At 65.5% G+C, this 56032-nt stretch carries 54 protein-coding genes, 1 tRNA gene and 1 pseudogene (2 of these 56 cut by a window edge); 29 read left to right on the forward strand and 27 right to left on the reverse strand.

Annotated features, from left to right (window positions below):
- From ASD87_RS15175 to pdxK, 5 genes are all read left to right on the forward strand, one after another.
- A protein-coding gene (locus ASD87_RS15175) for a glutathione S-transferase family protein (protein ID WP_056323107.1) crosses the window boundary here: on the forward strand, nt 1–308 show its 3' end. Its footprint begins 337 nt before the window's first position; the window shows 308 of its 645 coding nt (coding positions 338–645); its start codon lies beyond the left edge, outside the window; the stop codon is at nt 306–308.
- 10 nt (nt 309–318) lie between these two features.
- Entirely contained in the window at nt 319–1101 is a 783-nt protein-coding gene (locus ASD87_RS15180) for an aldolase (RefSeq protein WP_056324545.1), read from the forward strand.
- A gap of 78 nt (nt 1102–1179) precedes the next feature.
- Nucleotides 1180–1734, forward strand: coding sequence for a helix-turn-helix domain-containing protein (locus tag ASD87_RS15185; RefSeq protein WP_056323110.1), 555 nt, complete (start codon nt 1180–1182; stop codon nt 1732–1734).
- 50 nt (nt 1735–1784) lie between these two features.
- Nucleotides 1785–2150, forward strand: coding sequence for a cupin domain-containing protein (locus ASD87_RS15190; protein ID WP_056323113.1), 366 nt, complete (start codon nt 1785–1787; stop codon nt 2148–2150).
- Nucleotides 2151–2191: 41 nt separating this feature from the next.
- A complete protein-coding gene (pdxK, locus tag ASD87_RS15195; RefSeq protein ID WP_056323120.1) occupies nt 2192–3055 on the forward strand; it encodes a pyridoxine/pyridoxal/pyridoxamine kinase in 864 nt (287 codons plus the stop codon).
- A gap of 33 nt (nt 3056–3088) precedes the next feature.
- Here pdxK and cynS read toward each other — a convergent pair whose 3' ends face one another.
- The 8 genes from cynS to ASD87_RS15235 form a co-directional block, all read right to left on the reverse strand.
- A complete protein-coding gene (cynS, locus tag ASD87_RS15200; protein ID WP_056324548.1) occupies nt 3089–3532 on the reverse strand; it encodes a cyanase in 444 nt (147 codons plus the stop codon).
- A gap of 9 nt (nt 3533–3541) precedes the next feature.
- Nucleotides 3542–4336, reverse strand: a complete 795-nt coding sequence (locus tag ASD87_RS15205; RefSeq protein ID WP_056323122.1) for an ABC transporter ATP-binding protein — start codon at nt 4334–4336, stop codon at nt 3542–3544.
- Nucleotides 4337–4341: 5 nt separating this feature from the next.
- Complete coding sequence (gene ntrB / locus ASD87_RS15210; RefSeq protein ID WP_056323123.1) at nt 4342–5184, reverse strand: nitrate ABC transporter permease; 843 nt, start codon at nt 5182–5184, stop codon at nt 4342–4344.
- Nucleotides 5184–6545 (reverse strand): CmpA/NrtA family ABC transporter substrate-binding protein, encoded by a 1362-nt coding sequence (locus ASD87_RS15215; protein WP_056323124.1) that lies wholly within the window; start codon nt 6543–6545, stop codon nt 5184–5186. Before ASD87_RS15215 ends, ntrB begins: the two co-directional genes overlap by 1 nt.
- Nucleotides 6546–6678: 133 nt before the next feature.
- Nucleotides 6679–7317, reverse strand: coding sequence for a response regulator transcription factor (locus ASD87_RS15220; protein WP_056323127.1), 639 nt, complete (start codon nt 7315–7317; stop codon nt 6679–6681).
- Nucleotides 7318–7330: 13 nt separating this feature from the next.
- Nucleotides 7331–8473 (reverse strand): PAS domain-containing sensor histidine kinase, encoded by a 1143-nt coding sequence (locus tag ASD87_RS15225; protein ID WP_056323130.1) that lies wholly within the window; start codon nt 8471–8473, stop codon nt 7331–7333.
- 731 nt (nt 8474–9204) lie between these two features.
- Nucleotides 9205–10491, reverse strand: a complete 1287-nt coding sequence (locus ASD87_RS15230; protein ID WP_056323133.1) for a phospholipase A — start codon at nt 10489–10491, stop codon at nt 9205–9207.
- 202 nt (nt 10492–10693) lie between these two features.
- Complete coding sequence (locus tag ASD87_RS15235) at nt 10694–12196, reverse strand: aldehyde dehydrogenase family protein (RefSeq protein ID WP_056323135.1); 1503 nt, start codon at nt 12194–12196, stop codon at nt 10694–10696.
- A gap of 145 nt (nt 12197–12341) precedes the next feature.
- On the opposite strand from ASD87_RS15235, the gene ASD87_RS15240 reads away from it, so the two are divergent.
- The 7 genes from ASD87_RS15240 to ASD87_RS15270 all read left to right on the forward strand — a co-directional run bounded on the left by ASD87_RS15240 (nt 12342) and on the right by ASD87_RS15270 (nt 17508).
- Complete coding sequence (locus ASD87_RS15240; protein WP_056323137.1) at nt 12342–13091, forward strand: amino acid ABC transporter ATP-binding protein; 750 nt, start codon at nt 12342–12344, stop codon at nt 13089–13091.
- Between the two features lie 86 nt (nt 13092–13177).
- Entirely contained in the window at nt 13178–13969 is a 792-nt protein-coding gene (locus ASD87_RS15245) for an ABC transporter substrate-binding protein (protein ID WP_056323140.1), read from the forward strand.
- An 18-nt stretch (nt 13970–13987) separates the two neighbouring features.
- Nucleotides 13988–14680, forward strand: a complete 693-nt coding sequence (locus tag ASD87_RS15250; RefSeq protein WP_056323141.1) for an amino acid ABC transporter permease — start codon at nt 13988–13990, stop codon at nt 14678–14680.
- Between the two features lie 2 nt (nt 14681–14682).
- Nucleotides 14683–15372: an amino acid ABC transporter permease gene (locus tag ASD87_RS15255; RefSeq protein ID WP_056323142.1), complete on the forward strand. Its 690-nt coding sequence runs from the start codon at nt 14683–14685 to the stop codon at nt 15370–15372.
- A gap of 9 nt (nt 15373–15381) precedes the next feature.
- Nucleotides 15382–16674 (forward strand): FAD-binding oxidoreductase, encoded by a 1293-nt coding sequence (locus ASD87_RS15260; RefSeq protein ID WP_056323143.1) that lies wholly within the window; start codon nt 15382–15384, stop codon nt 16672–16674.
- Between the two features lie 57 nt (nt 16675–16731).
- Nucleotides 16732–17316, forward strand: coding sequence for a helix-turn-helix domain-containing protein (locus ASD87_RS15265; protein WP_056323144.1), 585 nt, complete (start codon nt 16732–16734; stop codon nt 17314–17316).
- A gap of 115 nt (nt 17317–17431) precedes the next feature.
- Nucleotides 17432–17508, forward strand: a tRNA-Arg gene (locus tag ASD87_RS15270).
- Nucleotides 17509–17910: 402 nt separating this feature from the next.
- Here ASD87_RS15270 and ASD87_RS26920 read toward each other — a convergent pair.
- Both ASD87_RS26920 and ASD87_RS26620 read right to left on the reverse strand, forming a co-directional pair.
- On the reverse strand, nt 17911–18912 hold the full coding sequence (locus tag ASD87_RS26920) for a M48 family metalloprotease (protein ID WP_142054104.1): 1002 nt from the start codon (nt 18910–18912) through the stop codon (nt 17911–17913).
- Nucleotides 18912–19619 (reverse strand): lysozyme, encoded by a 708-nt coding sequence (locus ASD87_RS26620; RefSeq protein ID WP_082586301.1) that lies wholly within the window; start codon nt 19617–19619, stop codon nt 18912–18914. The genes ASD87_RS26920 and ASD87_RS26620 overlap by 1 nt, the downstream gene beginning before the upstream one ends.
- 1002 nt (nt 19620–20621) lie before the next feature.
- Between ASD87_RS26620 and ASD87_RS15275 the strand changes: the two genes are divergently transcribed.
- The 7 genes from ASD87_RS15275 to ASD87_RS15305 all read left to right on the forward strand — a co-directional run bounded on the left by ASD87_RS15275 (nt 20622) and on the right by ASD87_RS15305 (nt 27526).
- On the forward strand, nt 20622–21383 hold the full coding sequence (locus ASD87_RS15275) for an enoyl-CoA hydratase/isomerase family protein (RefSeq protein WP_056323145.1): 762 nt from the start codon (nt 20622–20624) through the stop codon (nt 21381–21383).
- Nucleotides 21380–22999, forward strand: a complete 1620-nt coding sequence (locus ASD87_RS15280) for an AMP-binding protein (protein WP_056323147.1) — start codon at nt 21380–21382, stop codon at nt 22997–22999. Before ASD87_RS15275 ends, ASD87_RS15280 begins: the two co-directional genes overlap by 4 nt.
- The gene (locus ASD87_RS15285; protein ID WP_056323150.1) at nt 22996–23931 is read left to right on the forward strand and encodes a hydroxymethylglutaryl-CoA lyase; all 936 of its coding nucleotides are present in this window, start codon (nt 22996–22998) and stop codon (nt 23929–23931) included. The genes ASD87_RS15280 and ASD87_RS15285 overlap by 4 nt, the downstream gene beginning before the upstream one ends.
- A gap of 52 nt (nt 23932–23983) precedes the next feature.
- On the forward strand, nt 23984–24511 hold the full coding sequence (locus ASD87_RS15290) for a MarR family winged helix-turn-helix transcriptional regulator (RefSeq protein WP_056323153.1): 528 nt from the start codon (nt 23984–23986) through the stop codon (nt 24509–24511).
- A 73-nt stretch (nt 24512–24584) separates the two neighbouring features.
- Nucleotides 24585–25319 (forward strand): enoyl-CoA hydratase/isomerase family protein, encoded by a 735-nt coding sequence (locus tag ASD87_RS15295; RefSeq protein ID WP_056323161.1) that lies wholly within the window; start codon nt 24585–24587, stop codon nt 25317–25319.
- The gene (locus tag ASD87_RS15300; protein WP_056323164.1) at nt 25316–26512 is read left to right on the forward strand and encodes a CaiB/BaiF CoA-transferase family protein; all 1197 of its coding nucleotides are present in this window, start codon (nt 25316–25318) and stop codon (nt 26510–26512) included. Before ASD87_RS15295 ends, ASD87_RS15300 begins: the two co-directional genes overlap by 4 nt.
- 42 nt (nt 26513–26554) lie before the next feature.
- Nucleotides 26555–27526 carry a tripartite tricarboxylate transporter substrate binding protein gene (locus ASD87_RS15305; protein WP_056323172.1) on the forward strand — a complete coding sequence of 324 codons (972 nt, stop codon included), beginning with the start codon at nt 26555–26557 and terminating at the stop codon, nt 27524–27526.
- Nucleotides 27527–27554: 28 nt separating this feature from the next.
- Here ASD87_RS15305 and ASD87_RS15310 read toward each other — a convergent pair whose 3' ends face one another.
- From ASD87_RS15310 to ASD87_RS15360, 11 genes are all read right to left on the reverse strand, one after another.
- Nucleotides 27555–28505: a nitronate monooxygenase family protein gene (locus tag ASD87_RS15310; RefSeq protein WP_056323174.1), complete on the reverse strand. Its 951-nt coding sequence runs from the start codon at nt 28503–28505 to the stop codon at nt 27555–27557.
- A 67-nt stretch (nt 28506–28572) separates the two neighbouring features.
- Nucleotides 28573–29784, reverse strand: a complete 1212-nt coding sequence (hutI, locus tag ASD87_RS15315; protein WP_056323178.1) for an imidazolonepropionase — start codon at nt 29782–29784, stop codon at nt 28573–28575.
- 58 nt (nt 29785–29842) lie between these two features.
- Nucleotides 29843–31273 (reverse strand): amino acid permease, encoded by a 1431-nt coding sequence (locus tag ASD87_RS15320; protein ID WP_056323181.1) that lies wholly within the window; start codon nt 31271–31273, stop codon nt 29843–29845.
- Between the two features lie 121 nt (nt 31274–31394).
- Nucleotides 31395–32924 (reverse strand): histidine ammonia-lyase, encoded by a 1530-nt coding sequence (hutH, locus tag ASD87_RS15325; protein ID WP_056323184.1) that lies wholly within the window; start codon nt 32922–32924, stop codon nt 31395–31397.
- 52 nt (nt 32925–32976) lie between these two features.
- The gene (hutU, locus tag ASD87_RS15330) at nt 32977–34659 is read right to left on the reverse strand and encodes a urocanate hydratase (RefSeq protein WP_056323185.1); all 1683 of its coding nucleotides are present in this window, start codon (nt 34657–34659) and stop codon (nt 32977–32979) included.
- A gap of 194 nt (nt 34660–34853) precedes the next feature.
- A complete protein-coding gene (hutC, locus tag ASD87_RS15335; protein WP_180100579.1) occupies nt 34854–35597 on the reverse strand; it encodes a histidine utilization repressor in 744 nt (247 codons plus the stop codon).
- Nucleotides 35598–35682: 85 nt separating this feature from the next.
- The gene (locus ASD87_RS15340) at nt 35683–36588 is read right to left on the reverse strand and encodes a LysR family transcriptional regulator (RefSeq protein ID WP_056323187.1); all 906 of its coding nucleotides are present in this window, start codon (nt 36586–36588) and stop codon (nt 35683–35685) included.
- A gap of 149 nt (nt 36589–36737) precedes the next feature.
- The gene (locus ASD87_RS15345; RefSeq protein ID WP_056324552.1) at nt 36738–37703 is read right to left on the reverse strand and encodes an XdhC family protein; all 966 of its coding nucleotides are present in this window, start codon (nt 37701–37703) and stop codon (nt 36738–36740) included.
- A complete protein-coding gene (locus tag ASD87_RS15350) occupies nt 37703–39994 on the reverse strand; it encodes a xanthine dehydrogenase family protein molybdopterin-binding subunit (RefSeq protein WP_056323188.1) in 2292 nt (763 codons plus the stop codon). Before ASD87_RS15350 ends, ASD87_RS15345 begins: the two co-directional genes overlap by 1 nt.
- Nucleotides 39991–40464 carry a (2Fe-2S)-binding protein gene (locus ASD87_RS15355; RefSeq protein ID WP_056323189.1) on the reverse strand — a complete coding sequence of 158 codons (474 nt, stop codon included), beginning with the start codon at nt 40462–40464 and terminating at the stop codon, nt 39991–39993. The genes ASD87_RS15350 and ASD87_RS15355 overlap by 4 nt, the downstream gene beginning before the upstream one ends.
- Before the next feature lie 166 nt (nt 40465–40630).
- Nucleotides 40631–41347 carry an IclR family transcriptional regulator gene (locus tag ASD87_RS15360; RefSeq protein WP_056323196.1) on the reverse strand — a complete coding sequence of 239 codons (717 nt, stop codon included), beginning with the start codon at nt 41345–41347 and terminating at the stop codon, nt 40631–40633.
- Between the two features lie 100 nt (nt 41348–41447).
- Between ASD87_RS15360 and ASD87_RS15365 the strand changes: the two genes are divergently transcribed.
- The 7 genes and pseudogenes from ASD87_RS15365 to ASD87_RS27330 all read left to right on the forward strand — a co-directional run bounded on the left by ASD87_RS15365 (nt 41448) and on the right by ASD87_RS27330 (nt 46502).
- A complete protein-coding gene (locus tag ASD87_RS15365; RefSeq protein ID WP_056323197.1) occupies nt 41448–42161 on the forward strand; it encodes a PIG-L deacetylase family protein in 714 nt (237 codons plus the stop codon).
- Between the two features lie 4 nt (nt 42162–42165).
- A complete protein-coding gene (locus tag ASD87_RS15370) occupies nt 42166–42807 on the forward strand; it encodes an RraA family protein (protein WP_056323199.1) in 642 nt (213 codons plus the stop codon).
- 29 nt (nt 42808–42836) lie between these two features.
- Nucleotides 42837–43799, forward strand: coding sequence for a tripartite tricarboxylate transporter substrate binding protein (locus ASD87_RS15375; RefSeq protein WP_056323201.1), 963 nt, complete (start codon nt 42837–42839; stop codon nt 43797–43799).
- 120 nt (nt 43800–43919) lie between these two features.
- Nucleotides 43920–44189, forward strand: a complete 270-nt coding sequence (locus ASD87_RS15380; RefSeq protein WP_056323203.1) for a hypothetical protein — start codon at nt 43920–43922, stop codon at nt 44187–44189.
- A 42-nt stretch (nt 44190–44231) separates the two neighbouring features.
- Nucleotides 44232–44948, forward strand: coding sequence for a glutamine amidotransferase (locus tag ASD87_RS15385; protein WP_056323205.1), 717 nt, complete (start codon nt 44232–44234; stop codon nt 44946–44948).
- A 75-nt stretch (nt 44949–45023) separates the two neighbouring features.
- Nucleotides 45024–45293 (forward strand): annotated as a pseudogene (locus tag ASD87_RS15390) (porin); the annotation flags it as partial.
- 348 nt (nt 45294–45641) lie between these two features.
- A complete protein-coding gene (locus ASD87_RS27330; protein ID WP_235512716.1) occupies nt 45642–46502 on the forward strand; it encodes a hypothetical protein in 861 nt (286 codons plus the stop codon).
- Between the two features lie 40 nt (nt 46503–46542).
- Here ASD87_RS27330 and ASD87_RS15400 read toward each other — a convergent pair whose 3' ends face one another.
- The 4 genes from ASD87_RS15400 to ASD87_RS15415 form a co-directional block, all read right to left on the reverse strand.
- Nucleotides 46543–47094: a DUF3455 domain-containing protein gene (locus ASD87_RS15400; protein WP_082586302.1), complete on the reverse strand. Its 552-nt coding sequence runs from the start codon at nt 47092–47094 to the stop codon at nt 46543–46545.
- A gap of 116 nt (nt 47095–47210) precedes the next feature.
- Nucleotides 47211–48608 carry a trypsin-like peptidase domain-containing protein gene (locus ASD87_RS15405; RefSeq protein WP_056323214.1) on the reverse strand — a complete coding sequence of 466 codons (1398 nt, stop codon included), beginning with the start codon at nt 48606–48608 and terminating at the stop codon, nt 47211–47213.
- A 141-nt stretch (nt 48609–48749) separates the two neighbouring features.
- Nucleotides 48750–50345, reverse strand: coding sequence for a gamma-glutamyltransferase (gene ggt / locus ASD87_RS15410; protein WP_056323216.1), 1596 nt, complete (start codon nt 50343–50345; stop codon nt 48750–48752).
- A 24-nt stretch (nt 50346–50369) separates the two neighbouring features.
- Entirely contained in the window at nt 50370–51344 is a 975-nt protein-coding gene (locus ASD87_RS15415; RefSeq protein ID WP_056323220.1) for a tripartite tricarboxylate transporter substrate binding protein, read from the reverse strand.
- Nucleotides 51345–51558: 214 nt separating this feature from the next.
- Here ASD87_RS15415 and ASD87_RS15420 point away from each other — a divergent pair, with 214 nt between their 5' ends.
- Nucleotides 51559–52215 (forward strand): GntR family transcriptional regulator, encoded by a 657-nt coding sequence (locus ASD87_RS15420; RefSeq protein ID WP_056323222.1) that lies wholly within the window; start codon nt 51559–51561, stop codon nt 52213–52215.
- Between the two features lie 300 nt (nt 52216–52515).
- On the forward strand, nt 52516–53787 hold the full coding sequence (locus ASD87_RS15425) for an MFS transporter (protein ID WP_056323224.1): 1272 nt from the start codon (nt 52516–52518) through the stop codon (nt 53785–53787).
- A 58-nt stretch (nt 53788–53845) separates the two neighbouring features.
- Here the strand turns inward: ASD87_RS15425 and ASD87_RS15430 are convergent, their stop codons facing one another.
- Entirely contained in the window at nt 53846–54718 is an 873-nt protein-coding gene (locus ASD87_RS15430) for an NAD(P)-dependent oxidoreductase (protein WP_056323227.1), read from the reverse strand.
- A 189-nt stretch (nt 54719–54907) separates the two neighbouring features.
- Between ASD87_RS15430 and ASD87_RS15435 the strand changes: the two genes are divergently transcribed.
- Nucleotides 54908–55336 carry a PaaI family thioesterase gene (locus tag ASD87_RS15435; RefSeq protein WP_056323229.1) on the forward strand — a complete coding sequence of 143 codons (429 nt, stop codon included), beginning with the start codon at nt 54908–54910 and terminating at the stop codon, nt 55334–55336.
- A gap of 57 nt (nt 55337–55393) precedes the next feature.
- On the opposite strand, the gene cls is transcribed toward ASD87_RS15435, so the two are convergent.
- Nucleotides 55394–56032 carry the final stretch of a cardiolipin synthase gene (gene cls, locus ASD87_RS15440; RefSeq protein WP_056324554.1) on the reverse strand. The gene runs 819 nt beyond the window's last position, so only the last 639 of its 1458 coding nucleotides appear in the window; its start codon lies off the right edge, out of view — the gene reads right to left on this strand; its stop codon occupies nt 55394–55396.

Below are 56032 nucleotides of genomic sequence, written 5' to 3' on the forward strand. Positions count from 1 at the left end.
AGCACATGCACGCGTTTGCGCAGCCGCGCCTCTTGATTCACCTGCGCCAGACCGCCAAGACGGACGATCCTGACATGGTGGCGTGGCGCGCGGCGGGCATGAAGGCCGCCGCGCTGATGGACGCTCACCTGGCCGGTCGCGAGTTTCTGGTGGGCGCCTCGCCCACCATCGCGGACATCGCGTTGTACCCCTACACGAGCATGGCGGGCGAGGGCGGTTACGACCTGTCCGGCTTTGCGAACCTCACTGCCTGGCTGGCCCGCATGCGCGCCTTGCCGGGATTTACGCCGTTGATGGAAACGGCATGACGGAGACATGATGGCCGATACGATGCACCTGGGAAAGGACGAACTGATTGCGCGCGCGCAGGCCGAGATGCAGCGCCAGTTCGACACCCCGCAATGGACATTGCGCGAGCGGCTGGCGCTGACCTGCCGCATCCTCTTTGACGGCGGGCATGATTCGGGCCTGGCGGGCCAGATCACGGCGCGCGCCGACGCGCCCGACCGCTATTTCACGCAGCGTTTGGGGTTGGGCTTCGATGAGATCACGGCCAGCAACCTGCTGCTGGTGGACGAAGACCTGCGCGTGCAGGAAGGCGGCGGCATGCCCAATCCGGCAAACCGCTTTCATTCGTGGATCTACCGCGCGCGGCCCGACGTGAACTGCATCATCCACACGCATCCGCTGCACGTGGCGTCGCTGTCGATGCTTGAGGTTCCGCTTGAGGTCTCGCACATGGACAACTGCCCGCTCTACGGCGACGTGGCGTTCCTGAAGGACTGGCCGGGCGTGCCGGTGGGCAACGAGGAAGGCGAAATCATTTCCAAGGCGCTGGGTTCCAAGCGCGCCATCCTGTTGTCGCATCACGGCATGCTGATTGCGGCCGGGTCGGTGGAAGAAGCCTGCGTGCTGGCGCTGCAGTTCGAGCGTGCCGCCCGGATGCAGCTGCTGGCGATGGCCGCGGGCAAGATCCAGCCGATTCCGCCGGAACTGGGCCGCGAGGCGCACGACTGGATTCTGACGCCCAAGCGGTCGCAGGTGGGGTTCTCGTACTACGCTCGCCGCGCCCTGCGGGCGCACCCTGATGTGCTGAGCTAGGCGAAGCAGGGCGGGGCGGCTCGACGGCGGCGGGCTTTTGGGGCATTCTTGCCGGTTGTATTTGCGCCTTCCCCGCCCATGATCGACCTGCCGCACCGCCTACGCACCCTGCGCCGCCAGCAAACCCTGTCCCTGGAACAGCTGGCGCAGCGCACGGGATTGACCAAAAGCTATCTCTCCAAACTGGAGCGGGGCCTGAGCGAGCCGTCGATTTCCACGGTGCTGCGCCTGGCCGAGGCCTATGGCGTGGGCGTGTCCCAACTGGTCGGGGACGACGGCGCCGCGCAAGACGAAGTGGTCAGCGTGGTGCGCGTGGCCGACCGGGAGGCCCTGCAGCGGCGCGGCCTGGGCAGCGAGTACCATTACGAGTCGCTGGCGGGGCGGCGCAAGGTCAAGGCGATGGAGCCTTTCGTTGTGCATCCGCCGCGCGAATTTCCGGACGCCGCTGCGGTGTTTCCGCATCCGGGCGAGGAATTCCTGCTGGTGCTCAAAGGCGCCATCGAGGTCCACGTGGGCGAACGCCAGTTCCGCCTGGAAACCGGCGATTCCGTCTATTTCGACTCTGAATTGCCGCACCGCATGCGCACGGTCAGCCGGGCCATGGCCGAGGTGCTGGTGGTGGCGGCGCACTGAACGCCCGGGGCCGGCGCACTGACTCGCTATTGAAAGACACAGGATCAACCATGAAAAACGATCAATCGCGGCTTGTCCGCATCGATGCCGGCCCGATGAAGAACCCGGTGCCCGGCAAGCCGCGCCGCCCGATTTCGGGCGATGCCGCGTTTCGTACCGTGACCGCCTTTGAAGGCAACGCGGGCAAGGCCGAGGCCGGCGTGTGGGAAAGCACGGCGGGCTCGTTCCAGTCCAACACCACCGGCTACATCGAATTCGGCTATATCGTCGAAGGCGCCGCGCGTCTGGTGGACCCGGACGGCACGGTGCACGAGCTGACCGTGGGCGAAGCCTTTGTCATGCCCGAAGGCTATACGGGCCGCTGGGAAGTCGACCACTTCGTCAAGAAGATTTATTTCATCACCCGCATGGGCTGACTCGCTCGTCTACACCCCGTCCACACCCCGGAGCAATCCTCATGACCGCAATTCCCGCTGCCCCCATGCAGGGTGCAGCGCTGCCCGCCCGCACCGCGCAGGTGGATGTCGTCTCGATCCAGTCCCAGGTCGTCTACGGCTATGTCGGCAACAACGCCGCCATGCCGGTGTTCCGCAAGGCGGGGCTGCGCGCGATTGCGCTGCCCACCGTCATCCTCAGCAATACGCCGCACTATCCCACGCTGCACGGCGGCGCGGTGCCGCTGGACTGGTTCGAAGGCTTGCTGCAAGGATTGGTTGAGCGTCGCGTGAGCCAGGTGGCGCGCGCGGTGGTCTGCGGATATCTGGGGCAGCCGGGGCAGGCCGGATTGCTGGCGCGATGGCTGTCGGCCGTGCGGGCCTCGCGTCCTGAGCTGCGGGTGTTCATCGACCCGGTGATGGGCGATCGCAATGACGGGCTCTACGTGGACGAGGGGCTCGTCGCGCAGTATCGCGATCTGCTGGTGCCGCTGGCCGAGGGCATGACGCCCAATCATTTCGAGCTGGAATTGCTGGTGGGTCGCACGCTGTCGTCGGTCGACGAAGTGGTGACTGCCGCCCGTGAGTTGATCGCGCGCGGGCCGCAGTGGATCGTCGCGACCAGCGCCGCGCCGATGACGGCGGCGCCCGGCACGTTGCAATTGGTGGTGGTCACGCAGGACGACGTCACGGTGGTGACCCACCCCGAGATCGCCATTCCACCGTCGGTGCACGGCACGGGCGACGTGTTCATGGCGGGCGTGTCGTCGCGATTGCTGAACGGCCTGACGCTGGTTCAGGCGGTGCGCGAAGCGGCAGCCCAGGTCACGGTGACGCTGCAGCGCACCCGCGAACTGGGCTGGGAAGAACTGGCCGCCGAGGGCTAACCGCAGGCGCGGCCCGCCCCGCCTGGCGCGCCTTTAGTACGTCTTGTACGGCAGGAACTTGCCGCTCATCACGATCTGCACGCGGTCGCCCTTGGGGTCGGCCTCGCGCGACAGATCCATCTTGAAGTCAATGGCGCTCATGATGCCGTCGCCAAACTCTTCGTTGATCAGCGCCTTGAAGGTGGTGCCGTAGACGTTGATCAGTTCATAGAAGCGGTAAATCAGCGGATCGGTGGGCACGGTGCTGGGCAGCGAACCCTTGTAGGGCACGACCTGCAACTGCACGACGGCGTCAGCCGGCAGGTCCAGCACGCGGGCGGCGGCCTGCGCCTGTTCCTCGGTCATGGTCATCTGGCCCAGCAGCGCGGCGGTGGTCCATTCCTTGCTCTGGCCGACGGCTTCGGCGATGGCGCCCCACGAGAGCTTTTTTTCGAGCTTGCGGGTGACGACGAGTTCGGTGACTTCAGCGCGGGACATCATGGTGGTTCACTCCTTGTGGATGGCCTTGTCGACCAGGAAGTCGACGAGATGGTTTCGGATGTCGTAATAGCGGGGTTCGTGATGCAGGCTGGCGCGCGTGCGGTCGCGCGGCAGGTCCACGGTGACGGATTCGGCGATGCGGGCGTAGGGACCGGCGCTCATGAGCAGGATGCGGTCCGACAGCAGGATGGCCTCGTCGACGTCGTGCGTGATCATGAAGACGGTCTGGCGGGTTTCCTGGACGATGGCGCGCAGCTCGTCCTGGATGGCGCCGCGGGTCAGCGCGTCCAGCGCGCCAAAGGGCTCGTCCAGCAGCAGCATCTTGGGCTGGATCGCAAAGGCGCGGGCGATGCCCACGCGCTGCTTCATGCCGCCGGACAGTTCGCAGGGCTTCTTGCCGGCGGCGTGGCCCAGCCCGACCATGTCGAGGTAACGCTGACTGTGCGCGCGCACTTGTTCGCGGCTGTAGGCCGGCCAGCGCGAACGCACGCCGAATTCCACATTTTGAAGCGCCGTCAGCCACGGCAAGAGCGCGTGGGCCTGGAAGACGACGCCGCGTTCCAGCGACGGCCCCGCGATCTGACGGCCGTCCATGATGACGATGCCTTCGTTGCTATCGTCGATGCCGGCCAGCACGTTCAGGATGGTGGTCTTGCCGCAGCCTGAGTGGCCGATGACGCAGACGAACTGGCCCTTGTCGATCTGGAAATCGATGTTCTCGAAGACGGGCGGCTGCGGACGGCCATCGCGCCCCGGGTAGCGCTTGCCCAGCCCTTGGACCTGCAGGAAAGATTGGCTCATGCGCGTTACTCCCGATAGCTCACCAGCCGCGCGGCGCGCGCCAGCAGGTTGTCCAGCAGCATGCCGATCAGGCCAATGAAGACGATGGCGCAGATGATGTTGGAGATGGACAGGTTGTTCCATTCGTTCCAGACGAAGTAGCCGATGCCGGTGCCGCCGATCAGCATTTCGGCGGCGACAATCACCAGCCACGCGATGCCGACCGAGATGCGCATGCCGGTCATGATGGTGGGTGCGGCAGCGGGCAGGATGACCTGCAGCGCGGTCCGCAGCCGCGACACTTCCAGCGTGCGCGCCACGTTCAGCCAGTCCTGCCGCACGGCGCCCACGCCGAACGCGGTGTTCACCAGCATGGGCCACAGCGAGCAGATGAAGATCACGAAGACGGCGGAAGTGTTGGCGTCCTTGATGGTGTAGAGCGCCAACGGCATCCACGCCAGTGGCGAGATCGGCTTGAGCACCTGGATGAAGGGATCGAACGCGCGGTACACCGTGCGCGACATGCCGATCAAAAATCCAAGCGGTATTGCCACCAGCGCGGCCAGGCCGAAGCCCGTCAGCACCCGCGCCACGGAGTAGCCCAGCTGGATGCCGATGCCCTTGTCGTTCGGTCCGCGGTCGTAGAACGGATCCTTCAAGTGCTGCCACAGCTGCGCGCCGACTTCGGCGGGGCCGGGGAACGGCGTCTTGGAACCGCTGGCCGCGGCGTTGCCGACCAGCGCCGCATAGGCCGGGTCCACCGTCGCCTCGCCCGCATCGGGGCGGGTGGCGGCGTGCCAGAGCAACAGGAACGCCAGGAACAGGGCGATGGACAGGAATGTGGCCCGCCAGTGTTGCACGGACCCCATCAGGTCCTCCGGATCTTGAAGCTGGCGAGGTAGGCCTCGGGCTGGCTGGGGTCGAAGGGCTTGCCCATGACGCTGAAGGTCTTGCCGGTTTCGGCGGGCGGAGTGAGGCCCGCTTCGCGCATCAGGCGCACGGCGTCGGTCGCCAGGAAGACGTCGCTTGCGACCTTCTGATAATCGACGTCGCCCTTGACCTGGCCCCAGCGCTTCATCTGCGTCAGGATCCAGACGGCGAACGACTGCCAGGGCATGGGATCGAAGTCGATGCGGTTGGGATCGGTCAGCACCTTGCCCAGGCCGTCGGCGTAGGTGCCGGTCAGCACCTGCTCGACCACGGTGACGGGCTGGTTCAGGTAGTTGGGCGCGGCGATGGCGGTGGCGATTTCCTTGCGGTTGGCAGGATTGCGGGCGTAGGCGGTGGCCTCGATGATGGCTTTCAGCAGGGCCTGATAGGTGTTGGGCATGGTGGTGACGAACTCCTTGCTGGCGGAGAACGCGCAGCAGGGGTGGCCGTCCCAGATGGCCTTGGACAAGGTGTGGATGAAGCCCACGCCGTCGTACACGGCGCGCTGGTTGACGGGATCGGGCGCCAGGAAGCCGTCGATGTTGTCGGCGCGCAGGTTGGCCACCATTTCGGGCGGCGGCACGGAGCGGATCTGCACGTCGGTGTCGGGATCCAGGCCGTGTTCGGCCAGGTAGTAGCGCAACAGGTAGTTGTGCATGGAGTAGTCGAAGGGGACGGCGAACTTGAAGCCCTTCCAGTCCTTCGGGTCGCGCCGGTCCTTGTGCTTCATGGACAGCGTGATGGCCTGGCCGTTGATGTTCTCGACGGCGGGCATGGTCCACGGCACGGCGCGGCTGGCGCCGACGCCCATCGAGATGGCGAGCGGCATGGGCGACAGCATGTGGGCGGCGTCATACTCGCCGGACATGGCCTTGTCGCGGATGAGCGCCCAGCCGGCGGTCTTGACGACTTCGACGTCCAGGCCCTGTTTGCCGTAAAAGCCCATGGGGTGCGCCATGATGATGGGCGTGGCGCAGGTGATGGGGATGAAGCCGACCTTGAGCTTCTGTTTTTCCAGCGGGCCGGCGGTCTGCGCGAAGGCTTCCTTGGCGGCGGCCAACGGGAAGATCGACGCGATGGCGGCCATGGCGGTGCCGCTGCCGACGGCGCGCAGGAAGCGGCGGCGCAGCGCATCCTGCGGGAACAGGGCGCGCATGACGGCCTGTTCGACGGCGCTGCCGGCGGCGTCGCCCTGCAAGACGGCTTGCGTGGCGCGCTCGTGTTCGGCCTGCGAGGCGTGGCGTCCGCAGCCGCATGCCAGGCGGCTGTTGGCGTCAAACGGGTTGCTGAAAAGGGACATGGTGGCTCCTTCGGTCGGGAATGGAGCCATCATGGGGCTGGCCGGCGGCGGCCGGTATCGCCGGTTCAACGATACGCGTGTAGGGGCCTTACTACGTGGTGCGCGGGTTGCGCCGGGATAGTGCGGCAGGCGCTCAGATCGCACCCAACTGGTGCGTGTTGGCGTAGGCGACCAATTCCACCAGCGTGCGGACGTTGAGCTTTTCGAAGATGCGGCTGCGGTAGGTGGAGATGGTGTTGACGGACAGGGCAAGCTGTTCGCCGATGGCCGAGACGGAGCGGCCGGCCACCAGCAGCTGCAACACCTGGAATTCGCGGTTGGACAGCAATTCGTGGGGCGGGCGGGAGCTGTCCTGGCGCACGGTGTGGGCGAGCAGTTCGGCGACAGTGGGCGTGACGTACATCTTGCCGGCGGCGGCGTTGGTCAGGGCGGCAAGCAATTCTTCGGGCTCGCAGCCCTTATTCAGATACGCATGGGCGCCGGCCCGCAGGGCGCGGACGGCGAACTGGGATTCGGGGTAGACGGAGAGCATGACGACGCCCAATCCCGGATGATCGGCGCGCACGCTTTTTAGTACATCGAGCCCGTCGCGCTCGCCAAGGGCGACGTCCAGGACGATGGCGTCGTAGTTGGCCTGGCGCAGGGCGCGCAGGGCGGCGGGGCCGTCGGCGGCTTCGTGGACAAGGGCGACGCGCGGATCTTCTTCAAGGATGCGGGCGAGGCCGCGGCGGATGATGAGGTGGTCGTCGACGATGAGCAGGTTCAGGGGCATGGCGCGGTTTCCTTCAAGCAGCCAGCGGGTTCAGGCGCAGGCGGGCGCGCATGCCGGCGCCGGGGGCGCTGTCCAGTGCAAGATCGCCGCCAATGGCGCGGGCACGCTCGCGCATGCCAAGGATGCCGAAGGTGTGGCGGTCTTCGGGCAGTTGCATGCCGACGCCGTCGTCTTCGACGGTGAGCACAAGGCCGTCGGCGCCACAGACGGCGCTGACGCTGACGCTGCGGGCGCGAGCATGCCGCTGCACGTTGGTGAGCAGTTCCTGGACGATGCGGTAGATGGCGATTTCGGCGTTGCGGTCCAGGCGCAGGCTTTCGGTGTCGGGCGGGCAAAGGTAGCGGCATTGCAGGCCGCTGCGGGTCTGCAGGTCCTGCAGCAGGGCCTCAAGGGCGGCCCAGAGGCCAAGGTGGTCGAGGACGACGGGGCGCAGGTCGTTGAGGATGCGGCGGGTGGCGCCCATGGCGGTCTGGGTGACTTCGAGCATGCGGTCAAGGTGCGCCTGGAGGTCGGGCGCGGCGCTGAGCTGGCGGCGCAGCCAGTTCAGGTCGAGCTGCAAGGCGGTGAATGAGGCGCCAAGATCGTCGTGGATGTTGCGGGCGATGTGGGCGCGTTCTTCTTCGCGCAGGGTGCTCAGGTGCGAGGACAGGCGGCGCAGGGATTCGTGGGCGGCGCTGAGTTCGGCGGTGCGTTCGCCGACGCGGCGTTCTAGCAAGGCCTGGGTGCTTTGGAGTTCGCGTTCGATCTGTTTGCGGGCGGTGATGTCTGAGAAAGTGACGACGGCGCCGACGACTTCCTGGTCGTTGCGGATGGGGTATGAGGCGTACTGAGCGTCAAAGCAGGTACCGTCGCGGCGCCAGAGCACTTCGTCGTCGGCGCGTTCGCCACGGCCGTCTCGGAAGGCTTTGAAGATGCGGCAGTCGTGGACGGGCATCAAGGTGCGGTTGGCGTGGGAGTGATGAATGAGGTAGTGCATGTTGCGGCCTACCAGTTCATCGGGGGTATAGCCGAGCATGTCGGCGCCGGCGCTGTTGATGAAGATGCAGCGGCCGCGCAGGTCGATGCCGTAGATGCCTTCGCCGGCGGATTCGAGCAGCATTTCAAGCTGGCGGCGCCAGGCGGCGTGGTGCGAGAGGTGCTTCAGGTCGGCGAACATGAATGGCTTTGCTTGTGCTTTATCTGTCCGGGGCTAGCGGCCCGGATCCCCTTGGTGCGCGGTGTTTTTGGGTGCGCTTTGGGGCGGAGTTTACGGGACGGGGTTGGAGTTTCGGGGGGATTGAGGGAAATCCCTTTGTTGGTTTTCTCTGGTGGTTCTTGCGGGGTCTGGGGCGGGCTTGGTGCGGGTTCTTGAGACGCCCGGCACGGCGGCGGCCTGGGTGCGCGGGGCTACGATTGCGGTCCGGAGCCTTCGCTCCGGACTGCCCCGTCGTCATCGTCGTTGTCGCCTTCGGCGACTGCCTTCCGATTCCCTCGGGCGCATCTACACGCCCCGCGCACCCAGGCCGCCGCCGCGCCGGGCTGCGTCGTAAAAGGTCGGGCGGCCGTTGGGGAGGGTGGCTTGCTTGACCTTTTTCTACAGGTCTGTTCGGGTTCGGAAGATCTTGCGGGGCTGCCAGATGTCGGCCGCGCGGGCGGCCTTATCTGGCGTTCGGGTGTCTTGCGTCGGCGCTCGATAGCGAGGTGTCTGACACCCGTTGAATTGCGGCGGCGTTCTATAGCAAGGTGTCTGACACCCGTTGAATTGCCGTCACGGGCTGACGCCCCTCTCTCCCGGGTGTCTGACACCGTCTCGCCAACAGAGATAGACCCCAAACGCGCGCCCAAAGTAAATCGCCGGCGTTTCAAGCCGGCGATTTTCATTCAACGATTCCGTGCCGCTTTAAGCCCTTACGGAATCAGCGACAGGCCCACGCGGAACTGGCTTTCGTTGCGCTGGTTGTAGCCCAGCAGCGTTTCGCCGTAGCCGTTGAAGTACTGCAGGTGCAGGTAGCCGTTCCAGTTCAGGAACGTGCGTTGCAGCGGCCAGGCGAAGTCCAGTTGGGTGGTGCGGCGGCGTTGGTCGCCCTGGCGGTACATGGCGGTGACGACCGCGCCGTTGTCCTGGGCCCAGCGCAGTTGCCAGTCGACGTGGCCGGCGTAGGCGGAGTAGTCGCTGTTCTCGTTGGCGACGGCGAAGTAGGCCTTGACCTTGGGGGCGAAGGTGAGGGTGCTGCCGCCGTCGAAGCGGTAGTGGAAGCGCGGTTCGATGTAGCCGTCGTTCAGGGAGCGCGAGTCTTCGCCGTCCTTGCCGTTGGAGGCATGTTCGACGCCGACGTTCATGCCGATGCGCCAGTTCTGGTTTTCGGATTTCCAGACGTCGTCGGATAGCCAGAAGACGCTGGGGTTGAAGGTGGTGTCGATGAAGGGCTTGGAGTCGCTTTCCAGGTCCCAGAGCGAGGTCTGGGTGTAGCCCAGGTAGAAGTCGTCGTGCCAGGTGTCTGCGCTGCCGCGGGGGCTGATGAGGCGGTATTTGGCGCTGATCTGGAAGCGGGCAGTGGTCAGGCCGCGGGTGCCGACGGCGAAGTAGACGGGTTTGTAGGCCGAGAAGGCGCTGCGGAATTTGTCGAAGGCGGCCTGTTCGACGGTCTGTTCGACGGCGGCGGCGGGGGCGGGGCCGGCTTCGGGCGAGGCACCTGCCGCGGCGACGGCGGCGGGCGGGACGGGCTGGCCGCTGCGGGCGTCGACGACGGGGGTTTGGGCGGGCGTGGTGGCCAGGGTGCCACTATCGCGGCCGGTGGCGTCCAGCGCCATCATGGACGGTTGGCCTTCGATGGAGACGGCTTGCAGGCCGCGCGCGGTGGCGGGCACTTCGGCGGTCCAGGACATGCGGGCGAAGTTGTTGACGGGCACGCTGTAGTTGTCGCGGCCGCTTTTCAGTTTGGCCAGGCTGCGCACGATCTGGCCGTTGGGGCTGCGCCACTGGAGGACGAGTTCAGGCGGGGCCTGCCAGTCCACGCGCGAGCCCCCTTCGTTGAAGAACACGGCCTCGATGGTGACGGTTTCGCCGGGCGCCGCGGAGGGGCGGTCCAGCCGGTAAGACACGCCTGCCGCGGCGGAGCCGGCCGCGCCCAGGGCCAGGATGGCGGCGATGAGGCGGGAAGTGGGAGAGCGATGAAAGGGACGGCTGGAGGTCATTGAGGACGTGTATGGTTTTTGTGATGAGGCAATGTAGCATCGTCCCCGGCAACAGTTTGTAAGTCAGGCTAATTGGTTGTATGGGCTGTAAGCAATGCGAAAACCCCGCGCATTGTCGACAATGCGCGGGGCTTGGAGAGAGGTGTTGCGCGAAGGCGCTGCGCGGCGGATCCGGCGGGCCTTGCGGCACGATGATCGGCGGTTATTCGCCGAACTTGATGCCTTGGGCCAGCGGCAGGTTGCGCGAGTAGTTGATGGTGTTGGTGGCGCGGCGCATGTAGTTGCGCCAGGCGTCGGAACCGGACTCGCGGCCGCCGCCGGTTTCCTTTTCGCCGCCGAAGGCGCCGCCGATTTCGGCGCCAGAGGTGCCGATGTTGACGTTGGCGATGCCGCAGTCGGAGCCGGCGGCCGACAGGAAGGTTTCGGCTTCGCGCAGGTCGTTGGTGAAGATGGCGGACGACAGGCCTTGCGGCACGCCGTTCTGCATGGCGAGCGCGTCGTTGAAGTCCTTGTAGCGCATCACGTAGAGGATGGGCGCGAAGGTTTCATGGCAGACGACGTCGGTCTGGCCAGGCATTTCGGCGATGGCGGGGCGCACGTACCAGGCGTCGGGGTATTGGTCGGCCAGCACGCGTTCGCCGCCGGCGACCTTGCCGCCTTGTTCGCGTGCGGCGGTCAGGGCAGCCTGCATGGCGTCGAAGGAGGCGCGGTCGATCAGGGGGCCGACCAGGTTGCCGCTGTCGAGCGGGTTGCCGATGGGGGCGCTGGCATAGGCCTTGTGCAGGCGCTGGACCAGTTCGTCGGCAATGCTTTCGTGAACGATGAGGCGGCGGGTGGTGGTGCAGCGCTGGCCAGCGGTGCCGATGGCGCCGAAGACGATGCCGCGCGCGGCCATGTCCAGGTCGGCCGTGGGGCCGACGATGATGGCGTTGTTGCCGCCCAGTTCCAGCAGGACGCGGCCGAAGCGCTGCGCGACGCGCGGTCCGACCTGGCGGCCCATGCGGGTGGAGCCGGTGGCGGACACCAGTGCGACCGTGTGCGAGTCGACCAAGGCTTCGCCGACTTCGCGGCCGCCGATCAGGACTTCGGACAGGCCGGCGGGGGCGTCGCCAAAGCGTTGCACGGCTTGCGCGAAGAGGGCCTGGCAGGCGAGGGCCGTGAGCGGCGTCTTTTCCGACGGCTTCCAGACGACGGCGTTGCCGCAAACCATCGCCAGCGCGGCGTTCCAGGACCAGACGGCGACGGGGAAGTTGAAGGCGCTGATGACGCCGACGACGCCCAGCGGATGCCAGGTTTCCATCATGCGGTGGCCGGGGCGTTCGGAGGCGATGGTCAGGCCGTAGAGCTGACGCGACAGGCCGACGGCGAAGTCGCAGATGTCGATCATTTCCTGCACTTCGCCTTCGCCCTCGGCAACGATCTTGCCGGCTTCCAGGCTGACCAGGCGGCCGAGTTCCTGCTTGTGCTGGCGCAGGGTCTCGCCAAATAGGCGGATCAGCTCGCCTCGGCGGGGGGCGGGGACGTCGCGCCATGCCAGGCTGGCTTGGCGGGCGCGGGTGATAGCGGCGTGGGCCTGGGCCACCGTGTGCTCATGCACCTGCGCCAGCTCGGCGCCGTCGATCGGGCTGCGGGCGATCAGGGTGCCGCCGGTGAGCGCGCTGGAGTTGAGTCCAAGATTGCGCAGGATGTCTTGAGGAGTGTCCATGCCGGTTCCTTCAATGCCTAGCGAAGTCAGCGTCTTCGCTTAAGGGTTATGCCTAAGTGGCGATTCTGGAAAAAAATTTACTATACGAAACTATGACGTGAAATGCGAAATATTTTTGAGGTGCACTGCACCTGAAGGTGAATTCGTGGCCGAACCCTTGCTCGTAGTTCAGGCAGTCAGAAAGACCTATCAGCGCGACGGGCATCCCCCGCATCTGGCGTTGGACGGCATCGATTGCCAGCTCGAACGCGGCGAGGTGATGGTGGTGGTGGGTCCATCCGGCTCGGGCAAGAGCACGTTGCTGCGCACCTTGAATGGTCTGGAAAGCATCGACAGCGGCAGCATCCGCGTGAACGGCGTGTCGCTCACGGACCCGGCCACAGACGTCAACCGCTGGCGCACCGACGTGGGCATGGTGTTCCAGCACTTCAACCTGTTCCAACACCGTACTGCGCTCGACAACGTGGCGCTACCCCAGCGCGTCGTGCGCGGGCGCAGCCGCGCCGACGCCGAGCGCTACGCCCGCGAGCTGCTGGGCCGCGTCGGCATGGCGGAATTTGGCGATCGCTATCCCAGCCAGTTGTCTGGCGGTCAGCAGCAGCGTGTGGCCATTGCACGCGCGCTGGCGATGGACCCGCAACTGATGCTGTTCGACGAAGCCACGTCGGCGCTCGATCCCGAGACGGTGGGCGGCATTCTTGAATTGATGCGCGCACTGGCGCGCGACGGCATGACGATGGCGGTTGTGACGCACGAAATGGGGTTTGCCCGCGACGTGGGCGACCGCGCGCTCTTCATGGATGCCGGCCGCATCGTGGAAATGGGCACGCCCGACGAAGTGTTCGGCCACCCCAAAGAGGCGCGCACCCGCGCTTTCCTGGAAAAGATTCTGTAGTCCCGCCGGTCCGGCTTATCCGGGCGCTGCCGGCGCGATGTGCCTTGCCCGGAACGATATGGGTCCAATCACCAAAGGGGTTAGAAATGCTGAAGATCAAACAATGGCTGGGCGTGGCCAGCGTCGCCCTGGCGGCCGCCACCGTGGCCCTGCCGGCACAGGCGGACGAACTTTCCGACATCATCAAGCGCGGTGAATTGCGCGTGGCGGTGCAGACTTCCGGGCCGCTGATGAGCTTCATGGACAAGTCGGGCAAGCGCACGGGGCTGGCAGTGGAAGTGGCCAAGCGCATGGCGGACGACCTGGGCGTGAAGCTGGTGCTGCAGGATTATGAATGGAAGGGCCTGTTGCCTGCGCTGCTGTCGGGCAAGGCCGACATGGTGGCCGCGGACATGACGCCCACGCCGCAGCGCGCCGCGCAGGTGCTGTTCTCGCTGCCCATGTTCTACGCCGACACCGTCGCCGTGGTGCCCAAGGATTCCCCGTACAAGAACTTCACCGAACTGAACAAGTCCGGCGTCACCGTCGGCGCGCTGGGCGCCAGTACCTATGCCGAAGTCGGCAAGAAGATGCTGCCGTCGGCCACGCTGAAGGAGTTCTCGGGCGGCAGCGCCCCGGTCGGCCAGGCGCTGTCCAGCGGCCGGCTGGACGCGGGGATCATGTCGCTGTCCACCGCCAACCAGTTCCTCGTGGACTTCGGCAACCTGCGCGTGCTGGAAGGCGTCATGGTGCGCGAGCCGCTGGCGTTCGCCGTCGGCCCCAACGCATTCCGCCTGAAGTTCTGGCTGGACAACTGGCAGACGCTGAAGACCGCCGACAACTCGCTGCCGGAGCTGGTGCAGTACTGGTACTCGACCGATTGGAAGAAAGACCACTGATCGGAGACGGGACCGCCCATGGACTGGCTGATCGATTTCTATAACTGGCGCATCGTCAGCCAGTACACGGGCCAATTCGCCGAAGGCCTGGCCAATACGCTGATTGCCGCGGGCGCAAGCCTCGTGCTGTCGGTGCTGGCCGGGGTGCCGCTGGCGCTTGCCCATATGTCGTCCCGCGGCGCGGTGTGGCGCCCGGTGGCGGCCTATGTGCAATTCGTGCGCTCCACGCCGCTGCTCGTGCAGATCTACCTGGTCTATTACGCGGTGCCGTACCTGGTGCCCGGCGCCAAGGGTTGGAGCGAGATGGTGCTGGGCATCATCGCCATGACCGTGCACCATGCGGCCTACATGAGCGAAATCATCCGCGTCGGCATCGAGTCCGTGCCGCGTGGCCAGATCGAAGGCGCCAAGGCCTGCGGCATGAACTACCACCAGCGCCTGCGCTACGTGGTGCTGCCGCAAGCCTTCGCCAATACGCTGCCGCCGCTGTTGGGCCAGACCGCCGTGCTGATCAAGGACACCTCGCTGCTGTCGCTGATCACGGTGTTTGAACTGGTGGCCGCCGGCGTGCAGATGAACAGCGAACGCATCGTGCCCAACGAAGCCTTCCTGACCATCGCCGCAGGCTATCTGCTGATCTACTGCGTCATGCTGCTGCTGTCCAAGGGCGTAAGCCTGTGGCTGGCCGGCCCGGCCTGGAACGCGAGGTAACCATGCTGGAATCCTATCTCTCCACCGCCGGCGTCGTCTTGCCCTTTCTGCTCAAGGGCTTCTGGGAAACGCTGAAGATCTCCTTCGTAGCCATCATCGCGGGGTCGCTGCTGGGCTTTGTCATCGGCGTGATCCGCAGCTACCGCATTCGCGGCGTGCACCAGATCCTGGGTCTATACATCCACATCCTGCGCGGCACGCCATTCCTGGTGCAGCTCTACATCTTCTACTTCGTGCTGCCCAGCTCCGGCATTGAAATGCTGCACTGGGATTCCGGCACGGCGGCCTTCGTGGCGCTGTCGGTCTACACGTCCTGCTACGTGGCGGAAATTGTCATGGGCGCCATCCAGGCCGTGCCGCGCGGCCAGACCGAAGGCGCGATGACGCTGGGACTGCGACCGCTGCAGATCCTGTGGCTGGTCATCCTGCCGCAGGCCATGCGCCTGATCGTGCAGCCCATGAGCGGCGTCTACGTGATGCTGATCAAAAGCACCGCCATCCTGTCGGTCGTCGGCATCACCGAACTGACCCGCCAGGGCGAAGTCTTCATCATCACGTTCCCGGCGAAATCGCTTTTCATCTACGGCATGATCGCCGCCATCTACTTCATCTACTGCTACCCGCTCCTGCGCCTGGCCAACTGGCTGGAAAAGCGCCTGACCGGGGGCCTGCAAGGCGCGGGCCTGCACTGAGCGGACACCATGGTCTCCGAGTACATCGACACCTACTACAAGCGCACGCTCGCCGACAGCGAAACCTACTATCCGCCGCTGGCGGGTGCGGCCAGCGCCGACGTCTGCGTGATCGGGGCGGGCCTGGCGGGCCTGTCCACCGCGCTGGAACTGGCCCGGCGCGGCCGTAACGTCACCCTGCTGGAGGCGCGGCGCATTGCCTGGGGGGCGTCGGGCAGAAACGGCGGCTCGGTGTCGCCGGCCTTTTCGGCCGGCGCCGATGCCATCCGCAAGCACGTCGACGAAGACCACTACCGCCAGCTTTACCGGCTGTCGATGGAAGGCGTCGAGATCATCCGCAACAACATCCGCGATCTGCGAATCGCCGACGCCCACAAGGTGGACGGTCGCCTGCGCGTCGTGCGCTACGAGGCGACCGACGCGCTGCGCCAGTGGTGTGACAGCCAGCAGCGCGACTTCGGGCGCGACGTGCGGCTGCTCTCGCGCAGCGAGGTCCGCGAACGGCTGGTGTCGGACGTCTACTTCCAGGGGATAGAAGACCCGTCGTCCTTTCACTTCCATCCGCTGAACTACGCCCGCGCGCTGGCCCGCGAGTGCGTCCGGCTGGGCGTTCGCATCCATGAAGACTCGCCGGTCGTGCACGCCACGCTCGACGGCGCGGTCAAGCACCTGAAGACCGAACAAGGGCAGATCGACGCCGCCAACGTCGTGCTGGCCACCGGCGGCTACACCGGCGACGTCGTGCCCGCCTTGCGGCGCGCCATGCTGCCCATCGCCACCTACATCATGCTGACCGAACCGCTGGGCGACCGCGTCCGCGAAGCCATCCGCAGCAACGCCGCCATCGGCGACGACCGGCGCGCCGGCAACTATTACCGCGTCCTCGATGGCGGCCGCATCGGCTGGGGCAGTAGAATCACCACCCGTGTCGACGACCCGCCCGATCTGGCCGAGTCCCTGCGCCGCGAATTGCTTGGCGTCTACCCGCAATTACAGGGGGTGCGCGTTGAGGCGGCGTGGTCGGGACGCATGGCCTACGCGCGGCACCTGATGCCGCAGATCGGGCTGCTGGGCCCGGGCGTCTGGTACTGCACGGCGTTTGGCGGCCACGGCATGAACACCACCTCCATAGGCGGACGCGTCGTGGCCGAGGGGATCACCGGCGACACGCAGCGCTACAAGCTCTTCGAACCGTTCGGGTTGGCCTGGAATGGCGGGAGCCTGGGCACGGCGGCGGTTCAGCTGACTTATTGGTCTTACCAGGCGCGCGATTGGTGGCGTGAACGTCAATCGCGGGGCTGATTATTGCGGGCCTGATTATTCAGGCCCGACTACTGCGGGCATGACAGGGTGTAGAGAATGCAAGGCAACAAACAGAGCGCATTGGCACAACGGCTGCGAGCCTTGCGCCAGGCGCGCGCGTGGACGCTGAAGCAGGCGGCCGAGGCCACCGGCGTGTCCGCGTCGACCCTGTCAAAGATCGAGAACAGCCTGCTGTCCCCCACCTATGACAACCTGATCAAGATCGCCGCCGGCCTGGACCTGGACGTCGCCGAACTCTTCACCGCGTCCGACGCCCACATGGGCACCGGCCGCCGCAGCCTCAGCCGCCAGGGCGAAGGCCGCCAATACGAAACCCCGTACTACGACCACCGCCTGCTGTGCACCGCGCTGTCCCACAAGCGCATGATGCCGTTCCACACGCGCGTCAAGGCCCGCTCCTTCGACGAATTCCAGGACTGGAGCCGCCATGGGGGAGAGGAATTTGTCTATGTGCTGGAGGGAGAGGTGCAGCTCTATACGGAGTTCTATGAGCCCGCGCGGTTGAAGGCGGGAGAGAGCTTCTATATAGACAGCCGCATGGGGCACCGGGTGATCAGCCTGAGCCCGGAGGATGCGATCGTGCTGTGGGTGTCCACGCATACGGACATTGGCGAGGAGTAGGGGGCGCCTGGCATAGGGCGCCCAGCTAGGGGCGCCCCGCGTGGGGGCGACAAACTTTTTTCCGCAACAGGGTAAAATGCGCGGCCCGGACAGGTTCCGGGCGTCTTCACACCGCGCGGCAGTAGCTCAGCTGGATAGAGCACGGGCCTTCTAAGCCTGAGGTCGGGGGTTCGAGCCCCTCCTGCCGCGCCAGAAATAATAATTAAATAAATTGGTCGTGTCGGTGTTGGGGGGCGGGCGCTTACGCCCACATAGCGGCATTGAAGTCGGCAGTATTCCAAAAGCTCGCGGATAATCGAGCCTGCGCACGGCCCCAATTTCTTTACGAGGGGTAACACGCATCCGTTCGCTCCGGCTTTTCCCTCCCGGTGGTGGGGTTCCCCCGCATCCCGCATGTGCCGCCAGCCGGGATCAATTAAACGCGGCGGATGTCACGCAGTATCGAGCGGGGAACGCGGACTATGATGCCGTACAAGTAGGGTCAGGTGTTTGTTCATGACAGTCATTTCACTCAACCCGGCTCCACTAAACCACTGTGCTATAGCAGGTATTTAGCCTGGGGATGCCAATAGTGATGTGTAAACGCTATTAACTCTACCTGAGAATGTGAATTCGCAACGTCGCCGGCACTTGGAACACGTTGCCATTATCGTCGCGCAGGTTGAACCAATGTCTCAGCTGGACGATGCCTTCGTTGCGGGAATTGGCAATGGAGACTTCTCTAGGCGGTAGGTAGATATTGTTGTGGTAGATGCCGCGGCTATTTGCTCGAACGGGAAACGATCCCCCAAGAATTCTATTGAATCTGGTAACTGGAGATATAGGCGTTCCGTCCAGTAGTACCCATTGTGCATCCTCGCTTTCAACTTGAAAGCCAACATTGTTTAATGACTGAAACACATAATTGACGGGACGATATCCGTTAGGGTATATGCCGACGGTATCTGGATCGGCTGCTACTCTAAGTGATGCTTTGTGGTCCGAGTCATTCGACTTATTTCCACCACAATTCGCATATCCCTGCTTGGCGGCGGCAAGACTGTCCGCTCGAGATGGGTAGTCGGACGTCCCTTGCTCCAGTCGAAGCTTATAGAATAAGTCCTCTAATGTCTTGGCGTCTCCTCCAAGACTCGCAACAGCGCATCCCGCGCTCAGGTCGGCTTCTGTTTCCATTTGCAATCTTGGTATGTGTTGTCGACCCTCAAAGTGCTGGTTATAGATATGTCCCAGTTCGTGGCCCAGTAATGCAACAGCCAAAAATTTATCTGTTCCGATGGTTTCCCTCAGCCACGTATTATTTATCGCGATATACTCGCCTTCGGGGATCGGTGCATTTTTTTTCGTGGCTCGCCACGCTATTGCGGTGCGAATGTAGTTTTCGCAGTAGGTAATTTTTATGGTCCCCTGGAATGCGATGCGTCTTGCAATGTCCGAGACAATTACTTCTACCTCAGAAGGCGAAACACCGAGAGCAGGGCCCATCTTCGCTTCTCTTGCGAGGTGCGTTTGAACGCATAGCGCAACGTCATCGTTGGACCTTGCAATGCTGGGGAATGTACTAATTATGATGCTCATCGCTATAATCAAAGTACGCATTAGGGCTCCCCGATATCTATGTCATAAAGAACATCAAACGAGGGGGTGGCGCCAACCCCTGAGATGACGCATTCATCGCGCAAAAATGGACCGGTCGGAGTTCCTTTTAGCGTTCCTGCGTACAATTTTGATTCACACGATCTTCTGTCCTTCAATCCTTTTAAAATTGTGCCATTGGCCTTAATCCAACGGTTGAACTCCTGCGCTGCGAAATCATGTTTTTCTTGATTTACAAGTACTAAAAGTGTGGAGTTTTTGAAGTTCTTCTTTCCGACATTAAACGCAAATGAGGAGAGCGCGCTGAATTGGTTTTCGCTAATCGGCTTTGTAACGAGGGAATGTACGGCTTCTCTTGCGCTTTGGGTGTCAGTTTCTAATAGAAGGCGCCCGTCGCTAACGCTTAGCGGTTTTGAGAAGTTTCCCAGAGTAGAATCTTTGCATGCGCTTTTGGATATTAGATGGCCATAACCGATAGTGCAAAATCCAGCGGGATCGTCGTATGCGGTAGGGCGCCACCCTTCAAAGTCCATTAGCAATAGCATTCCGATAGGAATTAGGGTCGGGGCCGGCGGGTTGGGCGCGGCTCCCAGTGCCTTGCTGTCGAAATCCTCGATTTGACTTCTAGGAACTAAATACTGTGCTTGGGTCGTCGTTACGCAGAACAACAACACCGAAGCAAAAAAACGATTGGCCACTGTGATGTTCATTTCGCTATCCTTTGTAAATGGCAGCCCGTGAAGGCATAAAAAAATGAATGGCCGTTATTAATTTATATGAGATGGTTGGTGACCCGCATACCAAATATTGAGTATGCGCATGGTAGGGTTTTCATCACTGTTGGTGTGCAGGCGATAACGAGCAGGTCACCGCGAGCGGCACGGCCGGTTCGGTGCGTTCACGACTTGTCGATGTCGTCTCCATATGGGGCGTGGTTATCAGCCGCTTAGGATCCGGATTTGATGGCATGCGCATTGGCGTTCGCCGCTTTGCCGAGCAGGGGAATTGCTGCTGACTGCGCTGGGGCAGTGATCTTCGGTGTAGGAGGGGTAAATCGCGCCTTGGTCTTGTCGGAAAGAAAGATCATCCTTCGTAAAGATGAACATTATTATTTTCGACGCTACAAGCATACTTACCATCCGAAAAACGCTGAGGCTTGAGCATTAGTTCACTTATGCAGCGCGGGCAAAGCGTTCTTGGCGGATGGGAAGTGCGGACCATGGCTCCGAGAGCAACAGCAGCAGCACCGGCCGACTTATGCAAGAGGTGGCTCGCATCGGCGCCGCTGATTGGAAGGATCCATCAGTCGGGTCAGCCCATTTGTCCGGAATTCTGGGGCATGAGCCTGTGAACCTTCACTGGTGGCGTTGTGGCGATGACCTGTCTAACCCAATTAAATCAGGCGATCAGTCGGTGTGTGAGTCGTCAACGAGGCATCATCAGAATAAAACCTCCTCTCACGACGCCTATCGCTGACTAGGAGATGGTCATAGTGCCGAAAGACACCCTTTCTTTTTGATCCCGATTCCTCTGCGCCCCGGAGCCCCGCACACTTCGATTCGACCCATCCCCTTCGACAGATGGATCAATCAAGCCCAACCCAACCCCGCCGCCTCACCAAAATATAGTGGATTAAATCAACTAATAAGCCTATAGTCGCTCCGTGGCCGCGGCTTCTTGCGGTGACAGCAACCGAACGATCAGGAGCAGGCATGACCCGGACTTATCACACGATTCTGTTTGACGTGCAGGACCATGTCGCCACGGTGACGTTGAACCGGCCCGAGAGTCGTAACGCGCTTAGCTCGCAGATGTGCGCGGAGCTGGTGCATGTCATGGAGGCGATTGCGGCGGATCCCGGCGTGCATGTGGCGCTGATCATGGGCAACGGCCTGGCGTTTTGCGCGGGCGCTGACCTCAAGGAGCGCAAGACCATGAACAGCCAGGAGATGACGGCGCGGCGGGTGCAGGGTTTTGCCGCCTATGCCGCCATTGAGCGGCTGCCGCAGCCTGTGGTGGCCGTGGTCCATGGTCCGGCGTTTGGTTCGGGTTGCGAGATCGCGGGCGCCTGTGATTTTGTGTTGGCCTCCAGCGAGGCCGTGTTCTGCTACCCCGAAGTGGGTTGGGGGACGGTGGGCGCGACGCAGCGTCTGCCGCGTATTGCCGGCCCTCGCAAGGCCAAAGAGCTGTTGTTTACCGGCCGCCGGTTCGACGCCGCCGAGGCGCGCGAGATCGGGCTGGTCAACCATGTGTATGCGCCCGATGCGCTGCGTCAGGAAGCGCTGGCCATGGCGGCCGCCATGGCCCGGGCCCAGCCGCTGACGATGCGGCTGACCAAACGCAGCATCGACCAGGGCCTTGCCACGACGCGCGAAGGCGCGATGGCCATCGAACTGCTGGCCATTGAAGAAAACCTGCGTGGCACGGATTGGCAAGGTGCGATTGCCGGCTTTGGCAAGGAGCCGCAAGCATGAAGACGATGACGCTGGCGGCCGAATTGGCGCAGACGGTGGCGGTGCGAGGCCAGCAAGAGGCCTTTGTCGCCCCGGGCGAACGTTTCAGCTGGGATGAACTGGCTGCCGGGGCGCGGTTGCGCGCGCAGGCGATGTATGCGGCCGGTGTGCGCCGGGGCGACCATGTTGGCATCTTTCTCGGCAATGGCGGCGACTGGCTGCAGCTGTTTTACGCGTGCGCCCTGATAGGCGCGGTGACGGTGCCGGTCAATACCCGGTTCAAGACGGAAGAGCTGGCGTTCTGCCTGCAACAGGCAGACGTCAAGCTGCTGCTGACCGCCGATACGTTTCTGGGCATCGACTTCCTGGATCTGCTGCAAACGGTGGAGCCCGCTCTGGCTGAAAGCCTGCCAGGCGCGGTGCTGCCGAGGCTGGAGAAAGTGGTGGTGCTGGGCGATCGCGGGCTGCCGGGCACGACCGCCTGGGCAGACTTCATCGAGGGTGCAACCCGGGCCGATGCCGCCGGTTTTGATGCCGCTGCGCGCGCCGTGAGCAGCGACGATGTGCTGCTGATTCAATACACGTCGGGCACGACGTCCTTTCCGAAGGGCGTCATGCTCACCCATGCCAATATGCTGGGCAACGCGGCGGCAGTGGCGCAGCGCATGGGCGTGCAGCCGGAAGATCGCTATTTCAGTATCCGCCCGTACTTCCACGTGGCCGGCACCACGCTGTCCATTCTGGTGAGTCTGGTGACGGGATGCTGCCTGCTGACCTTGCCGCGTTTTGAAGTGGGCGACGCCTTGCGCATGCTGGACGAGGAGCGTTGCACGCTGACGTCCGGCAACGACACCATCTTCCTGATGCTGATGGGGCACCCGGATTTTGACCGGCAGCGGATCCATTTGCGAGGCGGTTGGGCCGCGGCTGGTCCCGAGGTGATGCAGAAGATCCGCGATGTCATGGGCGTGCCCTCGGTGTGCAACGCCTATGGGCAATCAGAAGCGTCGCCCAATATCGTCATGTCGGCCTGGGATGATGCTTTTTCGCTGCGCGCGCAGGGCTGGGCCTTGCCGCATCCCGGCATGGAAATCCGTCTGGTCGATCCGGCCACCGGCGCGGTGGTGGCGCTTGGCGGGCAAGGCGAGATCCAGGCGCGTGGCTGGAGCGTGATGAAGGGCTATTACAAGATGCCCGAGGCAACCGCTCGCGCGCTGAGCGCGGATGGTTGGCTAAGCACCGGCGACCTGGGAGAAATGGATGCCGAGGGCCGCTTGCGCATGGTGGGCCGCTTGAAGGACATGTTCCGGGTCGGTGGCGAAAACGTGGCGCCCGCCGAGGTTGAAGAGGTCCTGCATGGTCATCCCGCCGTGCGCATGGCGCAGGTGGTGGGCGTGCCGGACGCCCGGCTGGGCGAAGTGCCGGCCGCTTTTGTGCTGCTACGTGAAGACCAGCAGGCCGAGACCGCCGAGCTCATCGCCTGGTGCAAGAGCCGTTGCGCCAATTTCAAAGTGCCGCGCTATCTGGAAATCGTCGATACCTTTGAGAACATCGGCATGACCGGGAGCTCCAAGGTGCAGAAGAACAAGTTGCGCGCCCACGCGGTCAGCCTGTTCGGCCTGGGAGAAAAGCCATGACGCGCGACGTGGTGCTGTGCGAGTGTTTTGCCCGCGATGGCCTGCAGCATGAGCCGGATTTCATTGCGACAGGCGTCAAGACCGAATTGGTCGACGCGTTTGCGGCGCTGGGCTTCGAGCGGGTGGAGGCAACCTCGTATTCCAATCCCAAGGTGGTGCCGCAGTTTGCCGATGCCAGCGAGATGCTGGCCGCGCTGCCGCGACGGGACGGCGTCTGGTACAAGGCGACCTGCGCCAATGAGCGCGCCGTGCAGCGGGCGCTGGCGGATCTGGAGCAGGGGCAGGGCGCCAACGAGATCAGCTTGCTGGTATCGGCCAGCGAATCGCATTCTGAGCGCAACCTGAAGCGCAGCCGCGCGGATCAATGGGAGAACATCGCCGGGATGGCCAGGCTGGCCAGTGGCCGATTTCGCATGATCGGCACGATCTCGGTGGCGTTCGGGTGCCCCTTTGAAGGCGCGGTCTCGGCTAATAGCGTACTGCGCGACGCCGAGCGTTACGCCGCGCTAGGGGTGAACATCGTCACGCTGGGCGACACCACCGGCATGGCCACGCCGCAAACCGTGCGCGACTTGTATGGCGCCCTGCAACGCGAATTCCCGCAGCTCACGCTGGTGGCCCATTTTCATGACACCCGCGCAACCGGCCTGGTGAATTACGTGGCGGCGCTGGACGCCGGCGTACGCTGGTTCGATTGCGCCGTCGGCGGCGTGGGGGGGCATCCGGCAAAGGTGAAGTATGGCGGGGGCCATACCGGCAATGTGGCGACCGAAGACCTGGTCAATCTGTTCGAATCCATGGGGGTGCGCACGGGTCTGGACCTGGACGCACTGGCTGTCGTGTCGCAGCGTTGCCGCGCGGTGCTGGGGCGCGACCTGCACAGCCGCGTGGCCGACAGCGGCTTCAATCCGCTGATCCGCGCCGGCGCTTGAGCGGCGTTTGTATATCATGCCCTCGTCACCGCAACCGCTCCAAGAGAACTCCATGGCAACTCGAAGCAAGCTTTCCTCGGGCCGTACCGCGCCCGCCGCGCTCAAGGAGCTGTTTTCCTATCGCTTGAACCGGCTGGCCTACGTGTCCAGCCGCATTGCGGCGGGCCTGAACGAAAGCCGCTATGGCGTGGGTCCGCGTGAGTGGCGGATCCTGGCCTTGCTGGGCGCCGCGCCCAATATGTCGTTGAACGCACTGGCTCGGGAAGCCAACATCGACAAAAGCCAGGCGAGCCGCACGGTGTCCGACCTGATCGACCGCGGTCTGATCGAGCGCTGCGCGGATGCCCAGGATGCGCGCGGGGTCAACCTGGACCTGACGCGCGCCGGGAAAAAGCTCTATCAAGAGATGTTTCCCGCTGCCGTTGAGCGTAACGAGGAGATGCTGGCGGTGCTGAGCGAAGACGAGCGCGAAGTGCTGGAGCGAGCCCTGGAAAAGATGACGACGCACATGCTGGACATGCTCAATGACTTGAAGGCCGAAGTGCCGGCCCGCCGCGGCCGCGGCGTCCAGCCGCGCTGAGACGATTGCCTGTCCAAGACAGGCTTTCTTTTATTCATAAAGTTGATTAAATCAATTAAATAGAGGCAAAACCATGGCTGAATTGATTGTCGAGAACCAAGGCGCGGTGCGCGTGCTTCGGCTGAATCGCCCGGAGAAGCACAATGCGCTGAACACCGCCTTGACCACCGGGTTGCTGGCCGCGCTGCGCGAGGCCGACCAGGATCCGGCGGTGCGCAGCATCGTGCTGACCGGCAATGGCAAGTCCTTTTGCGCCGGCGCGGATACGACGGAGTTTTCGGCGCTGACGCCCGAGCATCCCGAGGCCGTGCTGGCGCGCGCCAGCCTGACCACCGATCTGCATCTGGTCTTCTCGCGCATGAGCAAACCTGTCATTGCCGCCGTGCATGGCAATGCGCTGGGCGGCGGCGCAGGACTTGCGCTGGCGTGCGACATGGTGGTGATGGCCGAGGACACGCGCTTTGGCTATCCCGAACTGCGTCACGGCATCGTGGCGGCCGTGGTGATGGCCAATCTGGTGCGGCAGCTGGGCCGCAAGCAGGCCTTCGAACTGGTGGCCATGGCCGAGCCCATCGATGGCCATCGGGCGGTGGCGTTGGGGTTGGCCAACCGGGCCGTGCCCGCCGCCGACGTCATGCCGCAGGCGCTGGCCTTTGCCGAGCGTCTTGCCGGGTGGGAAGCGGCGGCCATGGGCCTGACCAAGCGCGCGTTCCATCGGTGCGCTGACCTGGGGCTGGAAGACGCGCTGGGGGTGGGTCGCGATGCCAACGTCATCATGCGCGGTTTTCGTCAGGGGGCGTCGCGATGAAGCCGCTTGATGGCATCACCATCCTGGATTTGTCGCGGGTGCTGGCGTGCCCTTTCGCGTCGATGATCCTGGCCGAATTGGGCGCCACGGTGATCAAGGTCGAGCAGCCCGATGGCGGCGACGAGACACGCGGATTCGAACCCAAGGTGCACGGCGAGGACGGGGACGAGTCGGCCTATTACCTGGCCTTCAACCGCAGCAAGCAGTCAATCACTGTCAATTTCCGCAAGCCCGAGGGCCAGGAGGTGATACGCCGGTTGGCGCAGGATGCCGATGTGGTGGTCGAGAATTTTCCGGTGGGCACCCTGGCGCGTTACGGCCTGGACAAGACCCACATCGCGCCGGGAAACCCGGACTTGATCTATTTCTCGTGCACCGGCTTTGGGATGACCGGGCCGTACGCCCCGCGCAAGGGCTATGACACGGTGTTCCAGGCGATGGGCGGGATTATGAGTCTGACCGGCGAGCGCGATGGCGGACCGGTGAAGCCGGGGTTGCCGGTGGCCGACCTGACCTCGGGCCTGTGGGCGGCGATTGGCATCTTGTCCGCCCTTGTCGGCCGCGAGCGTAGCGGGCGCGGGTGCCATATCGATTTCTCGATGCTGGACGGACAGGTGGGTCTGTTGTCGCTGGCGGCCGCGCGCTATTTCGCGTTGGGAGAGGTGCCGGCGCGCATGGGCACGGAACATCCTGGCCGGGTGCCGTCGGCGGCCTTTGAATGCCGCGATGGCAAATGGGTGCAGATCACCGGCAGTGATCAACACTGGAAACCGCTCTGCGACCTTCTGGATCTACCGCAATGGGGCGCGGATGCCGACTTGGCGCGCAATGCCGTGCGGGTAGCCCGGCGGGAGGAAGTCATGGCCGGTTTGCAGGCTGCCGTGGCCCGGCTGGATCGCGACGAGCTTTGCCGCCGTTGCGATGCCGCAGGCGTGCCGGCCGGGCCGATTCTGGATGTCGGCGAAATCCTGAATAACGAGCATGTCCGCGCGCGCGGCATGGTCTCCAGCTATGACCATCCCCGCATCGGCCGTTTTGGCGCGGTGCCGGTGCCCTTTAAGTTCGAGGGCTATGAAGATCCGCAGGTCGAACGTCCACCATTGCTGGGCGAGCATACCGACGAGGTATTGCGCGCAAGGCTGGGGCTGTCGGCCGAGGAAATCACGGCGTTAAGGCAGCTTGGCGCCATTTAGCAATACGAAAAAAAGCATCCCGATGAGGATCAGGAGACAACGATGAAGACCTTGAAGCGATTGCTGTGCGGCCTGGGTGTCAGCATGATTTGCAGCGGTGCGAGTCTGGCGGCGGACGCCTACCCAACCCAGCCGATCACGCTGGTCAATCCTTATGCCGCCGGCGGCCCCGCCGATGTGCTGGGACGCGCGCTGGCGCGCGAGCTGGAAAAACAGTTGGGCAAGCCGGTCATCGTGGAGAACAAGGCCGGGGGCGGTGCGGCGATCGGCGCAAATTTCGTGGCACGGGCCAAGCCGGATGGCTACACCCTGCTGCTGGGGACGTCGGCCGCGCATGTCGTGACGCCCTTGATGCAGCGGACGACTTACGACGGTATCAAGGATTTTGCCTTTGTGACCATCGTGGCCAATCAGCCCAATATGCTGGTCGTGCGTTCGTCCTTGCCGGTATCCACCTTGCCGGAATTGATCGCGCTGGCGCGCAAGGAGCCGGGCAAGATCAACTATGCGTCGGCCGGGCCCGGCAGTTCTCCGCATCTGGGCGGCGAGCTGTACCGTCAGCAGGCCAAGGTCGACATCATGCACATTCCCTATAGCGGCGCCGCGCCGGCCATCAATGATCTGGTGGGCGGGCAGGTCGATATGGCCGTCCTGAACCTGGCGGCCAGCGTGCAGTTCATCCGCAGCGGCAAACTGAAGGCCCTGGCGTATGCTAACCCCAAGCGTTCGGCCCTGTTTCCCGATGTGCCCACCTTGGCTGAAGCAGGCGTGATCGGCGCTGAATCAGCGTCGTGGTACAGCCTGGCCGCACCCAAGGGCACACCGCAAGCGGTGCTTGAGAAACTGAACAAGGCCGTGCAGGCCGTGAACCAGTCGCCGGAGTATCGCAAGCTGATGGACGCTCAGGGTGTGGAGCTCTGGACCCTGACGCCGCAGGAAGCCACCCAATACGTGGAAAAAGACCAGCTTGCGATGCGCAAGCTGGTGGACAGTGCTGGTCTGACGAAGAAGTAGGGCGCGCGCGGGGTGGCGGACTTGCGCTTCACCCCAGCGCGCTAAGCCGCCGGATCGCAACCAGCGTCTCTTGAACCAGGCGCTGCATCAATTCGGCGGCCGGCACCAAGTCGCCGATCAGTCCCGCGCTTTGACCGGCTTCCACCTTGCCGAGGTCGACATTGCCTTCCAGCGCAGCCTGCTTCAGCGTGCTTTGCGCGAACAAGCCGTCCAGTGCTTCGTCGCTGCTGGTGCGTTCGGCGTTCAGGTACTGCTGGGCAAAGGCGTTGCGCAGCATGCGTACCGGCGAGCGGCCGCGGCCGACCAAGGTGGTGTCGCTGACGCCGGCGGCCATCACCGCCGCCTTGTAATCGGCGTGCACGCTCGCCTCGGGCGTCAGCAGGAAGCGCGTTCCCAGTTGCGCGCCAGCCGCGCCCAGGCACAAGGCTGCCGCAATTCCGGCGCCATCCGCGATGCCGCCTGCGGCGACGACCGGCAAGTCCACGCGCTGCACCGTTGCACGCAGCAGCACCTGTGTGGTGATCTCGTCCGGGCCTGGGTGTCCGCCAGCTTCCAGGCCCACCGCTATCACGCCATCCACACCAGCCGCTTGGGCTTTCTCGGCGTGGACAGGGCTGGCAATGACCTGCAGCCATTTCATCCCGGCATCGTGCACGCGGGCCAGATGCTCTTTCGGCCCGCCTTGCGAGGCAATAATGATCGGTGCGCCTTCGGCGATGGCGATGTCCAGATGTTCGCGCGCGCGCTTGTTGTACAGCGGGATGTTGACCGCGTAGGGCGCGTCGGTCAGGGTGCGCAGCTTGCGCAGCGCGGCTTGCAACGCCTCCGGGTACATCGGGCCGGATGCCACCACGCCCAGGCCGCCGGCGGCCGACACGGCGGCGGCCAGTTCCGCGTTGGAAGACGCCCAGCTCATGCCGGCTTGAATGATGGGGTATCGGATACCCAGAAGATGGGTCAGCGGGGTTTGCAAGGTCATGATGGCGTCTCGTCCGAAAGCAACCATTCTCGGACAAGTCGTTGATTTAATCAACTAAGTCGCAGCGTCAGCCCGTCAAATTCACCGTCGCCCCATGCCGAACCACGCGCTTGGCCAAATCGCCGCCCACCCAGTAAGCCAGCTCTGCCGGATGCGCAATATCCCAAACGACAAAATCCGCCACCTTGCCCGCCTCCAGCGTCCCGCGCGTCGCTGACAAGCCCAACGCCCGGGCCCCATTCGCCGTCACGCCCGCCAGCGCTTCCTCCGGCGTCATCCGGAACAACGTGCACGCCATGCTCAGCATCAAGCGCAGCGACTGCACGGGCGACGTCCCGGGATTCAGATCCGTCGAAATGGCGATGGGTACGCCGTGTTGGCGCAGCAGGTCCACCGGCGGCAGTTGTGTCTCGCGCAGCGCATAAAAGGCCCCAGGCAACAGCACCGCCACGGTCCCGGCCTTGGCCATCGCCCGCGCATCCGATTCGGTCAGGTATTCGAGATGATCCGCTGACAGCGCCCCATGGCGCGCGGCCAGGCTTGCGCCGTGCAGCGAAGACAGTTGCTCGGCATGCAGCTTCACGGGCAGGTTCAGCCGTGCCGCGGCCTGAAACACGCGCTCCACCTGAGCGGGCGTGAACGCCAGATGTTCGCAGAAGGCGTCGACGGCATCGACCAGGCCCTCGGCCGCCAGGGCGGGCAGCATGCGCTGCGTGACTTCATCAATGTAGTCGTCGGGGCGGCCTTGGAACTCGGGCGGCAGCGCGTGCGCGGCCAGGCAGGTTGCCTGCACGGTCATGGGCAGCGTCTGGCCCAGGTGCCGGGCCACGCGCAGCATCTTGCGTTCGTTTTCCAGATCGAGCCCGTAGCCGGATTTGATCTCCAGCGTGGTGACGCCGTCGCGCAGCAAGTGCAGGGCGCGGCGGCGGGCGCTGGCGTAGAGCTCGTCTTCGGTGGCCGCGCGCGTGGCGCGCACGGTGCTGGCGATGCCGCCGCCCTGGGCGGCGATGGTGGCGTAGTCGACGCCTTGCAGGCGTTGCTCGAACTCCCGGCTGCGGTCGCCGCCGAACACCAGGTGAGTGTGGCAGTCGATGAGGCCTGGTGTGACCCACGCGCCGCCCAGGTCATGCACGTGCGCGGCGTCCACGTCTGGCAATTGGGCTTCGGGACCGATCCATTCGATGCGCTCGGCGCGGGTCACGATGGCTGCGTGTTCGATGAGGGAATACGCGCCGCCCGCCATCGTGGCCGCGTGGCAATGCCGCCAGACTTGTCTCATGCACTTCTCCTTCAAGCAGCTGCCGGCCAGCGGATTGCCCCGGCAGGCGCCGCGTCGATCAATCCGAGCCCTGCGTGGCCAGCACGGGGGCGCCGCCGCCGGGGCGTTTGGGATGCACCCACAAGCGGTACGCCACGCATAGCAGCGCGATCCACACCGCGCCCACACCGAGCGCCGTCTGCGTGCCGGGGAAATACCCCAGGACGGCGATCACGAACACCATGAAGGCAATGGCCAGCAAGGGACCCAGCGGCCAGAACGGAACCGGGAACTTCAATGCGGCGACGTCTTCGGTGCGCATCTTGCGGCGCATCGCCACTTGCGAGAGCAGAATCATCAGCCATACCCATACGGTGGCGAAGGTGGCGATGGAGGCGATGAGCAGGAATACATTCTCCGGGATCAGATAGTTCAGCAACACGCCGACCAGCAACGCCACGGACATGACCACCACCGTCATCCACGGCACGCCGTTGCCCGAGACCGAGGCAAAGCCGCGCGGGGCCTGACCTTGCTGCGCCATGCCGAAAAGCATGCGGCCCGCGCCGAAGATGTCGCTGTTGATGGCCGATACGGCCGCGGAGATGACGACGATATTCAGGATGGTGGCCGCCGAGCCGATGCCCAGGCTGTCGAAGATCTGCACGAACGGACTGCCTTTGCTGCCGATCTGCGTCCACGGGAAGATGGACATCAGCACGAATAGCGTCAGCACGTAGAAGAGCAGGATGCGCATCGGGACGGCGTTGATGGCGCGGGGAATGGTGCGGCCCGGGTCCTTGGCTTCGCCGGCGGTGATGCCGATGATCTCGATGCCGCCAAACGCGAACACCACCACGGCCAGCGACGCAATCAGCCCGCCCACGCCATTGGGCATGAAGCCGCCGTGCGCCCAGAGGTTGTGCACGCCGGTCGCGGCGCTGTCCGCACCCAGTCCCAGGCCAAACAGCATGATGCCCAGGCCGCCCGCAATCATCGCAATGATGGCGCTGACTTTCAGCAGCGACAGCCAGAACTCCAGTTCGCCGAACACCTTGACGGACAGCAGGTTGATGGCGCCGATGAAGCAGACGATGGACAGCACCCAGATCCAGCGCGGCACGTCGGGATACCAGAAGCCCATGTACAACCCGAACGCGGTGATGTCGGCCAGACAGACGATGATCATCTCGAACGCGTAGGTCCAACCGGTCAGAAAGCCCGCGAGCGGGCCCAGGTATTGCGTCGCGTAATGGCCGAACGAGCCGGATACCGGATTGCGGACCGCCATCTCGCCGAGGGCGCGCATCACCATGTACACGGCGGCGCCGGCGACCAGGTACGCCAGCAGCACTGACGGTCCGGCTGCCTGGATCGCCTTGGCCGATCCGTAGAAGAGCCCCGTGCCGATGGCCGATCCCAATGCCATGAAGCGGATGTGCCGGGCATTCAGGCCCCGTGTGAGCGCCTGCGCGGGGGCCGGTGCGTCGGACTGCTTGGTTGCTTGCATTGTGTCTCTCTCGTGTTCCCTTGGACGTTCGGCATCAACCGCCGCGAGAGGCGCCTTCTGGTGGGCGCGTGCACGCGGCGTGGCAATGGCGGCCGGCGTCATCCGGCCGTCACGGACGGCATCACAGGCTGGGCAAAAGACCCGGGGGCATCAGGCCGTTCATGACCTGAGCGGCGAGCAGTCCGCTGGCCGCCGCGATGTCGGGCGCGAAGAAGCGGTCTTCTTCGTAGTGGGACACTTTTTCGCGCAGGGCGCGGCGCGCCTGTTCCAGTTGCGGAGAGGTCTTGAGCCCCTCGCGGAAATCCAGCCCCTGGCACGCGCCCAGCCATTCGATGGCCAGGATGTCACGCACGTTGTCGGCCATGGCCCACAGACGCTTGCCCGCGTTGGGCGCCATCGAGACGTGGTCTTCCTGGTTGGCCGACGTGGGCATGCTGTCCACGCTGGCCGGATGCGCCAAGGCCTTGTTGTCGCTGGCCAGCGCCGCCGCCGTCACCTGGGCGATCATGAAGCCGGAGTTCACGCCGCCCTTGCGGACCAGGAACGGCGGCAATTGCGACATGTGCTTGTCCATCATCAGGGCGATGCGCCGTTCCGACAGGGCGCCGATCTCGGCCAGCGCCAGCGCCAGGTTGTCGGCGACGAGTGCGACGGGCTCCGCATGGAAGTTGCCGCCCGAGATGACGTCGCCTTGTTCGACGAACACGAGGGGATTGTCGGACACGGCGTTGGCTTCGATCTGGAGCACCTGGGCCGCGTGGCGGATCTGCGTGAGGCAGGCGCCCATGACCTGGGGCTGGCAACGCAGGGAGTAGGGGTCTTGCACCTTGCCGCAGTCGGCATGGGAATGGCCGACTTCGCTGTCCTCGCCCAGCAGGCTGCGGTAGACGGCGGCCACGTCGATCTGGCCGGTCTGGCCGCGCGCGGCGTGAATGCGGGCATCGAAGGGCGTGCGAGAGCCCAGCATGGCTTCGACGCTGAGGCTGCCGCAAACGAGGCCGGCCGCCATCATGTCTTCGGCTTCGAACAGACCGCGCAGGGCAAACGCGGTGGACACCTGGGTGCCGTTCAGAAGCGCCAGGCCTTCCTTGGCGGCAAGCGTCAGCGGCGTCAGGCCGGCGCGCGCCAGGGCGTCGCGCGCGGGCAGCCATTCGCCCTGATGGCGCGCCTGGCTTTCGCCCAGCAGCACCATCGACATGTGGGCAAGCGGGGCGAGGTCGCCCGAGGCGCCCACCGAACCCTTGAGCGGAATGTGGGGATAGACGCCCGCGTTGACCAGGGCAATCAGGCTGTCGATGACTTTGCGGCGCACACCGGAATAGCCGCGGGCCAGGCTGTTGATTTTCAGCACCATGATGAGGCGCACCATCGCGTCGTCCAGCGCCTCGCCCACGCCGGCGGCATGCGAACGCACCAGCGAAGTCTGCAAGGCCTGCAGGTCCTCGCGCGCGATCTTGGTGGAAGCCAACAGGCCAAAGCCGGTATTGATGCCGTAGACGGTGCGGCCTTCGGCGATGATGCGTTCAACCGTGGCCACGCTGGCGTCGATGCCCTGCGCGGCGCCGGGATCCAGCGTCAGGCTTACGGGCTGCCGGTAGGCGCGCCGCAGGTCGGCCAGCGTCAGGTGGCCCGGTTTCACATGCAATTCCATTTCCTCTTCTCCCACGCCGGTTGCCCGGCTGCTTGCGATCGTTGTTGTGCGGTCAGTCGCGCTTGCCGGTCACCATGGGCAGGTTCAAGCCCTGCTCGCGGGCGCAATCGATGGCGATCTGGTATCCGGCGTCGGCGTGCCGCATCACGCCCGTGGCCGGATCGTTGGTCAGCACCCGGGCGATGCGCTCGGCGGCCGCGTCGGTGCCGTCGCACACGATGACGATGCCGGAATGCTGCGAGAAGCCCATGCCGACGCCGCCGCCGTGATGCAGCGAGACCCAGGTCGCGCCGCTGGCGGTATTGAGCAGCGCGTTGAGCAGCGGCCAGTCGGACACGGCGTCCGAGCCGTCGCGCATGGACTCGGTTTCGCGGTTGGGGCTGGCGACGGAGCCGGAATCCAGGTGGTCCCGGCCAATGACGATGGGCGCCGACAGCTCGCCCGACCGGACCATCTCGTTGAATGCCAGGCCCAGCTTGGCGCGCGCGCCCAGTCCCACCCAGCAGATACGCGCGGGCAGCCCCTGGAAGCTGATGCGCTCGCGCGCCATGCTGAGCCAGCGGTGCAGGTGGGCGTCGTCGGGAATCAGTTCCTTGACCTTGGCGTCGGTTTTGTAGATGTCCTGGGGGTCGCCGGACAGCGCGGCCCAGCGGAACGGCCCCACGCCCCGGCAGAACAGCGGCCGGATGTAGGCCGGGACAAAGCCGGGGAAGTCGAACGCGTCGGCAACGCCTTCTTCCTTGGCCATCTGCCGGATGTTGTTGCCGTAGTCGAAGGTGGGGATGCCCTGCCGCTGGAATGCCAGCATGGCCTGCACGTGCACGGCCATCGACTGCTTGGCGGCCTTGATGACCGCCGCCGGCTCGCGCTGCGCGCGGTCCCGGTAGTCCTGCCAGGTCCAGCCGGCGGGCAGGTAGCCGTTCAAGGGGTCGTGCGCGCTGGTCTGATCGGTGACCATGTCGGGCCTGACGCCCCGGCGCACGAGCTCGGGCAGGATCTCGGCGGCGTTGCCGCAGAGCGCGACGGACACCGCGCGGCCTGCTTGTGTGTGTTTGGCGATGCGGGCCAGGGCGTCGTCCAGGTTGGCGGCCTGTTCGTCCACATAGCGCGTGCGCAGGCGGAAATCGATCCGGCTTTGTTGGCATTCGATGTTGAGCGAGCACGCGCCCGCCAGCGTGGCCGCCAGGGGCTGCGCGCCGCCCATGCCGCCCAGGCCGGCGGTCAGGACCCAGCGCCCGGCGAGGTTGCCGCCGTAGTGCTGGCGGCCCGCTTCGACGAAGGTTTCGTACGTGCCCTGCACGATGCCCTGGCTGCCGATGTAAATCCAGCTGCCGGCGGTCATCTGGCCATACATGGCCAGACCCTTGGCGTCCAGTTCGTTGAAGTGTTCCCACGTGGCCCAATGCGGGACAAGGTTCGAGTTGGCGATCAGCACGCGGGGCGCGTTGGCGTGCGTCTTGAACACGCCGACCGGCTTGCCCGATTGCACCAGCAGCGTTTCGTCGTCGTTCAGGGCCGTAAGCGATTCGACGATCTTGTCGTAGCAATCCCAGTCGCGGGCCGCACGGCCGATACCGCCGTACACGACGAGCTCGTTCGGGTTCTCGGCCACGTCGGGGTCGAGGTTGTTCATGAGCATGCGCAAGGGCGCTTCGGTCAGCCAGCTCTTGGCCGTAAGTTGGCTGCCGCGCGGGGCGCGAATGACGGTGTCGCGGAATCGGGTCGAAGGCTTCAAGTGTGTCTCCTGGATCGGGTCGAGGCGCGCGGTGATCCAGCGCCAAGGTGATCGAATCTTATGATGCCTATGGTTGTATATACAATAGCAGACGACTGATTTTGAGACTAGGGATTACCCCAATGAAAAATGCCGAACCCGCGGGGATTCGGCTTTGGCGATAGAAGCAGGGGGGCGCCGCAATGGCGCGGACATCACGTCGTGAACTTGCCTTCCAGGCGGTGGCGCGAGCCGGGGTGGATCAGGCGGGCCAGCGTCACCGCGCGGTCGCCGGACCAGGTGCGCCGGCTGATGAGCAGACATGGCTCATCGCGTTCGATCTGCAGCAATTGGCACTCGCGCGGCTTGGCCAGGATCGCCTCGACCACGTGCTCGCCCGCGCTCAGCGGCGCCACGCGGGTCAGGTATTCATAGGGCGTGCTTTGCGTGAAGTCCTGCTTCAGGTAGTCGGGCGCAAGGCGGACGTTTACGTAGCGGTCTTCCAGCTGGATCGGCACGTCGTCCTCGTAGTGGACGATGATCGAATGAAAGACCGGCTGCCCCGCGCGGATTTCCAGCGCCTGGGCTTGTTCGGCGCCGGCCGGCTCTTCAGCCAGCCGCACCACGCGGCTGTGGTGCCGGTGGTTCCGCGCCGCGATCTCGTCGGCGATGTTGTTCACGGCAAACAGGGCCGAGCGCGCCTTGGGCTGCGCGACAAAGGTGCCGACGCCTTGCATCCGCACAAGCAGGCCTTCCGATGTCAATTCGCGCAGTGCGCGGTTGATCGTCATGCGGCTGAATCCCAGTTCCTCGACCAGTTCGGCTTCCGACGGCACGCGGTAATGCGCGGGCCAGGCGCCGCTGCGGATCTGCTGCGCAATCATCTGCTTGACCTGCGCGTACAGCGGAGCGGGCGGGGCATTGGCTGGGACAGGCAATCGGGGAGGGGAGGCAGCCACGAGGGATCCTGGGTGTGCAACGTGTGAGCGGTGAAAATGCGGGCTCTAGTATAGACAGGTACACATCGCGCGCGCAGGCCTGGCCTCAGCCTCGCGCCGGCCTGCTGACCCGGAGTGCGGCGACCACCAGCGAAAACGCCGGCGACGGTTGCCGCCGGCTGGGGTAGTAAAGATGGTATCCCTCGAAGCTGGGGCACCAGTCCTCCAGCACCCGGACCAGCTGGCCGGATTCCAGATAGGGCATCAGTTCGTCCTCCGGCAACAGCGACAGGCCAAGCCCCGCCAGCGCCGCGTCGATCTGGGGCTGGGTGGTATTGAAGATCAGCGGGCCGTCCACGCGGACGTTGACCTGGCGGCCGCGGCGCTCGAAGTCCCACACATACAGGCCGCCTGAACTTTGCATGCGCTGATTGATGCAGGCGTGCTGCATCAGATCCTGGGGCACCTTTGGGACGGGCCGCGATTCGAAGTAGCCGGACGACCCCACCACGGCCAGGCGCATTGGCGGACCAATGGGCACGGCGATCATGTCCTTGTCGATGGTCTTGCCCATGCGCACACCGGCGTCGAACCGGTCCGCCACGATGTCGCGGAACCCGTAGTTCACGTCGAACTCCAGCTTGATGTCCGGATACTCGCGCATCAGCGGCGTCAGCTTGGGTAGCAGGATACTGTGCAGCACATAGTCGCCACAGGTGATGCGCACGGTTCCCGCCGGCTTGTCGCGCAGTCCGGTCAGCTCGTCCAGCTCTGCCTCGATCTCGTCGAAGCGGTTGCCGATGGCGTTGAGCAGCCGCTCGCCCGCCGCGGTGGGGGAAACACTGCGCGTGGTGCGCCTGAGCAGCCGGATCTGCAGGCGCGTTTCCAGGCCACTGACGGACTGGCTGAGCGCCGATTGCGTCACGCCCAGCAGCGACGCCGCGCGGGTAAAACTGCCTTCGCGCGCGACCGTCACGAAGTAAAGGAGGTCATTGAGGTTGCGACGGGCCATGGGACGAATGAGGAAATTGATTCGCTGATCTTATAAAGCTCTTAAGCATTGATTAGCTAGCTTCCGGCTCGGCCGTTTGCGGGGATTCGGGCAAAGACAAGCGCGAATCCGGACTGCCGGCGGGCGGCGCCTGCGAGCGGCGCCGGGTCTTATCGGGCCGTGACCCCATTCTTGACCGCCAGAATGTGCGCCATGACGCTCACCGCGATCTCGGCGGGCGTCTTGCTGCCGATGTGCAGTCCGACCGGCGAGTGCAGCCGTTGCAGCGACGCTTCCGTTTCATCGAAGTGTTCCATGAACCGCTCCCGTCGGCTGGCGGCGTTGCGGCGTGAGCCGATGGCGCCCACGTAGAAGGCTGGGCTGTGCAGCGCTTCCAGCAAGGCCATGTCGTCAAGCTTGGGGTCATGGCTGAGCGCCACGATGCAGGTTCGGGTATCGGGGGCTAGCGCGCGCACGGCGTCGTCGGGCATTTCGGTGGTGAAGGCCACGCCGTCCACGGACCATGTGCCCAGGTGCTCGATGCGCGGGTCGCATACGGTCACCGCGAAGTCATTGAACAGCGCCATGGTGGCGACGTATTCGGCCAGCGATCCGGCGCCGATGAGGAGGAGCCGGTATTGGGGTCCAAGCGTGCTGGACAGCGTGACGCCATCGAAATGCAGGGCCTCGGGCGCCGATGCGTCGCCAAGCGTCACGGCCCCGGACGCGCAATCCACGGTCCGCTGCACGAGGTGGCCCGCCTCAAGCCGGCGGACCAATGCGTCAAGCGCCGCGCCGTCGGGTTCGAATTCAAGCAGCAGCTCAAGCGTGCCGCCGCAAGGCAGCCCGAAGCGGTGCGCCTCGTCGGCCGTGACGCCATAGCGAACGAGTTCGGGCGCCGACTGCGGAATGGCCCCGTCGCCGTAGGCCCGCGTGTAGCGGTGGATCAGGTCGTCCTCGATGCAGCCGCCGGAGACCGACCCGATGCAGCGGCCGTCCTCGCGCAGCACCATCATCGAGCCGACGGGCCGCGGCGACGACCCCCACGTCTTGACGACGGTGGCCAGCATCAGGCGATGACCGGCCACCTGCCAATCGCGCGCCGCGCGCAGCACGCGCACATCAACACTTTCCATCATGCCACCTTGCGCACCGGCAGGCTGCGGATCCGCTTGCCGGTCGCGGCGAAGATGGCGTTGCACAGGGCGGGGGCCACGGGCGGCACCGGCGGCTCGCCCACGCCGCCCGGCGGCAACGCGTGATCGTCATTGACCAGATGCGTGCGGATCACGCGCGGCGAGGCGTTATGGCGCAGGACTTCGTAGTCATGGAAGTTGCTTTGCTTCACGCGGCCTTTTTCGAAGGTGATTTCGCTGGTCAGCGCCAGGCCAAGGCCCATGATGGCGCCGCCTTCCATTTGCGCGCGGATGCGTTCGGGATTGATCTGCGGGCCGCAGTCCATGGCCATGTCCACGGCGACGACGCGGACCTCGCCCTTGTCGTCCACCGCCACTTCGACGACCGTGGCCGTGTAGCTCATGAAGCTGTAGCAGAAGGCCAAACCCAGGCCATGGCCCTTGGGCAAGGTGCGGCCCCAGCCTGCGCCCTTGCACGCGGCCTCGATCACGCCGCGCAGGCGGCCGGTGTCGTAGGGGTAGCGTTCAGGCGACTCGGTGTAGTTCCACGTGTCGGCCATCGTGCCCGGGTCGATCTGGCGGGCCGGGCCGATGAGGTCCAGCGCGAAGGCTTGCGGATCTTTGCCCGCGCGGTGGGCCAGTTCGTCGATGAAGCACTGGGCGGCGAAGGCATGGGGAATGTTGGCGACTGACCGGAACCAGCCGATGCGGGCGTGAGCGTCGACTTCGGCGGTCTCCACGCGCACGTTCGGAATGCGGTAGGGCATGTTGATCGCCGACATGGCCGATTCGAACATCTGCTGCCCCTTGGCGCCTTGCGCGAACAGCGAAGCGATAGTGGGCGCGGCGCTGCGGTGCAGCCAGGATTGGACTTGCCCCTGCGCGTCCATGACGGCTTCCAGTCGCTCGACCGACACGGTGTGCAGATAGTCGTGATGGATATCGTCCTCCCGCGTCCAGACCAGCTTGACCGGCGTGCCGTCGGGCATGGCGCGGGCCACAATGGCGGCTTCGTCCACGAAGTCGGGCTTGGACTTGCGCCCGAAGCCGCCGCCCAGCAGCAGCACGTTGACCTTGACGTTGGCGGGGGCCAGCTTCAGGCGCGCCGCGACAGCGCTTTTAGCGGCGGCCGGATTCTGCACGGACGTCCAGACCTCGGCGCTGTTGCCCTTGATCTGCACGGTGGCGACCGGCGGTTCCATCGATGCGTGCGCCAGATGGGGCACGTAGTATTCCGCGGCCACGCGCTCGGCTTCGGGCGCCTTGGCCCAGGCATTGGCGGCGTCGCCCTGGTTGCGCATCGTCTTGCCGGGCGCGCGGGCCGCCGCCTGCAGGGTTTGCCGGTAGGCGGCCGAGTCATAGCTGCCGTTCGGGCCATCGTCCCATTCGATCTCCAACGCGTCGCGTCCCTGGCGGGCGGCCCAGGTGTTGCGCGCCACGACGGCCACGCCGCCCAGCGGCTGGAATGCGGGGGCGCCCTGCATGGGGGGAATCTCGACGACCTTCAGCACGCCGGGTACGGCCAGCGCCTTGGCGCTGTCGAAACGCCGAAGCCGGCCGCCCACGACGGGAGGGCGCGCCACGACGGCATAGACCATGCCGGGCAGGCGCATGTCCATGCCGTAGGTGGCTTGCCCTTTGCCGATGGCTTCGAGGTCCACGAGGCGAACCTGATCCTTGCCGATGTACCGGAATTCTGACCGGTCCTTGAGCTTGAGCGCGTCGCCGGCCGGCACGGGCTGCTTGGCCGCGTCCGCCGCCAGGTCGCCATAGGACAGACGACGGCCGGTGGGCGCATGCAGCACTTCATGCTGTTCGGCCTTGACCTCGGCAACAGGCACGGCCCATCGCACCGCTGCCGCGGCTTCCAGCATCTGCCGGGCCGCCGCGCCCACGCGCCGCATCGGCATCAGGAAGTGCCGCATGCTGCGCGAGCCGTCCACGTTCTGATTGCCGTAGCGCGCTTCGTCGCCGGGCGCCTGCACGACCTTCACGCGTTCCCAGCGGGCTTCCATCTCGTCGGCCACCACCATCGGCAGGCTGGTGCGCACGCCCGTGCCCATTTCCGCGCGGTGCGCCACGATGGTGACCGTGCCGTCGGCGGCGATGCTGACAAAGACCAGCGGATCGTCCACCGTGCCGCCAGGCATGCTGTCGGCGCCATACGCCTTGGCGGCCGGCTCGGCGGCCACCGCGGTCGTGACCCATCCCTTGGCCGTGACGGCAAGCGTCAAGACGCCCAGGCTGCCCTGCAGGAAAGCGCGGCGCGAAAGTTGAGCGGCGGCGGTCATTGCTTGCCTCCTTGGGCGAGGCGGCTTGCGGCCTGTTGAATGGCAGCCAATATGCGCGGGTAGGTGCCGCAGCGGCAGATGTTGCCGCTCATGGCGTCCGCGATCTCCTGTTCGGTCGGAGTGGGATTGGCCTTCAACAGGCTCACCGCCGTCATGATCTGGCCCGCCTGGCAGTAGCCGCACTGCGCGACGTTGTTGTCGACCCAGGCCGTCTGCACCGCCCGGCCGACCGGATCGGCATCCATGCCTTCAATGGTCGACAGCTGGCGGCCGGAAGCCACCGAGACGGGGGTAAGGCAGGCGCGCACGGGCGTGCCGTCGATATGCACCGTACAGGCGCCGCACAGCGCCATGCCGCAACCGAACTTGGTGCCGGTCATGCCCAGCTCGTCTCGCAGAACCCATAGGATCGGCATGTCGTCCGGGACGTTGACGTCCTGGGTCTGACCGTTGATTTGCAGTTGCGTCATGGGGGCAGTTCCTGAGAGGCACGGCGCAGTCGTCTTGCCTCGGGTGGGGGGATAACTTCTTGAGTCCGGAATTTTGCCGAAAAAATCCCGGTTTTATTCATTAGCCTTACTAATAGGCCTGTTAAGGGCCGGTTATGCCTGCTCGGAAACCGGTCCCTGGGTTGCGCTACGACGCGTCCGGCCGGTAAAGCACGGCGCGCATGTCGGATGAAGCGCCCAACCTGCGCGACAGGTCGTCGGCGCGTTCCAGGATCATGGCCTCGAATGCCTTGGCGTCCACGGTCTTGAGCCGTGCCGAGGGGCCGGCAATGGTCAGCGCGCCGACGAAGCGGTCTTCCTGGCCGATGACCGGAACAGACCAGGACGACGTATACGGATCGCGCGCGCCGCACGAGAAGATCGGCAGGCGGACCTGATCGCGCCGTTCGCCTTGCGCCCAGATCGCAAAGACCTGGCCCGTGGAGGATTTGTCGGGCGGCATCACGCTGCCGGCAATGACCTGGCTGTGCAGGCCTTCGTGCGGCTGATGCCGGAAAAGGCACAGGCGCTGGCCCGGTTCACCGCCTTCGACGTAATACGCCGCGCTTTCACCGGTGTCTGCCGACAGCCGCTCCAGCACCGGCATGACGACGGCCTCCAGGTCGAAGCCGCGCTCGTAGACCCGCGCCAGGAACAGCACGCGCGGGCCCAGCCCATAGCGGCCGTCGGGCTCGCGCACCACATAGCCGCAGCGCGCCAGCGAATTGAGCAGGCGAAAGATCGTCGTTTTGTGCAAGGGCAGGCGGGTTGCGAAATCGGCCAGCGACAGGTGCTCCGCGCCGGGACGAAAGCAGTCCAGCACGCTGAGCGCGCGTTCAACGGCCACGACGCCATCATTGCTCATGAATTCTCCAAGAGGTGCTTTGTTGCTTGCAGATTGTACGTAATACAACGTCGTTTCGTAAATTTAAAATGCACCCAGTCTGTTGATTCGGGAGGCCGGGATGGCAAATTCGATGGTGGTGGTAACTGCCCATGTGGGCGATTTCGTCTGGCGTTGTGGCGGCGCGATGGCCCTGCATGCGCAGCATGGCGTGCAGGTGCATCTGGTCTGCCTGAGCTATGGCGAAAACGGAGAGTCCAACTCGGCGTGGAAAGGCGATACGCAGCGCGAGGCGGTCAAGGCCCAGCGTCACGCCGAGGCGCAAGCCGCCGCGCAGATCCTGGGCGTGAGCAGCGTGGACTTTCACGACCTGGGCGACTATCCGCTGCCCGACTCGCCGGACGCCGTGCGCCGCATCTCCGAGACGCTGCGCCGCACGAAGCCGTCGGTGGTGCTCACCCACCCCGAGCACGATCCTTCCAACCTCGATCACTGCCGCACGTTCGAAATGACGCTGCGCGGCCGCATGCAGGCGATGGCGCCAGGGCATGGGGCCGATTTCGTGGTGCCGCCGCAAGTGTTGTGTTTTGAGCCGCATCAGACCGAGTTGTGCGGCTTCAAGCCCAATGTGCTGCTGGACATCACGGAGGTGTGGGAACGCAAGTGGCAGGCCATGCAGGCCATGCCGACGCAAAGCAACCTGTGGGCGTACTACGAGCGAGTCGCGCTGCAACGCGGCGCGCAGGCCGGGCGCCGGGGCAAGACGGCGGGCACGCGCTATGGCGAGGCCTATCAGAGCATTTTCCCGGCCGTGGTTTCGGCCTTGATGGAGTGACCCCATGCGCGACATCCACGAATCCGGCTTGACCAGCACATTGCTGGCGGACGCCGGCGCGCGCTATCTGCGCGCGGCGATCAAACCCCTGCGTGCGGGATGGACCGTGCGCGGCCGCGCGGTGACGGTGTCGGTCCCGGCGGGCGACAACCTGGCGATCCACGCGGCGCTCGCGCTTGCGCAACCCGGCGATGTGCTGGTGGTGGATGCGCAGGGCTACACCGAACGCGCGGTGATGGGCGGAATCATGTGTGCGCAGGCCGCAGCAAGCGGCATCGCCGGCGTGGTGATCGACGGTGCGGTGCGCGACGCGGCAGAGCTGCGCCAGGGCCAGCTGCCCGTGTTCGCCGCTGCGATATCGCCAGCGGGGCCCGCCAAGGCCGGCGGCGGCACTGTGAACCGCCAGATCCAGTGCGGCGGTGTGCGCGTCGATCCGGGCGACTGGATCCTGGGCGATGACGACGGGTTGGTCGTGGTCGCCCAGGCGGAAATGGACGCGATGGTTGCGGCAGCCTTGACCAAGGCCGAAGCCGAAGCCCGCCGCATGGCCGCCATCGCGCGCGGCGAACTGCGGCCCGTGTGGCTTGACGACGCGCTGGCCAAGGCCACGCTGGACATTGGGCCGTCGCTGCCTGCGTCCGAATAACCGCTATTCAATACAACAGGAGGAAGACAATGAACTTCAAGCACACGCTGGGCGCGATCGCCCTGATGGCGGGCCTTGCGCCCTTTGCCGCGGCCCACGCCGACTATCCCGAAAGGCCGATACGCATGATCGTGCCGTTTGCGGCAGGCGGCCCCGCGGACATGGTCGGACGCGAATTCGCCAAGCTGTTTGGCGAAAAGCTGGGGCAGCCCGTGGTGGTTGTGAATGCGGGCGGCGGTCACGGCGTGCCGGCGTTGAACCAGGTCCTGGGGGCCGAAGCGGACGGCTATACGCTGCTCATGCCTGCCTCGGGCAACATGACCGTGCCGTCCAAGGCCATGCAGGGCAAGAAGGTGCTGGAAGTGCTGGCGCCCATCAGTCTCTTGACCGAAAGCCCGCACGTCCTGGTGGTGAACGCGCAGTTGCCGGTGAATTCGGTGCCGGAACTCGTCGATTACGCGCGCGCCCATCCCGGCAAGGTCAATTTCGGGTCGGCAGGCGTGGGGGGCGTGGCGCATCTGGGCATGGAGCTTTTCAAGAGCAAAGCCAAGGTGGACGTGGTGCACGTGCCTTACCGGGGTACCTCGCAGGTGCTGACCGACCTGGCGTCGGGTCAGGTTCAGGCGCTGTTCAGCAGCATGCCGTCGCTCAAGCCCATGATCGACAAGGGGTCCGTGAAGGCGCTGGCGATGAGCGCGCCCAGCAAGGGCGCGGACACGGCGAAGCTGCCCCTGATTTCGCAGACCTTGCCGGGCGTGTCGTACACCACCTGGTACGCGCTCTTTGCCAAGGCGGGAACGCCGCCCGAGGTGCTGGCCAAGCTGAACGCGGCGGTGGTCGACACACTGAAGAATCCCGAGCTGAACCAGAAGTTCGAGTCGCAGGGCGTGGAGTTCGTCTCCAGCACGCCGCAGCAGCTTGCCGACACGGTGCGGCGCGACACCGCGCAGTGGACGGCGCTGATTGACGAAGCCGGCATCGAAATCGAGTAGGCATCGCGTGGCGAAGCGGGGAGGGCGGCCGCCTTACCCCCTCTTGCTACGACTTAACACGTCTTTTCCGGCCAGGCTTTGCTATAACAGCGCCTACAGCATTTCTGTAGGGCCGGGAAAATGTCGATTCTTACGATCAGCCGCTGCGGCGCGGCCTTGTTCTTCGTCGCGCTGGTGGCCGGTTGCTCGTCCACCAAGCCGACGCCAGAGGAAAAGGCCAGCGCGACCACTACCACGCCCGCTCGGGCCAGCAACGAGTGCAAGTCCAATCGCAAGCAGTGCCTGCACGAAGGCTCTTACGATGTCGGCGAGCGGGCATACGCGGAAGACGAGGCCAAGCGCCTGAACCTGGCCGAGTCCCAGCGCCTGCGCCGCCTGTTCGATAAATAGTCCACCGTTAATGTCTTGCGCAACGCCGTAGAACCGTCGTCGATGACCCGAAAACCGCTCGCCATCATCCAGATGGGCCGCCCGCCCGAAGACCTGCGGCACGCGCAAGGCGAACAGTCCGACTGGATGCTGGCCGCGCTGGACGACCCGGACCTGCCGGTGCGCGTTTGCAAACCCCACGATGATGAGGCGCTGCCCGCGTGGGGCGAGCTGGCCGGGGCCGTGCTGACCGGCTCCTGGTCCATGGTGACGGATCGCGAACCCTGGAGCGAACGCACTGCCGAATGGTTGCGCGGCGCGCATCGCGCGCAGTTGCCGCTGCTGGGCATCTGCTACGGCCATCAGTTGATGGCGCACGCGCTGGGCGGCGTGGTCGATTTCCATCCCCAAGGCCGCGAGATCGGCCAACATGCCATCGACTTCTGCGCGGACGTCGCCGGCGATGCGTTGTTTGGCGCGCTGCCGCCGCGCTTTCTTGCCAACCTCACGCATGAGCAGAGCGTGCTGACGCCGCCGCCGGGCGCCGAGGTGCTGGCGCGGTCGCGGCACGATCCGCACCAGGTCCTGCGCTATGGATCGAACGCGTGGTCCGTCCAGTTCCACCCCGAGTTCTCTTCCACCTTGATGTCGGCCTGCCTGGCGCGCCGGGCGCCGGTCTTCGAGGCAGAGGGCTACGACGTGGCGGCGATGGTCGCCGGGCTGGGACCCACGCACGATGCGCGGCAACTGTTGCGCACCTTTGCGCGGCGCTTCGCCTAGCCGAATCGCGTAGCCGCTTGGCATTTCGGCTTCAAATTGCGGCTTCAAATAGCGGCTTCCTGCCTTCATATTGGCGTCGAAGACTTCAAGGCCAACTCGTACATGGTCGGCCTGACCGTGCCGCTCGGCGCCAGCTCGATGCTGGCTTCGTGGCAACGTGCCGATCCGGACAGCGATCTGCTGACCGGTGGCGATTCGGCCATGAACGTGTACAGCATCGGCTACACGTACAACCTGTCCAAGCGTACGAACGTGTACGCGCTGGGTTCCTACGCCACGGACTTCGCGTTCATCGACGGCGTCAAGAGCACGGTCGGCATGGTTGGTATCCGTCATCGCTTCTAAGCGGCAGACGTGATGAGCGGCGCGCCTGGCGCGCGCCGCTTGCGCCCTGCACCGCGGTTGCACTGAGCGGATTGGGCGTCTTACCCGGCCACAGACGCGAAAAAAGCGGCCACCTCCCTAGCTCCACTCTCAGTCCGCTCACCCGAACTTCGATCATGGCAAACCGAAGGCCCGCGCATTCTGGCGCGGGCTTTGCCGTTTCTGGCTGACCACCGGCCACGCCTTCCCACAATCCCTCATTGCGCGGCCGCGGCCCAAAAGGGCCGCGCGGGCGTTGTAGTATTGGAAGCTCAGCCTAAACATCGGATAGCTATGCAAACGCACAATGCTCGGCTCGCGGAAATGACTTTGGCGTTGGCGCTGGCCCTGACCGCAACGGCCGCGCCTGCGCAGACCCCGGATGCCTCGCCGGCTGGCGCCAAGCCGGCTGAAGCGAAGCCTGTCGAATCGAAGCCTGCCGAAGCCAAGCCTGCAGACGCTAAGCCAGCAGAAGCCAAACCAGCAGACGCTAAGCCAGCAGACGCTAAGCCAGCAGACGCTAAGCCGGCCGAGGTCAAACCGCCCGAAGCGAAGCCCGCGCAAACCAAGCCGGCCGAAACCAAGCCGGCTGGAACGAAGCCAGCAGAAGCGAAGCCAGCAGATGCCAAGCCCGCCGACGCCAAAGCGTCCGGCGACCCCGCCGCCGCGCAGGATCCGAATGGCGCACCCGTGGACGCCGCGGTGGCGCCGCCGCCACCTCCACCGCCGCTGCAGGTCCTGGACGGCAAGCTCCGCGTCGCCATCCCCGCGGGTTTCGCCGAAACCGAGTTTCCGTCCGATCCGGCCACGCCCGAGGTCTCGGGCAAGATCTACCTGAACCGCGCGACCATGCAGGCCATCATCGTGATCGATGTGCCGGTTGAACAGGCTGTTGGCGATGACGACGCATTCACGCTCGGGGCGATGGCCGCGGGCTTCCAATCGCAGCAGCAGGCCGCGGTGCCCACGTTCAAGAAGACGGGCGACGGCGCGTTCAAGGTCGGCAGCATCGGCGTCTTTCAACTTGATGCAACCAGCAGGCTGTCCGGCCGTCCCGCCGAACTGACGGCGCTGTTCGCGGCGTCGGGCAAGAAGGTCGTGACCTTTTCGGTCTATACGTTGGCGCAAGAAAAAGCCCGGCATCCCGGGCTGGTCGAAGAACTGAAAAAGGGCATGTCGGTAACGCCGTAATGGGCGCGGCAGGCCAGATCGCCCGTCATGCCGGCGGGAATCAGTTCGGCTTCCAGAACACGTAATCGGCCTGGTATGCCACCTGCGTTTTCTGGCCCTTGTTGGCCGGCGAGCAGGGCGTTTGCGGCACGCCGCCGCCTGCGCGAACCAGCCGCTGAATGTACGTGACGCCGGTCAGCACACCCACGCCTGCCGAAGGATTGGCCAGCACGAGCTGGTCGTACAGCCGGTCCGGTCCGGCATATGCGCGTACGGTTTCCATCCCCGTCAATGTCGAGCCGTCGGCGGCCCGCCAGCTTTCAGGCGGACTCTTGTACGTGCCGCGCGGCTCCGATGATCCCGCCTGGCCTGCGCCCAGCGTGGCGCTGGCGCCCGCGATGACCCAGGCGTAGCGCGCGCCGTCGGTCTGAATCATCCGGCATTCGTAGGTGATGACGCCTTCAGCCGGCGCGCGCCATGCGACGCTATTGTCTGCCGGCACCTGCATGATCTGCGGCACGTTGTCCTGGGCCGCCGCGGCGGAGGCGGCCAGGCTGGCCGCCAGGAACAGTCCGGCCAACGCCGGGCGAGGGTGAGTCGGAATGCGGTTCATCCATGCTCCTTCGGGCGGGCAGGGCGCCCGCGGTGGCAGTTGCGGGCGCGCTTGGCCCAAGGTCCGGCGGGGCCGGAATCGGGCCATTCTGCCACGATTCCCCGCCGGCGCTGGTCTCAATTGATTTGCAGCGTGTAGGCGGCTTTGCCGCGCAGCAGCGTCAACACCAGCGGCTGCGCGCCCGCGCCGCTCAAGAGGTCGCGCAGGTCGGCCAGCTTGCTGACGGGGCGCTGGTTCACGCCGATGACGATGTCGCCGCGCTGCAGGCGCGCAGCCACCGGGCCCCGGTCCGGATAGGTGGCGCTGACCGCCGCGCCGTCATTGCCCTGCACGCGCTGCGCGCGTCCCACCTCGGTGAACTCGACGCCATTGAAGCGCGCGTCCAGCGAGCCGCCATGCAGGCGCTCGTTTTGTTCGGGTTCGATGCGCAGCACGACGTCCCGCTTTGCGCCCGCGCGCAACAGCCCCAGGCGCACCTGGCGGCCCACCGGCAGCAGGCCTTCGGCGTTGCGCAACTGCGCGCTGGAACCGATCGCCTTGCCGTCGATCGACAGGATCTGATCGCGGGCCTGGATGCCGGCCTTCTGCGCGGGAGAACCATCCGCCACGCGGGCAACGGCCACGCCCGTCGATCCCGGCGCCAGGCCAAGCTGGCGCGCATTGCGCGGCGTGATGTCCAGCGTGTCCAGACCCAGTCCTCCGCGTTGCACCTGCCCGTGCTGCAGCAACTGCCGCATGACCTCGCCCGCCAGGTTGGACGGAATGGCAAAGCCGATGCCCACGTTGCCGCCCGACGGCGTGTAGATCATCGTGTTGATGCCCACCAGTTCGCCGTTCAGATTGACCAGCGCGCCGCCCGAGTTGCCCGGATTGATGGAGGCGTCGGTCTGGATGAAGTTCTGGTAGCCGGCGGCGCGCAGGCTGGACCGGTCCAGCGCGGACACGATGCCCGACGATGCGGATTGGCCCAGGTCGTAGGGATCGCCGATGGCGACCACGAAGTCGCCCACGCGCAAATCGCTGGAATCGGACAACGCCAGCGCTTGCAGGTCTTGCGCGGGGATGCGCAGCACCGCCAGATCCGTGTCCGGATCGCTGCCCACGACGGTGGCGTTGAAACTGCGGCCGTCCTGCAACGACACGCGGATGGTGGCGGCGCCGCGAATCACGTGGTGATTGGTCAGCACGTTGCCCTGGCTGGCGTCCACGATGACGCCCGATCCGACGTTCTGGCGCATGCCGCCGGGCGCGCGCACCGGGTTGGCCGCTTGTCCGTCGGATTGCGCTGAGATGTTCACGACTGCGGGCGTGACGCGCTCGAGCATGGGGGCCAGCGAGGGCAAGGGCTGACCGTCGACAGCCAGCGGAAGCGCGGCGCGCGCCGGCGGTAGCGGCGCGGCCAGCAGCAGGGCGCAGCAGGCCGTGGCAAGGAATGCGGGTAGGCGTCGCGCGCGGCGCGATGCACTTCGCGCGACGCAACGGAGTTCAAGAGGCGGCAAGGGCAGGCGGGGCATATCGATCCTTCCGGCAACGAGGCGGCAGTATTCACCGTCCCCGCTGCACGCGTGTGACGACGCGCGCGGCTTGCGGCCGGCGCGCGAGCGGTCACGGATTGTCGCCGAACTTTGGCGCCCGGTCCGGTGCGCCCCGCGTGGTCAGAATCCGACGGCCTGGCCGTCGCGCCGCGAGTCGGACGCCGCGACGTAGCCACCCTGCGGCAGGCGGCAGATGAGCTGGGCCGAGCCGAACTCCAGGCTGTCCACCGGCGCAACCGCCACGTTGTGGCCACGCGCGCGCAGCGTATCGACCACGTCGGCCGGCAGGTGCGACTCGACGTTCACGACAGGGCCGTTCTCGACGCGGAAACGCGGCGCGTCGCTCATGGCCTGCGGGTTCTGGCCGAATGCCGCCAGACGCGTGACCATCTGCAGATGGCCCTGCGCCTGCATCGACCCGCCCATCACGCCGAACGACATGAGAGGTTGGCCGCGGCGCGTCACGAACGCCGGGATGATGGTGTGCATCGGCTTCTTGCGCGGCGCAACCTGGTTGGCGTGGCCTGGCTTCAGCACGAAGTTCAGGCCGCGATTGTGCAGGCTGATGCCGGTGCCGGGCACGACCACGCCCGAGCCAAAGCCGTGATAGTTGGACTGGATGAAGGACACCATCGTGCCGCCGGCGTCGGCGGCGGTCAGGTAGACCGTGCCGCCGGTAGCCGGCGTGCCTGCGGTGGGCACGCTGGCGCGGTCCATGGAAATCAGGCGGGCCCGTTCGGCCAGATAGGCGCGGTCGAGCAGGGCACGCGCGTCGGTGCGCATGTGGCGCGGGTCGGCGACGTGGTGGTGCAGGTCCGCAAATGCCAGCTTCATGGCTTCGATGCTGACGTGGTAGTAGTCGGCGCTGTCGCGGCCCATGCCTTCCAGGTCGAATTGCTCAAGCATGCCCAGCGCCATCAGCGCCGAGATGCCCTGGCCATTGGGCGGGATCTCGTGCAGCTCGTAGTCGCGGAACGATTGCGAGATGGGCTTGACCCATTCCGGCCGGTGCTCGGCGAGGTCCACCGCGCTCAGGGCGCCGCCCGTCTTGCTGGCGAAGTCCGCGATCTTGCGGGCCAGTTCGCCGCGGTAGAAGCTTTCACCACCGGTCTCGGCGATGTCGCGCAGCGTCTTGGCCTGGTCCGGAAAGCGCCACCATTCGCCGGCTTGCGGCGCGCGGCCTTGCGGCAGGAAGGCGTCGGCAAAGCCGGGTTCGGCGGCAAGCTTGGGCGCCTGGTTGGCCCATTGGCGCGCAATGGTCGGCGACACCGCGAAGCCTTCTTCGGCGTAGGCGATGGCCGGTGCAAACAGCTTGGCGAAGGGCAGCTTGCCGAAGCGGTCGGACAAGGCCTTCCAGCCGGCGACCTGGCCCGGCACGGTGACCGTGCCCCAGCCGGTGCCCGGCATCGCGTCGCGGCCGTTGAAGTATTCGGGTGTCCACGCGGCCGGCGCGCAGCCGCTGGAATTCAGGCCGTGGAGCTGGCCGTCGTGCCAGACCAGGGCGAACATGTCGCCGCCGATCCCGTTCATCACGGGTTCGACGACGGTCAGGGCGATCGCGGTGGCAATGGCGCTGTCAACGGCATTGCCACCGGCCAGCAGCATGCGTAGTCCCGCCTGCGCAGCCAGTGGCTGGCTGGTCGCGACCGCGTTGGCGGCCAGGACCGGCATTTTTCGGGAAGCGTACGGAAAAGACCAATCGAAGGGGGAGGACATGGATGCTGGAACTCGTTGGAAAAATTACTGCGGGGTGATGCCGGCCTGGTCGATCAGCTGCTTGGTGCGCGGAATCTCGGCCTTGATGAAGGCGGCGAATTCCTCGCGGCTGCCGCCACGCGGCTCGGCGCCGGCTTCGGCGAGCTTACCGCGCAATGCGGGATCGGCGAGCACTTTGTTGACGGCGCGGTTGAGCTTGTCGAGGATCGGTACGGGCGTGCCCTGCGGCGCGACAAGACCGTACCACGGCGCGATGTCGTAGCCCGAAAAACCCTGCTCGGCGATCGTGGGAATGTCCGGCGCCAGCGCCGAGCGCTGCGAGTTGGACATGCCCAGCGCCAGCAGCGCGCCGCTCTTGGCCTGGGGCAGGCCGGTCATGATGGTGTCGAAGTACATCGACACCTGGCCGCTCAGCAGGGCGGGGATGGCTTCGCCCGCGCCCTTGTACGGCACGTGCAGGATGTCGATGCCGGCAACAGACTTGAGCATTTCGCCCGCCATGTGCGAGGTCGTGCCCGTGCCGAACGAGGCATAGGTCAGCTTGCCGGGGTTGGCGCGCGCATAGGCGACCATTTCGGGCAGCGTCTTGAAGGGTTGCTTGGGGTTGGCCAGCAGGATGTTCGGGGTGTAGGCCACCATCGAGACCAACTCGAACGCGTCCGGATCGTAGGCCAGGCGCTTTTGCAGGAAGCGGTTGGTGACGACGGCGGCCGGGCCGCCCATCAGCAGCGTGTAGCCGTCCGCCGCGGACCGCGCGACCGATGCGCTGCCGATGGCGGCGGCGGCGCCGGGTCGGGCTTCGATGACGAAGGGCTGACCCAATTCGGCGGACAGCGCCGCGCCAAGCTGGCGCGAGATCAGGTCCGTGGCGGAACCGGCCTGGAAGGGCACGACGATGCGCACGGGATGCTGCGGCCAGTCCGTGGCTTGCGCGCCGGCCTGCGCCGCAAAGGCCACGGCGGCAGCGCCTGCCAGCGCCCGGATGAGACGAAATTTCATGGATTCCCCTTGATCGCGTTATGGAAAGCGTATGGGCCGGGCGGGTCTCTTGCCCCTTCCGGCCGAGCGGGCGCGGCATGCCGCGTCCTGCCCTGGATTAAACGCAAGCGGCGCGCATCCGGCCATTAGGATTTGTATTCATGGATCATTGGATCCAGTTTGTGTTATTTTCGCCGTTATCTATCATGGCGGCTTTCCAAGCCCGGGGACGAAAGTGCTGCAATTCCAGAAGACAGCCATCAGCGCCGAAGACGAGGCGTACCTGCATTTGCAGCGTGAAATCCGCCTGGGCCACTATGCGCCCGGCCAGCGGCTGGTGCCGGACGTCGTGGCGGCTGAAATCGGCACCAGCCGCATGCCGGTGCGCGGCGCCCTGCGCCGCCTGGCCTCGGAGGGCCTGGTCGAGATCCGCGCCAACCGCGGCGCCGTGGTGCGCGGCCTGAACCAGCAGGAAATGCTGGAGGTCTTTGAAATGCGCTCGGTGCTGGAAGGGCTGGCGACGCGCAACGCCGTGGCCTACATGGGGCCCGAACACATCCGCCGGCTGGTCAACATGCTGGCGCAGCTGGACCAGGGCGCGAACGAAGACCTGGACTGGACCGCCGCTCACCGCGAATTCCACGAATACCTGTGCAGCTTCTGCAAGCAGCCGCGCCTGTTGAACCAGATCTCGGAACTGCACTCGGTCGTCGAACCCTACATGCGCCTGTGGGCAGCCCAACCCGGCCGCGTGCTGCGCGTGCGCGAATCGCATCAGGAATTGATCGACGCCCTGCAAACCCGCGACGCCGCCCGCTGCGAGGCCGCCATGCGCCAGCACGTCCTGAACACCGTTCCGGCGCTGCAGGCGTTCCTTGAACAGGCGGGCTGATCCGCGCCGCCGCGCCAGTTGTCCGACACCCGGCCGCCATTGCAAATCCGCGCCTGCCAAACGGCTTCAATGCGCTGACCGCTCACCGGACAGGATTTCCATTTCCCCGTCCCCTTCGCATATAGCCAGGAGTAATATGTGACGCGTCCGGCGGCGCACGTCCGCCGGCGCAAGCAAGCCGAATCACGCCTGGTCCTTCCCACCCCCTGTCGACAGCGGAGCCCCCTCCGTGCCTGCCCTCGGTGTCTGCAAGTCCTGGCGCGCAACCGGCCATAAAAAAGAGACCGAGGAGAAGAGGAATTGGACAAGCAAGAGTCGGGCGGCTGGTATTTCGGCTGGAACATCGTTGGCGCCGCCACGGTACTCACGCTGTTTACGGTCGGCCTGCGCATGGGGATCGGACCGTTCTTTCTGCCCATGGCCGAAGGCTTGGGTTTTTCGCGTAGCCTGCTGTCGGGCATCGTGGCGATCGGCATGCTGTGCTATGGCCTGGGCATGCCGCTCGCCGGCTATCTGGTCAGCATCCGCGGCACGCGCTTCGTGCTCCTGACCGGCACGGCCATCGTCGTCGCCGCCTCCATCTGGACCGTCTTCGCGCGCAGCCCCCTCGAATTCCTGCTTGCCTTCGGTGTCGCGCTGTCCATCGGCCTTGCCTTCACCAGCCCCGTCGCGCTGACCCCGGTGATCAGCTGCTGGTTCACGCGCCAGCGCGGCATGGCGCTCTTCTTCCTGTCCACGGGCTCGATGGCCGGCATTGCGCTGATGACCCCAACGCTCACCTACGCCATTTCCGCGGTGGGCTGGCAGGAAACGCTGTTGGGCTTTGCCGTGCTGTTTGCCGTGCTGACCATCCCCATTGCGCTTTTCGTGATGCGCGACGAGGCGCCCGAGCACACCGACCTGCTGCCGCATCAGATCATCGAGAAATCCAGTTCGGCCAAGCCGGCCGCCAAGGCGCCCGCGCCGCAGCTGGGCGAGGCGCTGCGCACGTTGCCGTTCTGGCAGGTTGCGCTGGGTCTGTTTGCCTGCGGGTTCAGCATGAACCTGCTGGGCACGCATGGCATGCCCATGCTGATGGATCACGGCTTTGACCCCACCACCAGCTCGCTGGGCATCGGTCTGATCGGCCTGGTTGCCATCTTCAGCACGTTGGTGCTGGGCCGCATGTCCGATCAGGTCGAGCGCCGCAACATTCTCGCCGCCATTTATCTGGTGCGAGGCCTGGGATTCTTTGCGCTCGTCATGGTGGGCGCGCATTGGGAGCTGTACCTGGCCGCGACCATCGGCGGCATCGTCTGGGCCGGCAGCATCGCGCTGTCGTCGGCCATCCTGGCCGACGTGTATGGCATCCGGCTGGTTGGCGTGCTGTATGGGCTGACGTATCTGGGCCACCAGGTGGGCGGCATGATCAGCTCGTGGCTGGGCGGCTGGGCCTTCGAAACCTTCGGCACGCACTGGGTCGCGTTCGGGTCGGCCGGGGTGTTGCTGTTGCTGGCGGCGCTGATTTCGCTGCGCCTGCCGCCGCGCGGCGTCCTGCGGGCGCCGCCCGTGGCGGCCGCTGCCGGACGCTGAACCCGCCGCGCCGCGGCAACCGGCCAGGGATGCGGCGCATCCCCGGCGCGCGGGGCGGCTAGCGGTCTTTCAGCAGCGACACCAGTTCGGGCACATAACGTTCGCCGCCGCCTTGCGTGACGGCTTGGTCGAACGTGTGCTGCACGGCGGCGCCGATCTCGCGCACGGCGCCGGCTTCGGCGGCCATGGTGTTGTAGTACGAAAGGTCCTTCTGCGCATTCGACATGAAAAAGCGCAGCGACGACGGATCCTGTTCCAGCAGATACGGCTTGATGCGCTCCAGCGCCACGCCGCCGCCGCCGCCCTTTGCCAGGACCTCGGTGAAGACGGCCGGGTCGATGTCCGAGCGCAGCGCGCACGCCGCGGCTTCGGACAGCAGCGCCACCACGCCCAACGACACATAGTTGTGCAGCAGCTTCATCCGGTGGCCCGCGCCCACCGGCCCGGCATGGGTGATGTTTTCGGCAAAGCAGGCCAGCAGCGGCTTGCATTCCTCGAACAGCGCGGCATCGCCGCCCACCAGCAGGTTCAGCCGGCCCTCGGCGGCTTCCTTGGGCGTGCGCGTCATGGGCGCGTCCAGGAAGCGCCCGCCGCTCTCGGTGACCGCCTGGGCGACCTTCACGGTGGACGAGGGGATGGCGGTCGAGCAGTCGATGATGACGGTGCCCGGACGCAGTCCCTCGAGCACGCCGCCCGGCGACAGCAGCACGGCTTCGACCTGCGGGCTACCGGTCACGCACAGGATGATCACATCCGACTGCGCGGCAAGCTCGGCGCCGCTGGCCACGCTGACCGCACCAGCAGCCTTGAGCGAGTCCAGGGGCTGATTGCCCGGATGCTCAAGCACGGTCAACGCGTGACCGTGCTTGACCAGGTTGCTTGCAATACCGTGGCCCATGAGGCCGATTCCAACCATGCCGACTTTTGCCATCTTCCACTGCTCCTGCCATGTAGGGTGATTGTTGTGCCGTAAATCTTACCCGCAGAAGCCGCAATCGGGGCCAACGCGCACTCGCGGCCGCTCGCCGGGCGTCCGCGCGCCGATCACCGCGCTATGCCGGGGCGGGCGCGTCTGCAATACTTTCGGGGATCGTCCATCGGGACTCTTGCAGCGGCAGCCATGACAGACTCCATCCCCGCCGGTTTCACGCCCTGGTATCCCAGCAGCCAGTTCATGCGCCACCTGAACGATCTTGGCCCGTTCTACCGCCGCAAGGCCGACAACGTGCTGGGGCTGCGTGTCACCACGGCGCACGGCAACATGCACGGCATGGCGCACGGGGGATTCCTGGCAACGTTTGCCGATAGCGCGCTGGGGCTTGTCATCTCGGAAGACGCCCACGTCTCCGTCGTCACGGCGCAGATGTCCGTTGAATTCCTGAACGCCGTCAACCCGGGCGACTGGCTTGAGGCGCACGTGCAGATCGACAAGCAGGGCAAGCGTCTGATCTATGCGACCTGCCGCCTGCAGGTGGAAGGCCGCGCCATGCTCAAGGCCAGCGCCGTGTTCGCTGTCCGCCACGCCGCCGTGCCCGCCTCGGACGGCTAGCCACGGCGAGCCGCGTGCGTGATCAATGCCGGTGATCACCGCCGGGGCAGGGGGGCGCTACAGATAAGGCGTGGCCAGCCAGATCACCTTGTTGCGCAGGCGCTTGGCAAAGGGCGCTTGCAGCAGGTCCTCGAGCGTCACGCGGTGCGCGTTGGCGACCAACGCATCGAAGCGCGCATCGAGCCACCGCGCCACGTCGCGGTCGTAGATCTCGGTGTCCAGCTCGAAATTCAACCGCAGGCTGCGCGGATCCAGATTCGACGAGCCGGCATACGTCCAGGCCCCGTCCACCGTCATCAGCTTTGAGTGGTCGAACGCGCCGCTCGAGCGCCAGACGCGGCAGCCCGTGCGCACCACCTGGTCCAGCTGCGCCGTCATCGCGTAATCGACCAGCCGCAGGTTGTTCTTACCCGGGATCACGATGTCCACAATGATCCCGCGGCGCGCCGCCGTGGCCAGCGCCCCGATCAGCGTCTGGTCCGGCAGGAAGTACGGCGACTGGATCCGCACGTGATGCCGCGCCACGGCCAGGGCGCCCAGCAGCATGTTGTGCGTGCTGCCCAGCGCGCGGTCGGGTCCTGACGGCACGCAGCGGATCGGCACGCGGCCCGACGGCGGCATGAAGTCGGGATCGAACCACGGCTTGGCGGGCAGCGACTCGTGCGTCGTGAAATTCCAGTCATGCGCAAACACCGA

The sequence above is a fragment of the Achromobacter sp. Root170 genome (assembly GCF_001428165.1).
Lineage (GTDB): Bacteria > Pseudomonadota > Gammaproteobacteria > Burkholderiales > Burkholderiaceae_B > Achromobacter > Achromobacter mucicolens.

Excerpts from the sequence above, each read along its gene's own strand:
- ASD87_RS15340 (WP_056323187.1), bottom strand. The coding sequence starts at position 36,588 with ATGGCCCGTCGCAACCTCAATGACCTCCTTTACTTCGTGACGGTCGCG.
- ASD87_RS26620 (WP_082586301.1), bottom strand. The coding sequence starts at position 19,619 with ATGAACATCACAGTGGCCAATCGTTTTTTTGCTTCGGTGTTGTTGTTC.
- ASD87_RS15430 (WP_056323227.1), bottom strand. The coding sequence starts at position 54,718 with ATGGCAAAAGTCGGCATGGTTGGAATCGGCCTCATGGGCCACGGTATT.
- ASD87_RS15370 (WP_056323199.1), top strand. The coding sequence starts at position 42,166 with ATGCGCGACATCCACGAATCCGGCTTGACCAGCACATTGCTGGCGGAC.
- ASD87_RS15365 (WP_056323197.1), top strand. The coding sequence starts at position 41,448 with ATGGCAAATTCGATGGTGGTGGTAACTGCCCATGTGGGCGATTTCGTC.
- ASD87_RS15215 (WP_056323124.1), bottom strand. The coding sequence starts at position 6,545 with ATGTCCCTTTTCAGCAACCCGTTTGACGCCAACAGCCGCCTGGCATGC.
- ASD87_RS15190 (WP_056323113.1), top strand. The coding sequence starts at position 1,785 with ATGAAAAACGATCAATCGCGGCTTGTCCGCATCGATGCCGGCCCGATG.
- ASD87_RS15225 (WP_056323130.1), bottom strand. The coding sequence starts at position 8,473 with ATGTTCGCCGACCTGAAGCACCTCTCGCACCACGCCGCCTGGCGCCGC.
- ASD87_RS15290 (WP_056323153.1), top strand. The coding sequence starts at position 23,984 with ATGGCAACTCGAAGCAAGCTTTCCTCGGGCCGTACCGCGCCCGCCGCG.
- pdxK (WP_056323120.1), top strand. The coding sequence starts at position 2,192 with ATGACCGCAATTCCCGCTGCCCCCATGCAGGGTGCAGCGCTGCCCGCC.
- ASD87_RS15310 (WP_056323174.1), bottom strand. The coding sequence starts at position 28,505 with ATGACCTTGCAAACCCCGCTGACCCATCTTCTGGGTATCCGATACCCC.
- ASD87_RS15435 (WP_056323229.1), top strand. The coding sequence starts at position 54,908 with ATGACAGACTCCATCCCCGCCGGTTTCACGCCCTGGTATCCCAGCAGC.
- ASD87_RS15405 (WP_056323214.1), bottom strand. The coding sequence starts at position 48,608 with ATGCCCCGCCTGCCCTTGCCGCCTCTTGAACTCCGTTGCGTCGCGCGA.
- ASD87_RS15230 (WP_056323133.1), bottom strand. The coding sequence starts at position 10,491 with ATGACCTCCAGCCGTCCCTTTCATCGCTCTCCCACTTCCCGCCTCATC.
- hutI (WP_056323178.1), bottom strand. The coding sequence starts at position 29,784 with ATGAGACAAGTCTGGCGGCATTGCCACGCGGCCACGATGGCGGGCGGC.
- ASD87_RS15355 (WP_056323189.1), bottom strand. The coding sequence starts at position 40,464 with ATGACGCAACTGCAAATCAACGGTCAGACCCAGGACGTCAACGTCCCG.
- ASD87_RS15285 (WP_056323150.1), top strand. The coding sequence starts at position 22,996 with ATGACGCGCGACGTGGTGCTGTGCGAGTGTTTTGCCCGCGATGGCCTG.
- ASD87_RS15275 (WP_056323145.1), top strand. The coding sequence starts at position 20,622 with ATGACCCGGACTTATCACACGATTCTGTTTGACGTGCAGGACCATGTC.
- ASD87_RS15415 (WP_056323220.1), bottom strand. The coding sequence starts at position 51,344 with ATGAAATTTCGTCTCATCCGGGCGCTGGCAGGCGCTGCCGCCGTGGCC.
- ASD87_RS15250 (WP_056323141.1), top strand. The coding sequence starts at position 13,988 with ATGGACTGGCTGATCGATTTCTATAACTGGCGCATCGTCAGCCAGTAC.
- ASD87_RS15185 (WP_056323110.1), top strand. The coding sequence starts at position 1,180 with ATGATCGACCTGCCGCACCGCCTACGCACCCTGCGCCGCCAGCAAACC.
- ASD87_RS15245 (WP_056323140.1), top strand. The coding sequence starts at position 13,178 with ATGCTGAAGATCAAACAATGGCTGGGCGTGGCCAGCGTCGCCCTGGCG.
- ASD87_RS26920 (WP_142054104.1), bottom strand. The coding sequence starts at position 18,912 with ATGCGTACTTTGATTATAGCGATGAGCATCATAATTAGTACATTCCCC.
- ASD87_RS15295 (WP_056323161.1), top strand. The coding sequence starts at position 24,585 with ATGGCTGAATTGATTGTCGAGAACCAAGGCGCGGTGCGCGTGCTTCGG.
- ASD87_RS15235 (WP_056323135.1), bottom strand. The coding sequence starts at position 12,196 with ATGGACACTCCTCAAGACATCCTGCGCAATCTTGGACTCAACTCCAGC.
- ASD87_RS15220 (WP_056323127.1), bottom strand. The coding sequence starts at position 7,317 with ATGCCCCTGAACCTGCTCATCGTCGACGACCACCTCATCATCCGCCGC.
- ASD87_RS15260 (WP_056323143.1), top strand. The coding sequence starts at position 15,382 with ATGGTCTCCGAGTACATCGACACCTACTACAAGCGCACGCTCGCCGAC.
- ASD87_RS15280 (WP_056323147.1), top strand. The coding sequence starts at position 21,380 with ATGAAGACGATGACGCTGGCGGCCGAATTGGCGCAGACGGTGGCGGTG.
- ASD87_RS15380 (WP_056323203.1), top strand. The coding sequence starts at position 43,920 with ATGTCGATTCTTACGATCAGCCGCTGCGGCGCGGCCTTGTTCTTCGTC.
- ASD87_RS15360 (WP_056323196.1), bottom strand. The coding sequence starts at position 41,347 with ATGAGCAATGATGGCGTCGTGGCCGTTGAACGCGCGCTCAGCGTGCTG.
- ASD87_RS15320 (WP_056323181.1), bottom strand. The coding sequence starts at position 31,273 with ATGCAAGCAACCAAGCAGTCCGACGCACCGGCCCCCGCGCAGGCGCTC.
- ASD87_RS15265 (WP_056323144.1), top strand. The coding sequence starts at position 16,732 with ATGCAAGGCAACAAACAGAGCGCATTGGCACAACGGCTGCGAGCCTTG.
- ASD87_RS15345 (WP_056324552.1), bottom strand. The coding sequence starts at position 37,703 with ATGGAAAGTGTTGATGTGCGCGTGCTGCGCGCGGCGCGCGATTGGCAG.
- ggt (WP_056323216.1), bottom strand. The coding sequence starts at position 50,345 with ATGTCCTCCCCCTTCGATTGGTCTTTTCCGTACGCTTCCCGAAAAATG.
- ASD87_RS15300 (WP_056323164.1), top strand. The coding sequence starts at position 25,316 with ATGAAGCCGCTTGATGGCATCACCATCCTGGATTTGTCGCGGGTGCTG.
- ASD87_RS15305 (WP_056323172.1), top strand. The coding sequence starts at position 26,555 with ATGAAGACCTTGAAGCGATTGCTGTGCGGCCTGGGTGTCAGCATGATT.
- ntrB (WP_056323123.1), bottom strand. The coding sequence starts at position 5,184 with ATGGGGTCCGTGCAACACTGGCGGGCCACATTCCTGTCCATCGCCCTG.
- cynS (WP_056324548.1), bottom strand. The coding sequence starts at position 3,532 with ATGTCCCGCGCTGAAGTCACCGAACTCGTCGTCACCCGCAAGCTCGAA.
- ASD87_RS15205 (WP_056323122.1), bottom strand. The coding sequence starts at position 4,336 with ATGAGCCAATCTTTCCTGCAGGTCCAAGGGCTGGGCAAGCGCTACCCG.
- ASD87_RS15400 (WP_082586302.1), bottom strand. The coding sequence starts at position 47,094 with ATGAACCGCATTCCGACTCACCCTCGCCCGGCGTTGGCCGGACTGTTC.
- ASD87_RS15385 (WP_056323205.1), top strand. The coding sequence starts at position 44,232 with ATGACCCGAAAACCGCTCGCCATCATCCAGATGGGCCGCCCGCCCGAA.
- ASD87_RS15180 (WP_056324545.1), top strand. The coding sequence starts at position 319 with ATGGCCGATACGATGCACCTGGGAAAGGACGAACTGATTGCGCGCGCG.
- ASD87_RS15255 (WP_056323142.1), top strand. The coding sequence starts at position 14,683 with ATGCTGGAATCCTATCTCTCCACCGCCGGCGTCGTCTTGCCCTTTCTG.
- ASD87_RS15350 (WP_056323188.1), bottom strand. The coding sequence starts at position 39,994 with ATGACCGCCGCCGCTCAACTTTCGCGCCGCGCTTTCCTGCAGGGCAGC.
- hutH (WP_056323184.1), bottom strand. The coding sequence starts at position 32,924 with ATGGAATTGCATGTGAAACCGGGCCACCTGACGCTGGCCGACCTGCGG.
- ASD87_RS15375 (WP_056323201.1), top strand. The coding sequence starts at position 42,837 with ATGAACTTCAAGCACACGCTGGGCGCGATCGCCCTGATGGCGGGCCTT.